The following is a 57,671-nucleotide window of genomic DNA, read 5'->3' as shown; positions in this document are numbered from 1 at the left end:
GTGGCGTGCGCGCGCCGATCCTGGATGGCAACGTGAAACGGGTACTGACCCGTCTGCACGCGGTGGCCGGCTGGCCCGGCCAGAAAGCGGTGGAGAACCGGCTCTGGGAACTGGCCGAGCACTATACGCCGCATCAGCGCCTGGCGGACTATACCCAGGCGATGATGGATCTGGGCGCCACGCTGTGCACGCGGCGACGTCCGGCCTGCGGCGAATGTCCGCTGCACCGGCGCTGCCAGGCCCACACCGACGGCAACCCCGAGCAGTTTCCCGGACGCAAGCCGGCCAAGACCAAGCCGGTTCGCCAGGCCCGTATGCTGATCCTGCAAAGTGACGATGGCAGCGTCTGGCTGGAGCCGCGCCCACCCAGCGGCATTTGGGGCGGCCTTTGGTGTTTCCCCCAGCAGGACCCGGAGGAATCACCGGAGAACGTGCTGACACAACGGGGCCTGACCGAACGCCATCGGGAAACCCTGACGCCGTTCCGGCACACCTTCAGCCATTTTCACCTGGACGTGGAGCCGGCGCTGATTCAGGTGGCGGGCACCGGTGCCCGACTGGAGGAAGAGCATGGGCGCTGGGTGGATCCCGATGCTCCCGGCGAGTTGGGCCTGGCCGCCCCGGTAAAAAAATTGCTCAGTGGGCTGCGTCAACCGCGCCAACAGAGCATGCTGTAACCTGAAAACCCTGAACCATCTCGAGGATGCCATGACCCGCACCGTATTCTGTCGTAAATATCAGGAACGTCTGGAAGGCCTGGACCGGCCTCCCTTTCCTGGCGCCAAGGGCCAGGACATTTACGACCATGTGTCACGCAAGGCCTGGCAGGAATGGCTGCAACATCAGACCTTGCTGATCAACGAGAAACATCTCAACGTGATGGACCCCAAGGCGCGCGCCTTCCTCGACGAACAACGTGATCGTTTTTTCAACAACGAAAACGTGGAACAAGCGGAAGGCTACACCCCGCCTTCGGAAGAAAATGACCAATAAATAACCGCACTTGACGACGCCCAACGGAGTCGCTTTAATACGCGCCCTGACGCCCGGATAGCTCAGTCGGTAGAGCAGGGGATTGAAAATCCCCGTGTCGGTGGTTCGATTCCGCCTCCGGGCACCATACAAAAAAGCCTCGCTCGCAAGAGCGGGGCTTTTTTTGGTTCATCGCGGTTTAGCGGGAAGTTTCGCTCCAGGAGAAATCAGCCGGCGTTATCGCGGCCGTTGTCGTTGCGAGCCACGGCGGTGCCGTTTTCCTGCTCGGTAAGATCAAAATAGGCGGCGTACTGGTGCTGGAAGCGGCGCAATTCGTCCGCTTGCAGCCGTTCGCGGGACGGCAGCGAGGCGGTCATCGGGTTCAGCGGTCGGCCATTGAGGCGCAGTTCGTAGTGTAGATGGGAACCGGTGCTGCGGCCGGTATTGCCACTCAGCGCGATGACATCACCCTGCGTCACCTCCTGCCCGGGCCGCACTTGCGCCTTTTGCAGATGCAAGTAGCGGGTCTGGTAACCCTGGCCGTGGTCGATCACCACGAAACGCCCCGCCAACGGATGGTAGGAGACCGTGCGCACCACGCCCTTGGCCGGCGCCAACACCCGGGTCCCCACCGGCATGGCGAAATCCGTACCCAGGTGAGGGGTCACCCGTCCGGTGATGGGGTGATGACGATGCAGATTGAACGGCGAACTGATGCGGTATTCGCTGTTGAAGGGAGTACGACGAAAGCCCGGCAGCAGGCTCTTGCCTTCCGGCGTATAAAAGCGGTCATCATCGAAGCGGGCGGCCCGCACCGAGATCAGTTCCCCCTCGTAATCAAAACCCGCCAACCGGGCCGAATAGGCCCCTTCGGCATCGTCGATATACTCCAGATCCACTAACAGAGAGAAGCGGTCGCCCTTGCGGGCCTTGCTTGCCAAAGGCAGTAATTCCCCCATCTCCGCGGCAATGGCCTGGGCACGACCGCCCAGGGAAGGCACCTCCGCCAGCGCGGCGGACAGGGAGGAACGAATCTCACCACGCACCGCCACTTGATGCAGATTCCGCTCATAGGTCAGCGCGCTCCGGTGCATCTGGCCATTGTGCAGATTCCATTCCCAACCCCTGGACGGATCCGTCCACAACCTCAGCGCCAGCAAGCGGCCCTCGCCATCGGCGCGCCACTCCAGGTGCTGGCCAGGACTGACCTGCCGCAGAATGTCCGCGCTTTTGGGGTCATTGAGCAAGGTGTACAGGGCGGCTTCCGGCAGCTGCCACTGATTGGTCCAGAGGTTGGCCAGGGAGTCCCCCTGGGCGATGGTGTAGTGCTCCCAGACCGTGGGGGCGGGGTCCACATCGACGGCGTACAGGTCGGAGTCCTCGATCAGGCCCAACAGAGCCCGGTCGGTCATCAAGGCAGCGTCACCGGAGGGCGCCCACCACCAGGAGGCAAGCGCGATGGCGGCCGCCAGAGCGGGCACCAAAGCGCGCAGCAGGGGCGGTCTTGAGGTCCGTGTTGTGGCGGTGGATTCCGTCATGACAACCGTGATCCGGGACCGACCTTGCCGGTCGGTCTGCTTCTATATTCATGAACAAGGGTTCAGGACCAAGCGGCCGTGACCCGGCCAGGGCGCGAACAAGGGCGCCACCATACCCGATCCCGACGTCAGGCCCAAGCGCCGGAAACACCGGGTTGGAGGCCGCTCGGCCAGCAGGCATCCCGGTTATCGACAACCGCATGACGATTTGGTTGCAAATCCGCTTTTGACTCAGGGCAACAGACTTTCTATATTGCTTGGCCCGGCGGCCCAGCCGCCGGATCGTTCTCGGGGCGGGGTGAAAGTCCCCACCGGCGGTGAGGGAGCCTCTCCCAAGCCCGCGAGCGCCCGCGGCCACAGGCCATCGCCATACTCAGCGTTGGTGATCCGGCCTTCCTCACGGCCACGGGGTCAGCAGATCTGGTGTGATTCCAGAGCCGACGGTGATAGTCCGGATAAGAGAGAACGCGATGGCTCCCTGCCTCCGTGGCGGCACGCCCGTGCGTCGCCTCCACGCCGGCACCGGCCCACGTTCGCCCTGATTCATCTCAACGCCACTCAGGAAACACGGCATGAATCAGACCCAGAGTTCCACCCAGCCTTACCATCCCGAACAACAGCGCCTGGCCTTTATCCATGCCAGCTGGCATCAGGACATCGTGCTTCAGTGCCTGACCGGGTTCCGCGAAGAACTCGCCCGCCTCGGCTACGGCGCCGATCAGATCGACGTGATCGCGGTCCCCGGCGCCTACGAAATCCCCCTGCAAGCCAAACTGCTGGCCAAATCCGGCCGTTACGCGGCGATCGCCTGCAGCGGCCTGGTGGTGGATGGCGGCATCTATCGCCACGACTTCGTCGCCACGGCGGTCATCAACGGCCTGATGCAAGTGCAGTTGGAAGCCGAAGTGCCGGTTCTCACCGCCGTGCTCACCCCCCACCATTTCCATGAACATACCGAGCACCATGATTATTTTTTCCGGCACTTCGTCACCAAGGGACGGGAGCTGGCGAACGCCGCCGACGGCGCCATGCGACGCACCTCCGACGCAAAATCCTTCCTGTAAAACCAGTGTCATGGCCGGCTTCGCGGTGACGCCGCGGGCCGGCTGATAACGGCACGCCATCGTCATAATCCGTTTCACCAAACTGCAAGCCGGTTGTCATTTGACGAACCTAGACTCGCTGGGCTTCTTCTCATCAAGGGAACCCAACCATGTCACAACGGATTTGGCGTCTGACGCTACTGTGTCTTTCTTTATTTATCGCGGCTTGTAACTCCTCCAGCAACCACGACGATCCGGCCCCGGATCCTGAAACCCCACCCACCGAACCCGGTAACCCTGGCGAGCCGGGAGAACCCGGAGAACCGGAAGAGCCTGGAGAACCGGGCGAGCCTGAACCGGAACCCCGGGTACTGCTGGACGAGACCTTCGAAGGGGACACTCTCCCGGAGGGGTGGGCGCAATATAATGGCGTCGAGAACGCCGTCTATGTACAGGATGGCAGTTTGTTCGTCGACGGCCGGGGCGACAATTACACCGCCACCGCCGTCACCCTGCCCGCGGAACTGGGGGTCACCGGCGACTACCGCATCGATGCGGAGTTCACCATCGCCAGCGCCAATACCGCTTCGCGCTGGGTCGGGTTCATTTACCGTGCCGGGCAATCCCTGGAACCCTACTACCAGATGGCGATTCGCCAGGACGCCACCGCCAGCAACGGTACCGAGCTGGCATTTCGCTCGGGTGGCTGGACCATCCTTGAAAAGGGGCCTTATTCCGAGGCCATCGACGCCGAAAAAAGCTACAACGCCACCATCATCGTTCAGGGTGGGCGGGTACAGCAGTTCATCAACGGCGAACTATTGGAAAACGGCGAGCTGGACAGCCAGTACAGCCAGGGCGGTCTTGCCCTGCAAGCCGCGGGCACCCTGTTCCGGGTGGACCGGATCACCGTCACCGAGCAGCTCGAGGCCCTGCCGAACCTGCCCACCGTCTTCACCGTCAACGAGCCGGAAACCGGCGTCGCCATGGCGCCAACACTGGTGCGAACCGCCGACGCGGACACCGACCTGTCCGGACTACAGGCCAGCAATGTACTGTTCACCCTGGATAAAAACCTGAACCTGCTTGATGACAGCGATCAGGTCATCACCACACTGGCGGATTATCTGGGCCAGGACACGGTCACGGCCATTCCCACCCTGCGCATTCGCGAGGCGGACACAATCAACGCTCTGAGCACGCTGGTCAGTGAGCGCAACCTGATGGATCTGACAGTGTTGTCCGACGACGCCGAACTGCTGGCCGCCGCCCGCGAAGCCATGCCAATGGTGCGAGCCGCGCTGGATCTCAGTGGCGCCTCCCTCGGCAATACACGTCAGGACCTGCTTGGCGTGGTTCACGCCACCAACCGTGCCGGCGCCAAGATCGCGTTGCTGCCGAGCAACCTGATCACCGCTGACAACGTGGCGTACCTGCAACGGATGCTGATCACGGTCTGGGCCGGTTCCACCAATACCTCCGCCACCCGGGCGGCGGAACTGCTCACCACCGGAGTCAACGGTATCGTCAGCGCCGATACCGCGCTCTACGTTGACCTGCTGGGTCGCTTCCCGGAACACACGCTGCTACGCAAACCGCTGGTGGTTGGCCACCGGGGCGTTCCTTCCCTGTACCCGGAAAACACTCTCGAAGGCGCGCAACACGCCTGGGAACTGGGGGCCGACGCGATCGAGAACGACATCTATCTGACCGCCGACAATCATGTGGTGATCATGCACGATGGCACCGTGGACCGGACCACCGACGGCACCGGAAACGTCGAGGATATGACGCTGGAACAGCTCAAGGCACTCAATATCGAGCACGATTCCCTGACCGGCTTGAAAGTCCCGACCCTGAACGAGTTCTTCGAAGCGTTCAAGGGCAAGCCCGTGATGCACTTCGTCGAGATCAAAAGCGGCAAACCGGAAATCGTCGACCATCTGAAGACCGCCATCGATGAATATGGGGTGGCCGACCAGGTCGTGGTGATCTCCTTCTCCGACAGCCAACTGCTACGAATGCGTGAGATCATGCCGGAAGTCACCGTCGGCTATCTCAACAGTCTCGGCGCCGACAGCGATCTGCGTAAATCGCTGCGCCGGATACTGTCCGCCACGCAGACCCTGTCTTCCACCTTCAACCCTTCCTACGGTGGTCTGAACAATACATTGATGGAAGCCGCCAAACATCGCGGCACCACCTTCTGGCCCTGGACATTCCGTGATCAGACCATCGCCGAAACGTTCTACGCCGCCGGCACTCACGGCCTGACCACCGACTACGCGCAATGGTTCAGCGCCTATCCGGTGAACGTCGCCAGCGACAATACGCGGATCATCGTCAACGCCGGAGAAACCGCCAGCGCGCCGATAACCCTGACGCTGCAGGATGGCCGTCAGCAAGCGGCCCAGAGCGACCAGATACTGGTGGTCGACAGCACCATCGACTACACCAGCGCCAACGGCCAGGTGGTTTTCAACGGTACCGGCCATGCCACGGTACTGGTGGGCCATGTCGAAAGCCTGGGCGATGGCCGCGAATACCGTATCTACTCCTCACCGGTTTCAGTCAGCGTTCATTAACGGCGTATCTGAATATCCCCAGGCAATCCGGCGCCCCGTTCTTGGGCTTATGCCCTGGAACGGGGCACACACAGCCAGCCCTGATCCGCTGTCTGTCTTGGAAGGTCGCTTCGAAACCGCTGAATAGCGGGTCTCATGACATCTTGTTCCAGGTTGGCACCGCCTTTGCACTGACTCGCATACCTATTGGTATACAACGAGGTATGCGAACGTGCTTGGCTGGACTCTGCAACAATGGCGTGACGCCTATCAGACCGGGGACTACACGCCGGTCTCAGCAATAAAAACGCTGTACACGACACTGCGTGACAGCGAACGGAGTCTGTGGATCCATCTGCTGGACGAGTCCGATCTGGTGGCCCGGGCCGAGCAATTGACCGATCCTTCCCTGCCGCTGTTTGGCGTTCCTTTCGCGGTAAAAGACAACATAGACGTGGCCGGCCTGCCGACCACCGCCGCCTGTCCCGCTTTCACTTATACCGCTGACCATACCGCCCCGGTGGTACAGGCACTGTTGGCTGCCGGCGCCATTCTGGTCGGTAAAACCAATCTGGATCAGTTGGCCACCGGGCTGGTCGGCGTGCGCTCGCCCTACGGCGCGGTGCCCAATCCCTTCAATCCGGATTACATCACCGGCGGCTCCAGTTCCGGCTCCGCCGCGGTGGTTTCCCTGGGACTGGTGCCGTTCGCGCTGGGCACCGACACCGCCGGTTCCGGCCGCATACCCGCCGGTTTTACCAACACCGTTGGCCTGAAACCCACCAAGGGCAGCATGAGCACCCACGGCGTGGTACCGGCTTGCCGCACTCTGGATTGCGTGAGTGTATTCGCCCTGTCAGTGGCGGACGCGGAAACCGTTTACGACCTGTATCGCGGCTACGATGCCGGGGACAGCTACAGCCGCCCTGATCCGGCTTCGCGCCCCAAGGCCCTGCCGGCGCGGCCGAAGCTCGGCATTCCCGATCAGCTGCCCTGGTTCGGCGACAGCCAGGCGGAGCAAGCCTGGAAACAGCAGCTCGACGCCATGGCCGAAATCGCCGAGTTAGTGCCGCTGGATCCGCAGGTGCTGCACGACACCGCCGCCCTCCTCTATCAAGGCCCCTGGGTAGCCGAGCGTTACTCCGTGGCGGAACCCTTGATGCAAGAACAGGACACGCTGCTGCCGGTGATCCGCGATGTCATCGGCGTGGCCGAGGGCATGAGCGCGGTCGATGCGTTCCGCGCCCAGTACAAACTGGCGGATCTGAAACGCCAGGCCGACGCGCTGCTGTCCCAGGTGGATGCACTGCTGGTGCCGACCTCACCGGGCATCTATCGCATCGACGCGGTCAATGCCGACCCGATCCGTCTCAACAGCCAGCTCGGCGTTTGGACCAACTTCGTCAATCTGCTCGACCAGTGCGCCCTGGCCCTGCCCGGCGGTTTCCGCGAGGACGGTCTGCCTTGCGGTATCACCCTGATCGGCCCGGCCTGGCACGACGCCGCCCTGGCCGAATTCGGGCGGCGCTGGCAACAGCATCAGCCCTGGCGGGCCGGAGCCGTGGGCAGAGATCTGCCGAACCTCACACCGGCGCCAGCCAGCGAAGACAACGCCGCTCACATCACCGTGGCGGTGGTGGGCGCCCACCTCAGTGGCATGCCGCTGAATGGCCAACTTACCGAGCGCGGCGGCGTCTTGCTGGAAGCCACCGAAACCGCGCCCTGGTACCGCCTTTATGCCCTGGCCAATACCACACCGCCAAAACCCGGCCTGATCAAGAGCGATGACGGCGCCGCCATTCAGATTGAACTGTGGCAATTGCCGGTCAGCGAGTTCGGCAGCTTTGTCGGGCTGATCCCGCCACCGCTGGGGATCGGCTCACTGGAAACCGCCGATGGCCGTCTGGTGAAAGGGTTCATTTGCGAAGGCTGGGCCATCGACGACGCCACCGACATCACCGCATTGGGGAGCTGGCGGGCCTACATCGCCCAACAGCAAAACACAGCAAACTGAAAGAGAGCGGAACCATGTTCACGGAAACAGGGCAGCAGGCAACCGGTTTACAAAAAGTGCTCATCGCCAATCGGGGGGAAATCGCGGTCCGCATCTGCCGCACCCTGAAACAAATGGGCATCGCCTCCGTGGCGGTATACTCCGACGCCGACCGCAACAGTCAGCACGTCAGCGCCGCCGATGAAGCGGTGGCCCTGGGCGGCCAGACCGCCGCCGAAAGCTATCTGCGTACCGACGCCATTCTGAAGGCAGCGCGGGAAACCGGCGCCGACGGCATCATTCCCGGTTACGGCTTTCTTTCCGAGAACGCCGACTTCGCCGAAGCCTGTGACGCCGAGGGCATCGCCTTCATCGGGCCGACGCCAACGCAGTTGCGCCAATTCGGGCTCAAACACGAGGCCCGCGCCCTGGCCGAAGCCGCCGGCGTGCCACTGGCACCGGGTACCGGACTGCTGCAGGATCTGGATGAAGCCCGGCAAGCCGCCTTGGAAATCGGCTATCCGGTGATGCTGAAAAGCACCGCCGGCGGCGGCGGCATCGGCCTGACCCGCTGCAATAGCGAAGAGGAGCTGGTGGCGGCGTTTGAATCCGTGCGCCGGCTTGGCGAAAGTTTTTTCTCCGACAGCGGCGTGTTCCTGGAGCGGTTCGTGGCCCGGGCCCGCCATATCGAAGTACAGATTTTCGGTGACGGCGACGGCACCGTGCTGGCGTTGGGGGAGCGGGAGTGTTCGCTGCAACGCCGCAACCAGAAGGTGGTCGAGGAAACCCCGGCTCCGAATCTGCCCGAGGCCACCCGAGAACAGTTGCGCGAAAGCGCGCGCCGCCTTGGCGAGTCGGTCAACTACCGCTCCGCCGGCACCGTCGAGTACGTGTACGACGACGAGCGCGACGAGTTCTATTTCCTCGAGGTCAACACTCGCCTGCAGGTGGAGCACGGCGTCACCGAAGAAATCTTCGACGTCGATCTGGTGGCCTGGATGGTGATGCTGGCCGGCAGGGAACGGCCACCGCTGGACCGGACCTATCAGGTCAATGGTCACGCCATGGAGGTTCGTATTTATGCGGAAGACCCGCTGAAGGCATTCCAGCCCAGCCCCGGCGAGCTTACCGAAGTGGCTTTCCCGGCGGCGGCGCGCCTGGACGGCTGGGTCGACACCGGCACCGTGGTCAGCCCGCACTACGATCCTCTGCTGGCGAAACTGATCGTCCATGCCGACGATCGCGAAGCCGCTCTACGGAAAATGCAGAACGCCCTGGCGGAAACCCGCCTCAGCGGCATTGCCACCAACCTGGATTACCTGCGGCAGATTCTGATCGACCCGAACGTGGCGGCAGGCCGCGTCTCCACTCGTTATCTGGAGACCTTCGAATATCGTCCCCGAGTATTCGAGGTACAGGAACCGGGGACCTATACCACGGTGCAGGACTATCCTGGCCGTGCCGGCTACTGGGATATCGGCGTGCCGCCCTCCGGCCCGATGGATGATTACGCGTTCCGTCTGGCCAACCGCATCGTCGGCAACCACGACAGCGCCGCCGGCCTGGAAGCCACACTGATCGGCCCGACTCTGTACTTCCATAGCGAAACGATTGTCGCCCTCACCGGCGCCACCTGTGACGCCACCCTGGACGGGGAAGCCGTCGCGCTGTGGCAACCGATACGGGTCCGTGCCGGCCAGACCCTGGTCACCGGCAAGGTGACCAGCGGCTGCCGCACCTACATCGCCATACGTAATGGTATCGACGTGCCCGATTACCTGGGCAGCAAATCCACTTTCGTGCTTGGACAGTTCGGCGGCCATGGCGGCCGTACTTTGCGCAAGGGTGATGTGCTGTCCCTGTGCCAGCCTCAGTTGCCCGGCTGCCCGACCCCGGCGCCGGTGCATGAACCATCGCCGGCGGACGCCGCGCTGATCCCTGACTATCCGCAACATTGGGAAATCAAAGTGCTATACGGCCCCCACGGGGCGCCGGATTATTTTACCCAGGACGCCATCGATACCTTCTTCGGCGCCGACTATCAGGTCCACTACAACTCCAACCGCCTGGGTATTCGCCTGACCGGCCCGAAACCCACCTGGGCGCGCACCGACGGCGGCGAGGCCGGGCTGCATCCGTCCAACCTGCACGATAACGAGTACGCCATCGGTTCGATCAACTTCACCGGCGACTTCCCGGTGATCCTGACCAAGGACGGCCCGAGCCTCGGCGGCTTCGTCTGCCCGGTGACCATCGCCAAGGCCGAACTGTGGAAGGTGGGCCAGCTCAAACCCGGCGACTCGATCCGTTTCGTCGCCATCGACTTTGATCAGGCGCTGGCGCTGGAACAGGCCCAGGACCAAAGCATCGAGAGTCTGGAACCGGTAACGCCGGCTCCGACTACCGCCACCGTCATACCGGAGGGCATCACCTCTCCCACCATGCTGGCGGAACGGGAGGCGAACGGCGATGTACCGCGTATCACTTACCGCCAGGCCGGCGACAAATACATTCTGATCGAATACGGCGAAAACGTGCTCGATCTGGCCTTGCGCTTCCGTGTCCATGCGTTGATGGAATCACTGAAGTCGACGCCGGTGGACGGCATTCTTGAGTTATCTCCCGGCGTGCGCAGCCTGCAGGTGCACTACGATTCCCGTGTGCTGCATCAACAGGATCTGGTGGCCGCCCTGCTGGAACGGGAAGCCGCGATAGGCTCCGTGGATGATCTGGTGGTGCCGACCCGGGTACTGCACCTGCCACTGGCGTTCGAGGACAGCGCGACCCTCGACGCGGTACAACGCTACCAGGAAACCATTCGCCCGGACGCGCCCTGGCTGCCCAACAACGTGGAGTTCATTCGCCGTATCAACGGCCTGGCATCCATCGACGCGGTGAAGCGCATTGTCTATGACGCCAGCTACATGGTGCTCGGTCTTGGCGATGTCTATCTAGGCGCCCCCTGCGCGGTGCCGGTGGACCCGCGCCATCGCCTGATGACCTCCAAGTACAACCCGGCCCGCACCTATACCGCCGAAGGCACCGTCGGTATCGGCGGCGTCTATATGTGCATTTACGGCATGGACTCCCCCGGCGGTTATCAGCTGGTGGGCCGCACGCTGCCGATTTGGAACAAGCATCTGAAGAACCCTCAGTTCAAACCCGGCGAGCCCTGGCTGCTCAGATTCTTCGATCAGGTGCGTTACTACCCGGTGAGCGAAGCGGAGCTGGGAGAGATGCGCGACGCCTTCCGTGAAGGCCGCCTGCAGGTGGAAATCACCGAGGAACCGTTCAGCCTGGCGGAGTACCGCGCCTTCCTGGAAAGCATCGAACCGGAGATGGAAGCGTTCCGCGAGCGCCAGCAAAGCGCCTACCAGGCCGAAGTGCAGCGCTGGCAGGACGAGGACGCGGCGGTGGAATCCGCGTTATTGGGCAATAAGGTGGAAATCGGCGATCTCGACGGCCACGTGGTCAGCGCCGAGATCAGCGGCAACGTCTGGAAACTGCTGGTGGAAGAAGGCGCCCAGGTGGAAGCCGGACAAACCCTGCTGGTGGTGGAGGCAATGAAGATGGAATTCGCTATCACCACCAGCACCGCCGGCACCGTCACCGGTCTTCACTGCAAGCCCGGCACCCTGATCAACGCCGGCGATCCGGTGGCCGTTATTGATCCCAAGGGAAGCGATACGGAGAGTGCGGCATGATCACCACCCCGCGCCGTGGCAAGCAGTTGGCCGACAAGGTCTATCAGGACATCAAGGAGGACATCTTTGAATTCCGTCTGTTGCCCGGCGACCGCTTCAGCGAAAACGAGATGGCGCAGCGTACCGGCGCCTCGCGCACCCCGGTACGGGAGGCTCTGTTCCGGCTGGAGCGGGAAGGCTATGTGGAAGTCTCCCCGCGTAACGGCTGGCAGGTGAAGCCCTTCGACTTTCATTATTTTGAAGAGCTTTACGACGTTCGCACCGTGCTCGAATGCGCGGCGGTGCGGCGGCTCTGCGAGCTGGAGAATCCGGCCGATACACTGCAAGCGCTGATGGCTCTTTGGGGCGTACCGGAGGACCAGCGGCTGCGGGACATTAGCGGCGTGCTCAGCCTGGATGAGAACTTCCACAGCGAGCTGGTACGCATCGCCGGCAACAGCGAGATGACGCGCATCCATCACCACATCACCGAACGGCTGCGCATCATTCGCCGCCTGGATTTCACCAAGCGCGCGCGCATCGATGCCACCTACGACGAACATCACGCGATTCTCGAAACGATTCTGCACCGGCGGGTGGAGCCGGCGCAGATCATGCTCGAGGCGCACATCGAGGCGAGCCGCAACGAGGTTCGCAAAATCACCCTGCACATGCTTTACGAGGCAAGGCGTCAAGGTAGCGGAGAAACCGACAACGCCCTGCCCGCGCCCAGCTCCGGTTCCTGACCCGGAGCATCCCGCGCGCAACCTGGCACTTAAATCGGCAATGATACAGAGGGGAAAAACATGATCATGAAAAAACGTTGGCAACGGCTGGCTCAGGCCGGGATCGCCGCCGGGGCGTTGTCGCTCTCGACCCTGGCCAATGCCGCCGACACCATCAAGGTGGGGGTTCTACATTCCCTGTCCGGCACCATGGCGATCAGTGAATCCACGCTCAAGGACACCGTGCTGATGCTGGTGGAGGAACAGAACAAGAAAGGCGGCCTGCTCGGCAAGAAGCTGGAACCTGTGGTGGTCGACCCCGCGTCCAACTGGCCGCTGTTCGCGGAAAAGGCCCGTGAGTTGATCAGCAAGGAAAAAGTCGATGTTATCTTCGGCTGTTGGACTTCGGTATCGCGCAAATCCGTGCTACCAGTAGTTGAAGAGCTCAACGGCCTGCTGTTCTATCCGGTTCAGTACGAAGGCGAGGAATCCTCCAGGAACGTCTTCTACACCGGTGCCGCGCCGAACCAACAGGCGATTCCGGCGGTGGACTACCTGATCGACGATCTGGGCGCCGAACGCTTCGTGCTGGCTGGCACCGACTATGTTTATCCGCGTACCACCAACAAGATCCTCGAAGCCTATCTGAAAAGCAAAGGCGTGGCGGACGAGGACATCATGATCAACTACACCCCGTTCGGTCACTCCGACTGGCAGTCCATCGTCTCCCGCATCAAGGAATTCGGCAGCCAGGGCAAGAAGACCGCGGTGGTCTCCACCATCAACGGCGATGCCAACGTGCCCTTCTATAAAGAGTTGGGCAACCAGGGCATTGACGCCGCTGACATCCCGGTGGTGGCGTTCTCTGTTGGTGAGCAGGAACTGTCCGGTGTCGATACCGGACCGCTGGTCGGCCATCTGGCTGCCTGGAACTATTTCCAAAGCGTCTACACCGACGAGAACAACAGCTTCATCCAGCAATGGCATGACTACATCGGTGATGACCAAAGGGTGACCAACGACCCCATGGAAGCCACCTACATCGGCTTCAACATGTGGGCCAAGGCAGTGGAGAAAGCCAAATCCACCGACACCGACAAAGTCGCCGACGCCATGATCGGCATCACCACCGCCAACCTTACCGGCGGCACCGCGGTGATGAACAAAAACCACCATCTCTCCAAACCGGTTCTGATCGGTGAAATCCAGGACGACGGCCAGTTCGCCGTGGTCTGGCGGACCGACGGTCTGGTGGCCGGCGACGCCTGGTCGGACTTCCTGCCCGGCTCCAAGGACCTGATCGCCGACTGGACCAAGCCGGTCAACTGCGGCAACTACAACAGCAAGACCAAAACCTGCGGCGGTCAGGCCGCGCAGTAATCGTTTCCGTAATCCCGGAGAAAAGGGAAGCACCATGGGAAACGCCGTCGGGGCCGGCTTCCGGCCTCCGACACTTACGCAATGAGGAGCCACCATGCTCAGGGTTTTCGCGCTCGCACTCGCCCTATTGTGTCTGACGAGTGTGGCTCAGGCCGAAGCACCGGCCACTGAACCGACAACCAATATAGAAGACGTGTTGCAGCAACTGCGCAGCCGCAGCTTCGACGACAAAGCCGCCGGCATTGATGCGCTGGCCCATTCCGGACATCCCCGGGCCGATGCACTGCTCAAAGCACTGCAGGAACGGCGTCTGTTGCAGGACCGCGCCAATGACCGCATCGTGCTCGGCGAACGCGCCGACGGCGGCTGGCAACTCTATGATCCACTCAGCGAGGCGGATCTGGGCACGGTGGAGTCACGCGCCGCCGCGCCAATTACCATCAACAACCGTTTGCGCCGGCAGATCCAGAATCTGCAAGCAGTGGTCGGCCTGAACAACCCGGACGCCACCCTGCGCCGGGCCGCCGCCATCAGCCTGATTGGCACCAAAGACCCCGACCTGTTGAGCGCCCTGCGTGAACGGCGAGCGCAGGAAGAGAATGCCTCGGTGGCAACGGCTATCGATACCACGTTGAACACCGCCGCTCTGTATTCCGAAGACAGCGACCTGAGCGTACGCCTCAACGCTATTGAAGCACTGTCCGGCAGCCTTGAACCGACCGTGCGCAACGCCCTTCGCAGCCGTCTCGACAGCGACGCGCCCAGCGAACGCAAAGCGGTGGAAGCCGCATTGCAGCGTATCGATGCCCGGACCTCCCGTTACCAGACCGCCGACACTCTGTTCTTTGGCCTCAGCCTGGGCTCGGTGCTGCTGCTGGCCGCCATCGGGCTGGCCATCACCTTCGGTGTCATGGGTGTGATCAACATGGCCCACGGCGAGCTGATCATGCTCGGTGCCTACACCACCTTCGTGGTGCAGCAGATTTTTCCCCAGGGACACGAATGGTCCCTGCTCATTGCCATACCGGCGGCGTTCCTGATCTCCGGTTTTGTCGGCGTGCTGATCGAGCGCTTCGTGATCCGCTATCTCTACGGACGCCCGCTGGAAACCCTGCTCGCCACTTTTGGCATCAGCCTGATCCTGCAACAGGCCGTGCGAGTGATTTTTTCGCCGCTGAACCGGTCGGTGGTCACCCCGGAGTGGATGAGCGGCGCCTGGCAAATCAATCCGGTGTTCTCCCTGACCTTCAACCGGCTTTATATCATCGCCTTCGCGCTCGCCGTGTTCCTCGGCCTGCTGCTGGTGCTGAAGAAAACCCGGCTCGGCCTGCAGGTGCGGGCGGTCAGCCAGAACCGGCAAACCGCCCGCGGCCTCGGTATCCGCAGCGATCGCATCAACGCACTGACCTTCGGACTCGGCTCCGGCATCGCCGGTGTCGCCGGCGTGGCACTGGCGCAGCTCACCAACGTCGGTCCCAACCTGGGCCAGGCCTACATCATCGATTCGTTCATGGTGGTGGTATTCGGCGGCGTCGGCAATCTGTGGGGCACGCTCACAGCGGCCTTCAGCCTGGGTATCGCCAACAAACTGCTGGAACCGGTCTCCGGCGCGGTGCTGGCGAAAATCTTCGTGCTCGTGTTCATCATCCTGTTCATTCAACGTAAACCGCGCGGTCTGTTCCCGCAGCGCGGCCGGGCCGCGGAGGAATAATGAGACATTCAGACTTGAGAACCGCCCTGACCGACCGGGCCGCCCGCTGGTTTATCGGCGTCCTGTTCGGCGCCGTGGCCCTGGTGGTGCTGTTGAATCAGCTGATCCCCGCGGACTCCGGGCTGCATGTGAGCAGCTACACGGTCACGCTGCTCGGCAAGTATCTGTGTTACGCGCTGCTGGCCATGGCATTGGATCTGGTCTGGGGGTACTGCGGCATTCTCAGCCTCGGCCATGGTGCGTTCTTTGCCCTGGGCGGTTACGCCATGGGCATGTACCTGATGCGTCAGATCGGCGATCGCGGCGTCTACGGCAACCCGGTGCTGCCGGATTTCATGGTGTTTCTGAACTGGCAGGAACTGCCCTGGTACTGGCTCGGCTCCCATTCGTTTCTGTTCACCATGGTGTTGATCGCGCTGGTGCCCGGGCTGCTGGCGTTCGTGTTCGGCTGGCTGGCGTTCCGCTCCCGCGTCACCGGAGTGTACCTGTCGATCATCACCCAGGCGCTGACCTATGCGCTGATGCTGGCGTTCTTCCGTAACGAACTGGGTTTTGGCGGCAACAACGGCCTGACCGACTTCAAGGACATCCTCGGCTTCTCACTGCGTGAGGACAGCACCCGCGTGGCGCTACTTATCGCAACCGCCATCGCGCTGGCACTGGCCTTTGTGCTGTGCCGCTACATTACCGGCTCCCGCATGGGCCGGGTGGTGATGGCGGTCCGCGACGGCGAGTCCCGTGCCCGCTTCCTCGGTTACCGCACCGAACACTACAAGCTGTGGATCTTCACCCTGAGCGCGGTACTGGCCGGTATCGCCGGCGCCTTGTACGTGCCCCAGGTAGGCATCATCAACCCCGGTGAGTTCTCGCCGCTCAACTCCATTGAACTGGTGGTGTGGGTGGCGGTGGGCGGCCGCGCCACCCTGTATGGCGCGGTGATCGGCGCCATTCTGGTCAATTACGGCAAAACCGTGTTCACCGGCATCATGCCGGAAGCCTGGCTGTTCGCTCTGGGTGGTCTGTTCGTGGCGGTGACTCTGTTCCTGCCGCGCGGGCTGGTGGGCCTGGCGGACAATCTCAGCCAACGGCTGCGCAAAGGGGGTGGGAATAATCGCAGCGACACCAATAACGACAGTAACGACCAGCCGGAGACGCCCCATGAACCTGCGTGACACTTTCCGCCGTGATCGCGTGTTCGACGCGGCCCGCCCCGGCACCCGCACCATCAATCCGGGCGAGCTGGACACCGGCGGAAAATATCTGCTGTACATGGAGAACATCACGGTCAGCTTCGACGGCTTCAAAGCCTTGAACGATCTGACCCTGTACATCGAACCCGGCGAGCTGCGCTGCATCATCGGGCCCAACGGCGCCGGCAAATCCACCATGATGGACGTGATCACCGGCAAGACCCGGCCGGATGAAGGCACCTGCTTTTTTGGCCAGACCCTTGATCTGACCCGCATGAGCGAAACCGAAATCGCCGGCGCCGGCATCGGCCGCAAGTTCCAGAAGCCCACCGTGTTTCCGGAACACACCGCGGCGGAGAATCTGGAACTGGCCATGGCCGGCCCCAAACCCACCTGGCATACCCTGGTGCATCCGCTCAACGGCGAGCAGCGCGACCGCATCGCCGCCACCCTGGACACCGTCGGCCTGCTGGACCGGCACGACCATGTGGCCGGCGCGCTGTCCCACGGGCAGAAGCAATGGCTGGAAATCGCCATGGTGCTGATGCAGCAACCGAAATTGCTGCTGGTGGACGAACCCATCGCCGGCATGACCCGACAGGAAGTGGAGCGCACCGCCGAACTGCTTCAACAACTGGCCGGCGAGCACTCCGTGGTGGTGGTGGAACACGATATGGAGTTCATCCGCAGCATCGCCAGCACCGTCACCGTACTGCACCAGGGCAGCGTCCTCGCCGAAGGCAAGATGCAGGACGTACAGAACGACCCGAAAGTGATCGAAGTGTATTTGGGCGAGTAACGCTCCGCCCCATACCACAGAACAGGAACGCTCATGCTGTCATTGAAAGGCATCAATCAATACTACGGCGAATCCCATACGCTCTGGGATCTGGACCTGTCCGTGCAACAGGGCGAATGCCTGTGCGTGATGGGCCGCAACGGCGTCGGCAAGACCACACTGCTGAAAACCATCATGGGCCTGCTGCCTTCGGCATCCGGCGAGATCCGCTTTCTCGACCAGGACCTGCGCAAGAAAGCCGCCGAGGACCGCGCCCGTGCCGGCATCGGCTACGTCCCCCAAGGCCGGGAGATCTTTCCATTACTGACCGTGGAAGAGAACCTGGAAACCGGCCTGCAGGCGCGCCCGGATCGCCAGCGCAAGATCCCGGAACGGATCTATGAACTGTTCCCCGTGCTCCACGAAATGCGTCACCGCCGTGGCGGCGACCTGTCCGGCGGCCAACAACAGCAACTGGCCATCGGCCGCGCCCTGGCTCTGGACCCGAAACTGCTGATTCTGGACGAACCCACGGAAGGCATTCAGCCCAACATCGTCGACATGATCGGCCGCGTCATCAAAACCCTGAACCGGGAAGAAGGCCTCACCGTGCTGCTGGTGGAACAAAAACTCCACTTCGCCCGCGCCACCGCCGACCGCTTCACCATTCTCGATCGTGGCCGTAACGTGGCGGAAGGCGCCGTCGGGGAATTGGATGACGCGTTGGTTAAGAAGTATCTGACCGTCTGAGGCCGGATCACCAATGTTGTCCTGCTTTGGGGGCGCCACAATTCGGCGCCCTTCATCGCCGGCCCTCCAGCCAGCCGGCTTATCGGAACACCAGCGTCAGTCTACTCAAAGACCGGTCTCATAAAGCTGCGCTCGCAGCTCACTACGCAGCGGGTTTCCTCCGCATACCTGAACGCGGCCTGACACTCCGCATCCTTGAAAGACGCCTTTCTGTACTCTTCGTACTTCGCCAGCGATGGAAAGGAAAACAAAGCGATGGCGATGTTATTGGCGCCCTCGGACGGCAAAAAATAGCCGTGATGCTGACCACCCAGCTTCCGGACCAGCGGTATCCACATCTTCGAATAACGCTCAAACTCAGCGACCTTGTAGGGATCGATGACATAGTTGAGATAGCAGGTGATCACTTGAGCTCCTTTCTAAATACGGCTTGTAACAGGAAATACGAAAAGCGTCGTTGAGGACGCGACCTCTCTTCCACATGAATGACCGCCACACCGGCATCAGCAGCCACTTTGACGCCCTCTCAGGTGTGTTTCCTGGATGGCATCAGGGCGTGTTACGTCGATCCATCAACACCGCTGGTCCCCAATCGGTTTCAACCCCTTCCCGCGTTATGGTAAACCCGGCTTTCTCAAAACATCGGATGGCCGCGATGTTGTCAGGGTGCGGATCAATGCCCACCGCCGGCGTACCCCGCCTGAAAAGCTGATCCACATGCTGGCGCAACAGGATCGCCCCATGACCAACCCCGAGCATGTGCGCCTCACCGATATACATGTCGATGCCACGCGAGCCTGGCGGCAGATAGTGAAAGTGATGGTCCGGCCATGCGTGGATCTCGTAGTCCTGCAGGAAAGCGAACGGGTATCCGGCATGACTGGCAATCCAAAGAGCGATACCCGGATCATCAAACTTCTCGATATCCGGCTCCACACCAGGCTCGCCCCACCAACGGCGAACGTGGGGTCTGGTGCGCCACGAATGAAGCAAGGTGAGATCCGCCCTGCGAATTGACCTGATCTCGTAAGTACTGGTCATGGAGCCTCTGTGCGCAGGCCTTTGGGGTCTAGCCGATTTTCACCTCAACTCACCGCCAGCCTACAACAGATAAAAAGCAAGAGCCGAATGGCATTACGATACGTTGGTGAAAGAATACTTGACCGTCTGACGCCCCTGGGGATAGGTGCTATTCGTAGTGACTCCAAAGCCGAAGCACCTTCACCACCCGCTCACCCTCCAGCACCTGATACACCAACCGGTGCTGGATATTGATACGGCGGGAATAAGCTCCTGCCAGATCACCAACCAGTTTCTCAAACGGGGGCGGCTTCCGATACGGATCTTCCGCGAGCAGCGTCAGCAACTCCTGAGCTTTCGGCTTCAGACCGTTGGAGGCCAGCTTCCTTGCGTCTTTCTGCGCGTGCCGGGTGTAAACCAACTTCCATGTCACCAATCCAACTCCTCATCGCACTCATCCACGGGGATATCCATTCCCTCGCGGATTGATTCCCTCATCCCGGGGACCGAGAGCAGGTAAAGGGTCTCCTGAATCGCGGCCCAATCCTCTTCGGACACCAGAACCGCCCTGTTCCGCTTACCCAGGATAACGATCGGCTGATGGGACTCGGCGGTTTCATCAATCAAACGGTAAAGATTGCTGCGCGCCTCGGTGGCGGTAATACCCGTCATGACGCACCTCCAGAGTGTTCAATATTCGTCCAATTGTACGCCTTTGCGGACGTACGTCAACACGAACGCCATTGTCCTTCATCCATCCCGGTTCATTCTTCATCTCTGATCTTCAGAGCATACCGATCGGCCAACGCGTCAAGCGCCGCGCCGTCCCCACGAATCTCCCGCCCGAACCAGTTGCCCCACTCAAGCACCAGTTCCAGCCCGCCCTTTCTCTCCCCTTTAGGAGAAGTCGTCTAACAAAGGCAAATGGCAAGACCTGACCCGAATCACTTTTCTCAGACCTGATACAGGCCGGCTAAAGAGAAGAGGTCTACTGCCTCCCCCCGCCGATGGGCATCACTGAACATGCTGCTCCACGGTCAGGTGATAGGTCGTGAAACGCCGGCCCAGCAGCTCGCTGTTGTGCACCTTGTCAGCCATTTTCTCCAGGGCCCGGTATTGCGGTCGGCTTCCGAGGAGGTGAAACAGGACCTGTTCATGACCGAACTCGCTGGCCCAGCTCATCAGGCTTCTGAATACGGAGAGGCCAATTCCCCAAAACGCCCGGGAAAGCACGATAGCCAGTTCGAAACCTGCCTCATCCGGTTGAATCCCACACCATCCCGCCAGCCTGCCGTCCACATGGATTCCACGAACCCGGCAACCGGGCAACGCATCCAGCGCTTCCTTTTCCTTTACCCAGGCTCGAATGCCAGTGGAATCGAAGTAGTCATGGTCGACCAGATGCGTTCTCAGTGACGCTTCGTTCATCAATGCCAGAAGGGCTTCAGGATCAACCTGGTCAAGACCAACGAACTCGATGTTTCTCATGTCGGATTACTCAGGAGCACGCCCGGATACATGCGGCCCATTTGCGGTAACGGGATGCCACCTTAGCAGCGGCGGCCTCAGGGAACAGGAACGGTATTACCGCGTTTGACCGAGGAGCCCATCATCACTCCACGGTGTCCGCGTATTGCTGAAGCAACGACGGAAACTGCTCCTGGGGCGGGAACTCATCAAAACCGTGGACCGCCCCGGTGCTCGCCCACTCCAGCTTCGCCTTGGTGAATGTCTCGATAAATGGACGATAGTCGGCGAGATTCTCAAACATGGAGGAACGTACATTGACCAAATCGACCTCACCCTCCGGGCGGGTAAACAACCAGCTCATGCAATAATCGCAGAAGAAATGCCGCGTGGCACCGCGAAGCCCGCCGATCACTGGCTCCCCCCGAGTGACAGTGAATGCCTCGCCGGAAAAAAGCGCGCTCAGGCTGAACGCACTGGACGACATACGCTGACACCCGGAGCAATGGCAAGCCATGGTGACCATGGGCTTGGAATGGACTTCGAATTCAACCCGTCCGCAACGGCAGCGCCCCTTTGCGCTTGAGGAAACTTGCGGCATGACAATGGACCTCACTGTTCGGGAAAAGCACCATCATAGCCAAAACCGGGAAGGGTCACGAATCGCCTCCCGTACCGCGCTCCTCCCTGACCTTCAAGGCATATCGATCAGCCAACGCCTCAAGCGCCGCGTCGTCCCCACGGATCTCCCACTCGGCCCAATTGGTCCACTCAAGCACCAGCTCCAAGCCGTCTTTCCTGAGGGTAAAACTGTCGAAATCGATTCCCTTATCAAAAGCCAGAGACGGGTACTCCTTGACCTTTTTCCAGCCCTCACTCATCAGCGCTTCCAGAAGCTGGTTGCCTGTCTCCGTGTCCAGATCGATCACTTTCATTCGAAACCACTCTGGCTATCCATACGTGTGCACCGATCCCAACGTTTCAATGCGCTGGCGCGCAGCGAAGCAGCGCGTCCGAATAAAACCATCTTTTGATAACCTTGGAGAAACCATCGTGGAAAAGATAAAGGCGAAGCCTGCCTTCAATCAGCCATCAACCTTTAGGTATCGTTTCCGGACGAATATATGGGAGCATGTGCGCCACGTAATCAGCCTTTCCAAGTTCGACCTTTTCGCGGCGCAATATTGCGGGACTATTGGGGTCAAGTCTTGCCTTTTTCTACCCTTAGGAGGAACCGTCTCACAAAGTCAAAAGGCAAAACCTGTCCCCAATTAGTCTCTCGAGGTGTGTAGTGGACTGAGTTGCCAGCGACTAATGCCCACGAATAATGAGCACTGTTAGAGCAAAGCATGCGCTAGCTCGACTTCATACAGCTTCCTCTTAGCGGGAACGGTCACGCCTCTGGTAACAGGACGAACGTTTGATAAGCTCCAAGCCCAATACCCTGGCTCCCAGCCATTTGAGCAGGCCGCCTCCACTTCAGAAGGCCGCCATTTATGAACTTCTTCGACATCGACTATTGCGACAGCTCTACCATTTAGATCAGTCGGGTTGTCAGACGATAAGAATCTCGAATTTTCCACAATCAAAAGGTCACGAATTGGCAAGGACTCTGGACGCCACGAGCGAACCTCCAGTGTTTTCTTTCCTGTGGCTATATTGGAGCCATGTGGGCCTACTATTGAAAGAGCAAGCATCGAAGTTCCCTTATTGTCTGGCACTCCGCTATACCGCCCTTTTTTGGCGTCGATTTTCAGCGGCTTGTCATAAAACCGGCCCGGCGGAGTGTCGAGCCATTGATACAACATCCATACTTCGATGAAGATACGCATGCTTTCGCTCCGCCAAAAACAACGGAATTTCGCTGTCGTTTGCCACTTGAAAGCCCGCGATTCCATAGAATGCTTCCAGGTGCGAATATGGCAAGCAAAAACATGGTTTGTTACCCAGGTCATCTGCCAAATACCTGAGGAGCGCCATGCCAATCCGTTTGCCGCGATAAGCCTCGGCCACTTGCATGCCGCGCAATACGAAGGAGCCGTTTTCAATGGCTAGACGGACCACACCAGCGATGACTTCTCCGCTGATTGCGAAGAAGACCCGATCTTCGGGCTGAACTGTGCCGCCATATCCCGCTTCGGCATAGAACCTTTCCAGCCAACTCAAATCCTTCGCGATGCTTTTTCGGAGCTCAGTCATAGTTTTTATGGCGGCTATTCAGACGCTGACTCGAATATCCAATCAACGCGCCGGCGCCCCATCAAATTGCTTTTTAGTATCACCAAATAGAACCAGAAAAATCGCCACGTGACAAACTCTCCCTATTGTCTGCCCCCTTTTCCTGACTTCCTTATTCCTCAACGATCACAGAGCTGGCCCCATGGGCAACCATCAGAAAAAGCCATGAACACGGATAGCGACGGATGCCCGTGATGTCACGCCCGCTACATAGAACCAAATGTTGAAGAAACAGCGTATTTACGTGTTGCGGCTGTAGGAGGTTGCCCTGATAACGAATCGTCGGACATTTCAAAAAGATATTCGCCAGCAGAGCTGGCTCCCACAGCGGCTAAAGATCGAAGTTTTTTCTGTTATTAGCTACTTACTGCTTTTCAAGGCGCCAGCCGCTCCCGCAGCCATTTTCCGTCGTCCTGGAAGTACCGTACCCGGTCGTGGAGGCGATTGGGGCGGCCTTGCCAGAATTGGATTTCTTCGGGGACGATGAGGTAGCCACCCCAGTTTTCCGGCATGGGGATGTCGCTGCCTTCCGGGTATTCCTGGCGCAGTTGGGCGACGTCCGCTTCCAGGGTTTCCAGGTCCACGGGCCGGCTTTGCGGCGAGGCGACGGCGCTGATCTGGCTACCGTAGGGGCGGGTCTTGAAATAGGCGCGGGAGGTGTCCGCGTCCAGTTTGCGAGCGCGGCCCTGCACGGTGATCTGGCGATCCATGGGTGACCAGTAGAGTACGAAGGCCACTTTGTCGCTGGCTTCGATGTCGTCGCCCTTGCGGCTGTCGTAGTGGGTGAAGAAGACGAAGCCGCCCTGCTCCACGCCTTTCAGCAGTACGGTTCGGGCGGAGGGTTGCCCTTCGGCGTTGACGGTGGCCAGGGTCATGGCGTTGGCCACCGGGAGGCCGGCGTTCACTGCTTCTTCCACCCACAAACGCACCTGTTCCACCGGATCGGCGAGCAGGTCCGCTTCGCTCAATCCTTTGCCTTGGTATTCTTCGCGTATGTCGCGCATTTACTGCTCCCATTGATTGCCGCGTGCGTATCGCGGTTCTTTCTGTATGACTGTTCCGCGCTGCCATTTGCTGCTAAAGCGGAGCGCCGCCCGGCAGCTTCCCACAGCGGCTTGGTAGCCTGGGGGGATTCGAAGCGGGCGGCTTCAGAGCTCGTGGAGAGTCGGCGGGCAGCGTTCCAGGACCGTGTTTGGCCAGGGAAGGCCAAACCCGAGCCCACATGGACGTGCTTGTAGCGTGTCCTGGAACGCTGCCCGTCGACTCGCCTTACCTGGCAAGAGGCACCCTGATCCACCACAATTTTAGGGACAGCGGCCTTCAACCGACCGTGATTATTCCAACAGCAAGTAATATAGCGCACTTGCCGGCAATGGGCCGAGTTGATGGCCCATATCTATCGGGGCCATATCTGTTACCTGCTTCCGGTTCCGGTATCATGGCGCCATCGACATCCGGTGCCTTGCCGCCGGTCAACCTCTGGCTCATCGGAACCATTATGAAGTTCACTGGACAGCCTGATTTCAGCCACCGACAGCCGTTGCGCACCGGTGTACTGATCACCAATCTGGGAACCCCGGACGCGCCCACCACGCCGGCGCTGCGCCGCTATTTGCGTGAGTTTCTGTCCGACCCCCGGGTGGTGGAGGTGCCGCGCCCGTTGTGGTGGTTGATCCTGAATCTGGTGATTCTGGTGATCCGCCCGCCCCGTTCCGCCCACGCCTACCGCGGGGTCTGGACGGAGCAGGGTTCGCCGCTGCTGGTGCACACCCGCAATCAGTGCGAGGGGCTGCGGCAGCGGCTGCAGGCCGAGTATGGCGAGGATCTGGTGGTGGAGTTCGCCATGCGCTATGGCAACCCGTCCATTCCTTCGGTGTTGCAGAGGATGGCCGGGCAAGGCGTTACCCGGTTGCTTGTGCTGCCGCTGTATCCGCAGTATTCCGCCAGCACCTCGGCCTCCACGTTCGACGCCGTGGCGCGGGATTTCGCCGCCCGGCGTTGGTTGCCGGATCTGCGTTTCATCAGTCATTACCATGATTACGCACCCTACCTGGATGCCATGGCGGAGCATATTCACAGCCATTGGGCACAGCATGGCCGGGCGGAGAAACTGCTGTTCTCCTACCACGGCGTACCCAAACGCTACCTCACCGAAGGCGACCCGTACTTTTGCGAATGCCATAAGACCAGCCGCCTGCTGGCGGAGCGGCTGGGTCTCAACGAGAGCCAATGGCAGGTCACGTTCCAGTCCCGCTTCGGCCGCGAGGAATGGCTGCAACCCTACACCGACGCCACGCTCAAGGCGCTGCCCGGCGAGGGGGTGAAAAGCGTGCAGGTGTTCTGCCCCGGCTTTTCCGCCGACTGCCTGGAAACGCTGGAAGAGATCGACGTGGAGAATCGCGGTTACTTCATGGAAGCCGGCGGCGAGCGGTTCGATTACATCCCGGCGCTGAACGACTGCCCGGCCCATCTGGATGCCCTGGTGGCGCTGGTACACGACCACCTGGGCGGCTGGCCGGATCAGGACAATGGCGATGTCGCGCTGACGGAGCGTCAGCGCCGGGCGGAGGACACCCGGGCATGATCGACACCACCGCGATCAACCGCGAGCGGAGCCTGTTCCAGGACCGGGAGTCGGTGTGGCTGTTCGGTTACGGCTCGTTGATTTTCAAGGTGGATTTTCCGTTCCGGGAGCGGCGCCCGGCGTCGATTCAGGGCTGGGCCCGGCGCTTCTGGCAGGGCTCCCACGATCATCGCGGCACGCCGGAAAACCCTGGCCGGGTGGTGACACTGATAGAAGCGCCGGGCGTGCGCTGCACCGGCATGGCCTATCGCGTCAGCCCGGCGGTGTTCGGGCAACTGGATGTGCGTGAGAAAAACGGCTACCTGCGTTTCTCCACGCCGATGACGTTCGAGGACGGCGGCCAGGAGGACGGACTGGTCTATATCGCCACCGCCGACAACCCCGCCTTTCTCGGCCCGGCGCCGGTGGCGGACGTCGCCGCCCACATCCACCGCAGCCACGGCCCCAGCGGCGCCAACCGGGACTATTTGCTGAACCTGGCCGAGGCGTTGCGCGAGCTGGGCGAGCAGGACGAACACATCTTCGAGATCGAGCATCATCTGAACCTGCTGGCGCGCGAGCAGGCTGTTCGCGGCTGAAGCCGCTTCCCACAGGGAATAGCGCTATTGCCCCCTGCGCATCCGCAACGGCGTGGTGCCGAACCAGCGCTGAAAGGTGCGGCTGAAATTGGACGGGTCCTGGTACCCCAGCTTCTCGGCGATGCGTTCCACCGGTTGCGTGGTTTCCAGCAGATACCAGGCGGCCAGTTCCCGGCGCACTTCGTCCAGCAGTTCCTGATAGCGGGAACCTTCCTCTTTCAATTTACGGATCAGGGTGCGGCGGGACATGGCGTGGCGTGCCGCCATCTCATCCAGACTCGGGTAGTGCCCCTCACATCCCAGCAGTTGCACGCCGATGCGCTGGCTCAACGGCCCCCCGCCCTGGAGTTGCCGCAGTTGATGCTCGCAATCCCGCAGCGCGGTGCGGTGCAGACCGGGATCCGCGGTCAGGCAGGGGGTGTCCAGCAGCGCGGCGGGCACTTCGATAGTCAATGCCGAAGCCCCGAAGCGAACCGGACAGCCCAGTTTTTCGGTGTAGACCGCCGCCCATTCCGGCTCCGGGATCGGCATCGCCACCACCAGATCCCGCAGGCGCCGGGAGGTCACGGTGTCGACCAGGTGAAAGAAGGTGGCCAGCACCGCCCCATTGACGTACTCCCGGACCTCTTCCAGGTTTTCTTTTTCCTCCATGGTCAGCACCATGCGTTCCGGTTCCTCGCGCAACTGCACCGTTACCGGCTGGAAACGGACGCCGACGAAACGGGAAACCACCCGCAACACCGCGCCCAGATCCGGCGCCGATACCACCGCGAAGCCCAGTGGACCATGGGCGGATACCGAGGTGACACCGCCGATATCCAGCCCCAACCAGGGCTCGCCGGTCAGTTCCATGGAGCGCCGGATCAGGCGGGACATCTGCTCCAGACTCAGGTAGCGATGCTCGCCCAAAAGTTGCTCCCAATGCAGCCGGGTACCCTCGAAGATGGTGGCGTTATCAAAGCCCCTGGAGTGCAAATGGGCGCACAGCAGTCTCGGGTAAGTCGGATGAATCGCCGGTCTGAGCCGGGCGGCCACCTGGATGCTCATTGGTTTCTCCCTCGCCGCCATAAGCGGATGATCCCCAGCTTACCCTGCCGGCGCGCCCACTCACTTGTCACTTTATGACGATTTTCTGCCACTCCTGGCGGTGCCGCACAAACCGCCTTGGGCGCACCATCCGGTGATCGGATAACAAAAAGAGGATTGCGGTATGAGCAAGGCAGGTGAGTTCACCGGCCCGTCCGGCGTGGTCTATCGGGACCGCAAGCGCCATTTGTGGTTTTCATCCATCTTCGTGCCCGCCATCGTGTTTATCGGGCCTCTGCTGTACCTGGCCAACGGCAATGCCCTGATGCTATGGATCCCGCTGGTGTTCTATTACCTGGCGGTGCCGGTGCTGGACATGCTGATCGGCGAGGACCGCAGCAACCCGCCGGAAGAGGTAGTGCCGCAATTGGAAGAGGATCCCTATTACCGCTGGGTCACCTACGCCCTCGTGCCGGTGATCTGGGGCGCCTGGTTTTTCGGCGCCTGGTTCGTCGGTACCCAGGACCTGCCCTGGCACGGTCTGCTGGCGATGATTCTGCTGCTCGGTGGCACCTGCGGCGTCGGCATCAACCTGGGCCATGAACTGGGCCACAAGAAAGGCAAGGGTGAACGCTGGCTGGCCAAGTTCGTGCTGGCGCCCTGCGCCTACGGTCACTTTTTCATTGAGCACAATAAGGGCCACCACCGGGACGTGGCCACGCCGGAGGACCCGGCATCCTCGCGCATGGGCGAAAGCATCTGGAAATTCGTACTACGGGAGATCCCAGGCGCCGCCCGCCGAGCCTGGAAGCTGGAGCGGGAACGCCTGGAATCACGGGGAAAATCGGTGTGGTCCCTGGACAACGAGATCATTCAGCCGGCGATCATCACCGCCGTCGCCTGGGGCACCACGCTGGCGCTGTTCGGCATCGGCATTCTGCCGTATATCCTCGGCACCGCTTTCTGGGGGGCCTTCCAGTTGACCTCCGCCAACTATATCGAGCACTACGGCCTGCTGCGGCATAAAACCAAGACCGGTCGCTACGAGCGCACCCAGCCGTATCACAGTTGGAACAGCAACCACATGTTCTCCAACTGGGCCACTTTTCATCTGCAGCGGCATTCCGATCACCATGCCCATCCGACCCGGCGCTACCAGAGCCTGCGGCATTTCGACGATGTGCCCAGCCTGCCCAACGGCTATTTCGGTATGTTCCTGGTCAGTTATATTCCGCCGCTGTGGTACCGGCTCATGGACAAGCGTCTGTTGGAACACGCCAGCTACGACGCCCGCAATATCAATTTCGATCCGGACAAACGCGATGCGCTGATTCGCAAATACGGCATCCAGCACGGCGATGCGCCGCCACGGATCGTGTGACGGGTCTTCGGTTTATAGGGGAACGGAATTTCTCTCCATCGGGGCCCCGGATCAGCGTTACGCCTTTGCGGGAACGCCGTGAATACGTCCATGTAGGCTCCCGGTCGAACGTCCCTGTTTGACAGGGTCCCGCAAAGCGTAACGCCGATCCGCTTCGAGGTAACTGACGAGCAAAGGAGTCTTTCCCACCGCTACCAAGCCCCTATAAAGGGATGGAGAGAGTTCTCCTTTCTTGAAGGTTCGTCGTTGCTGGAGCACGGAACACGGGAGTTCGCTCCAAGCGGATCTGTACGAGGGCCTTCCGGGACTCTGTTTGACAGGGACGTCAAACAGAGAGCCTACATGGACGTATTCACGGCGATCCCGGAAGGCCCTCGTACAGATCCGCGTCCCCGCCGGAGCTCCCCTTTCTATTCCTCGCGCAGATTGTCCAGCATGCGCCCGGCGAGGCCGACAAAGGTATCGATCTCGTCTTTCTTCATTCCCTTCAACAATCGCGTCACCACATCCTGTTCCGCCTCCCGGGCGCGGGCCATCAAAGCCTCACCCTTCCCACTCAGAGAGACAATCTGACTGCGCTTATCATCGGGATTCGGCGCGCGTTGGATCAGCGACATACCTTCCAGCTCTTTCAACAGACGGGTGATCTGCGCCTTGTCGCGCCCGGATGCCTGCACGATGCGGTGGGCGGTGCACGCCGGGGTGGCGCCGATCATATGCAGGATGCGCACATGCATGCCGTTCAATGGCAGACCGTACTGGCGGATCGCCTTTTTACTGCTGACCTTGAACTGAAACGCCAGTTGCCAGATCGCATTACGGATATCAGATTCTTTTGACATCACTGTTGACTTTGTCAATTGATGGAAATATGGTTGATATTGTCCACCAAATACTTCGACACCACAACCTTCTTCTAGCAGAGAGACCGACCATGCCAAGGCCCGCTCCCCGGATTCTGGAAGTCCTGCGCACCGAGAACCTCACCCCCAATATGAAGCGGGTGGTTCTGGGCGGCGGCGATCTCAGTGACTTTCCCGAGAATCATGAAAGCGCCAATTTCAAACTACTGGTTCCCCGCGAAGGGCAAACCGACATCGCCTTGCCGCCTTACGGCGATACGCCACCGGAGCAGCGACCGGTGGTACGTACCTATACGCTGCGTCACTTCGACAAAAACCATGGTGAGATTTTCGTCGACTTCATGATGCACGCCGACCATGGCCCCGCGTCCCATTGGGCGGACCAGGCCCGCCCGGGAGATCGTATCGGCTTTGCCGGACCGGGGGCTCCGAAGTTCGTTGACTTCGACGCCGACTGGTTTCTGTTCGCCGGTGACATGTCGGCGTTACCGGCGATCAGCGCCAATATCGAACGCTTGCCGGCCAGTGCCCGGGGCTACGCGGTACTGGATATTCTCTCCCCCGAGGATCAGCAGCCATTGCCTTTCCCTTCCGGCCTGGAGGTGCATTGGCGGATCAATCCCTACCCGGAGCAACCTGCCCTGGGGCTGGTGGACAAGGTCCTGTCCCTACCCTGGCTGGAGGGATCCCCGGCGGTATGGGCGGCGGGGGAAAGCGGCGCGGTGCGTGCCATTCGCCGTTATCTGGTCCAGGAGCGCCAGGTGGACCGGCGCCGCTTGTACGCCAGCGGTTACTGGCAGATCGGCTTGACCGAGGACGCTCATCAGGTAGCCAAGCGCCAGGAGAAAAATGACTAAGGTCATTGGTGTCCCACAAGGAGCTGGAATGCCTACATCACTCTGCATACCGGCACACCAACACGCCGATTCGCGAGCAAGCTCGCTTCCCATGGCGGCGCCGTGGTTCGCAACACCGGCCTTCGGCGCGGATCAGCGGGGCCGGTACATCTCGAAATACTGGGAGGGATCCACGGAGAAGTATCCGGCCGGGCCGCCGGCACGAAGGATCGGCTCGGCGGCGGCGGTGTCGTAGATGCCGTCCTTGAGCAAATGAGTGGCGATGTGCACGCCCACCACTTCCCCGAACACCACCCAGGTATCCACCGCTTCACCGGCGGCGGTGTTCAGACGCAGAATCTGGCTGAGCCGGCACTCGAAGGAGACCGGAGTTTCCGCCACTCTCGGCACTGACACCAACCGCGACGGCTCGGCGGTCAGTCCCGCCAGTTCGAACTCATTCACTTCCGGCGGGACCGCCTTGCAGCTTTGGTTCATTGCTTCCGCCAGCGGGCGGGTGGCCAGGTTCCAGGTGAACTCCTTGGTGGCTTCGATATTCCGCACGCTATCCTTATAAGTGATGCTGGAAAAGCCAATGATCGGCGGATGGTAATTGAAGGCATTGAAGAAGCTGTAGGGCGCGAGGTTGAGGACACCCTCGGCACCGCGGGAGCCGATCCAGCCGATCGGGCGCGGCGCCACCAGCGCATTGAACGGATCGTGGGGCAAACCGTGACCCTTGGCGGGCTCATAGAAGTAGGCGTCTTGCATCAACCGTCTCCACAGCGGGAAGCCGTCATGTTGAGCCAGCGGGCGCCGCCGGGCAAGCCGTCGCCCCCGTTTACTGCAACTGGTGGTTGACCACCGGCAGCGGTTCCGGCGCCGGATCGCCCAGGGCTTCGGCCACGGAGATTTCATGGATCCGGCAGATGGTGTCCAGTGGCAGATCATTGGCTTCGCGGCCGAATGGCATCTCCAGATGTTCCGCCAGTCGATCCAGCCCGAAGAAGGTGTAGGCCACCACCGCCACGAACAAAGGCGTGCCCCAGCCCAACGAGCCGATCAACACAAACGGCAACAAATAGCAGTACACATAGGCGGTACGATGGGCCAACAGCGCGTAGGCAAACGGCAACGGGGTCTGCGCGATACGCTCACTGGCGGCCTGCACACCGGCCAAAGCAGTCAACCTCTGGTCCAGCAGGCTCACGCCGATGCTGTCCAGACGCCCTTCCCGATAGCGTTCCCCCACCCAATCGCCGGCCCGACGTAGAAACCAGTCGGCACCGTTGTGATGGTCCAGGGCCTGCTCCACCACCGCCGGCGACTGCACTTTCAACAGGTCCTCGCGTACATCCTCATCACGCAACTGCCCGCGCAGGGCATGGGCATACGCCAGAACCAGCCCCAGCAGTTCCCGACGGTCCGGCTCTTCATTACCAAGCTCTTTATTACCAAGCTCTTTATTACTAAGTAAGGTTGCGCTGGTCCTGGCCAGGCTGCGGATCTCATACACCATCTGGCCCCACTGCTTTCGCGCTTCCCACCAACGGTCATAGGCGGCGTTGTTGCGGAAGCTGAGCAGGATCGACAGCACGATCCCCAGCAATGTCACCGGCATCACCGTGTAATGGCTGACATCCAGCACGTGATACTGACTCACCAGGGTCATCGCGGAGGCAAACAACGCCACCAGCAGGATGTGCGGCAGGATATCCGGCACCACCGAGCCACGCAGGGCGAACAACAGCGCAATGGGATTGGGACGGTCACGAACGATCATCGGGGGAATCCATCAAGGCAGAGCGCGCCGATGATAGGGAATCCGATGGCAAATCGCCATCAAACGAAACGGAAAAAAAAGAAGGTCGTCCCTGACCTCTTGGGGGTAAGAAACCGGAGCGGTGGACCAGCACCGCCGATTTAACGAGAGACCACTAACGGGTCTGTTGGCAGTAAATCAGTCGGAAGCGCGGCATCGCGTGAAGATCACTGCGCCAGCGGGGTACGCAAATAGCAGGCGGTGAGCGCCAGGAAACGTTGGATCGCCGGATTGGTGGTTCGTGTCGAACGCTGCAAAGCACGGGTATCGAGCATGTCGGTTCCTCCTGTCGCGTTGTGTCCTTTATGGCTGACTATTATCGGTGGCAGAGGCCGTTTCGCGAATACCCAAGGCTCCAGATCACTTGCCCGATTCTGCCTGGCCGGATGGAGCCAACTCCAACTGGTCAGATTCGTTTCTTGCACTGTACGGAGGACGGAACATATAACGGACGGCGTGCTGTATATGGCTGTCATCAACAGCACGCCCGAACGCCTCCTCCAATTTTTCACGATCAGAGTCACTCGGCCCCTTCAAAGCAACCTCTCGTAAAGGGTTATCCATCAAACGCACCAAAGGTCTTGAGGAGAAGGAATTCAACGATCGCTGTTCGTTTTCGAGCAGGGCGGTCACCACCGACTTCCGGTCCTTGACACTCACCAGATCGATATACGCTGATATCCCGGCCCATGTCCGTGTAACCTGTTCATTGAATCCAAACGAGTAGACCAAAAGACCATGGGGCTCAACGGTGTAGTGGGTATAAAGCTGCAAAGGAAGAATGACAAAGACCGCATCCAACCCCAACCGCACGCCAAGGTCCGCTGCTTTCTCGATATAAATCTTATTCCGTCGCTCTCCATAGCGCTGACAAAGTGACTCTGTAACAGCGCCCTCGTCGCCCCACCATTCCTCCTGGTTGTAATCCACATGAACGACCTGATATCCGAAATCACGGGATAAAACAGTTTCAACCTGTCGTTGTAGCATTTCATCCGGATCGAATGGCGCCATATCGAGAACCCAGGATTTGTTACCAAACATCGTCGCTCCCCGGTAACACAGTACGGCTTTGTCACCTATCAGAGAGACCACTCCGACATTGCCAATCTTATCCGCCTCGAAATCCGCCCTCGGGATAGTGGAACACCCGACCAGCCAAGCGGATAAGAATATCGAAATGAATAAAAACAGTGCTTTACTAAAGAAGATGCTGGTGAGACTGTCGAGCACGCCCCGGAAAGATGTGAACATAAAATGTCATCCCTATCTTGATGTGTCGAACGCCCATCCCAGGCCCCTCCCGAGGGGCGTTCGACTTCCTTATATTTCCATACGTGTCACATCATACCGGCAATCAACGAGCCGCGCTTCTTCTTGCCGGATTCTGCTCCGACGGCACCGGTGAACCGGCCAAAGCACGGTAAAGATCCACCATCGCCAGGGTCACTTCGGTGCGACTGCGGATGAAGGCGTCGCGGGTGTCCATCAGCTCCCGCTCACTGTCCAGCACTTCGAAGAAACCGATGAAACCTTCCCGGTAACGCAAGCGGGCCAGTTCGGCGGCCTGTTGCGCGGCGTCCGTGGCGTGGCGCAGCAGTTCGGTGCGTTCACGGGCCCGCTGATGACGAACCAGTTGGGTTTCCGTTTCTTCCAGTGCCGACAGCACGGCTTGCTGGTACTCGGCGATGACGGCCTGAGTCTCGGCATCGGCGGCGTCGATGCGCGAGCGGACCTTGCCAAAGTCGAGGAAGGTCCAGTCCACGCCCAGGGCAACGCGGCGACTTTCCGCCGGGCCACTGAACAGGTCACCGTCACGGGAGGCGACGCTGCCGATCAGCCCTTCCAGGGTGAAGCGCGGAAACAGGTCGGCGGTAGCCACGCCGATGCGGGCGGTGGCGGCGGCCACGCGACGCTCGGCGGCGCGGATATCCGGGCGCCGGCGCAACACACCGGACGGCGTGCCAGTGGCCAGATCCGGAATCTGCGCCGGCAGGTCACCGGGCTCGGTCAGGGTGGTCACCAGACTGTCCGGGGTGCGCCCGGTCAGCACCGCGATACGGTACATGTAAGTCCGAATCGCGGTTTGCAGTTCCGGCACGGTGGCCCGCACGACTTCCAGTTGGGCACGGGCCCGGGCTTCGTCCAGCCGGGTGGCGTTGCCGTCTTCCATGCGAGCCTGAACGATATCCAGCGCCTGCTGCTGATTTTCCACATTGCGGCGGGCAACCTGCAGCTGTTGCTGCAGACCGCGCAGTTGGAAATAGCTGTTGGCGATGCGGCCGGCCATGGCCACCTGCAAGGCGCCCAGATCCGCTTCCGCGGCATCCAGCTCCGCCGCCTGTGCCTGGGTGGCCCGCCGCAGACGCCCGAACAGATCCAGCTCCCAGCCGGCGGCAACGCCGGCCTGGTACAGTTCCACCCGCTCCATGCCACCTGGAGGGTTCTGCTCCACTTCCGCCAGGTGTTGCTCGGCGGCGCTGCCATTGATGGTGACGCTCGGCAGTTGCTCCCGGCGGGCGCCGCGTAACAGCGCTTCCGCTCTTTGGTAGCGCGCCAGCGCGGCGCGCAAGTCATGGTTGGCATTGAGGGCCTGATCGATCAGGTCCGCCAGCAACGGATCGTCGAAGCCGGACCAGAACCGGCGTTCAGCGTCTTCATCGAAAGGCCGCACCTGGTCGGCGCCAACGAACCCTTCCGGTAACAACGTCTCCGGCTCCTGATAGTCCGGTCCCACCGCGCAACCAGCCAGGGCCAACATCAGAGGCACAACGCTCAAGACATACTTATGCATAGCTTTCTCCTGAATGACCGTGGGCTTCGCCGTCCATGGTGGAAGCGTGGGAGTGCTTGAGCGGCCCGGCGAGTTTACGCAGGCCAACATAGAACACCGGCGTCAGGAACAATCCGAACAGGGTGACACCGATCATGCCTGCGAACACCGCCGTACCCAGCGCCTGCCGCACTTCAGCGCCAGCACCAGTCCCCAACACAAGCGGCACCACTGCCGCGGTGAACGTGATGGACGTCATGATGATCGGACGCAAACGCAGGCGGCAAGCTTCCAGAGCAGCCTTCACGGTTTCCATGCCCTGCAGCTCCAGCTCACGGGCGAACTCCACGATCAGGATGGCGTTCTTACAGGCCAGACCAATCAGCACCACCAGCCCGACCTGCACGAAGATGTTGTTGTCGCCACCGCCGAACCACACACCGATCAGCGCGGAGAGCATACACATCGGCACGATCAGGATGACCGCCAATGGCAGCACCCAGCTTTCATACAGCGCCGCCAGCACCAGGAACACCAACAGGATTGCCAGCGGGAAAACCACCAAAGCGGCATTGCCCTGGGTATATTGCTGATAGCTGAGATCGGTCCACTCGAAGCTCATACCATTGGGCAGGATCTGATCCGCCAGTTCCGTCAGCTTATCCATGGCCTGAGCCGAGGACAGCACTCTCGGATCGGCCTCGCCAGCCAGATCCGCGGCCGGGTAGCCGTTGAAGCGCAGCACCGGATCCGGACCGAAGGTCTGGCGAATATTCACCATGGAACCAATCGGCACCATTTCGCCGCGTTCGTTGCGGGTGCGCAGATTGGCGATGTCCTCGACACTGTCGCGAAACGGCGCGTCGGCCTGGGCAATCACCTGCCAGGTGCGGCCAAACCGGTTGAAGTCATTGACGTAAGTGGAGCCCAGGTAGGTCTGCAAGGTGTCGAACAGTCCAGTGAGTGGCACACCCTGCGCCTTGGCCTTGGTACGGTCCACTAGTGCGTCCAACTGCGGCACATTGGCCTGGTAGCTGGTGATTGGGAACGTCATGCCCGGAGTTTGCGAGATCGCCCCCTGGAAAGCGCTGACCGCATTCTGCAAAGCGCCATACCCGAGGCCGCCCCGGTCCTCGATAAACATTTGATAGCCGGCGCCATTACCCAGGCCAAGAATCGGCGGCGGCATGAAGGAAAACGCGAACCCCTCGCTCAGGGCGGAAATCTTGCCGTTGATCTCGGCGTTGATTTCCTCGGCGGAACGTTCACGCTGATCGAATGGATCCAGCGGCAGAAACACCAGGCCGGTATTGGAGGTGTTGGTGAACTGCAGCGCATTGAGCCCGGGGAACGAGATCGAGTGGGCCACGCCCTCGGTCTCCATGGCGATGTCCGTCACTGTTTTAAGCAACGTGTCGGTACGCTCCAGTGAAGCGCCTTCCGGCAGTTTCACGCCGGCGATCAGATACTGCTTGTCCTGTGTCGGAATGAAGCCCGGCGGCACCACCTTGAACATCAACCCGGTGCTGACCAACAACACCAGATAGACCATGAACACCACCGCGCGCCGGCTCAATGAGCGCCCCACCGCGCTCTGGTACTTCTCGGAGCTGCTGTTGAAGAACCGGTTGAAGGGGCGAAACAACCAACCGAACAGCCCATCGATGATGCGAGTCAGCCGATCCTTCGGCGCGTCGTGACCGCGCAGCAACATGGCCGCCAGCGCCGGAGACAAGGTCAGGGAGTTAATGGTGGAAATCACCGTGGAGATGGCGATGGTCACCGCGAACTGCCGATAAAACTGACCGGTGACTCCGGACAAAAACGCCATGGGAATGAACACCGCGCACAGCACCAGACCGATGGCGACGATGGGTCCGGACACTTCCTTCATCGCCTGATGGGCGGCGGCCAGCGGACTGAGCCCATCCTCGATGTTCCGCTCCACGTTCTCCACCACCACGATGGCATCATCCACCACGATGCCGATAGCGAGCACCAGCCCGAACAGCGTCAGGGTGTTGATGGAGTAACCGAGCATCAGCAGCACCGCGAAGGTACCGATCACCGACACCGGCACCGCCAGCAGCGGAATGATCGAGGCACGCCAGGTCTGCAGGAACAGCGTGACCACCAGTACCACCAGCAATATCGCTTCAAGCAGGGTCTTCACCACCGAGTGAATGGAATCCCGGACGAAAATCGTGGTGTCGTACACCGCCTCGTATTTCACCCCTTCCGGAAAACGGGTGGATAATTCATCCATCGCGGCGATGACCTGATCCCGGATCTCCAGAGCATTGGCACCTGGCGACTGGAAAATACCGACGCCAACGGCATCGTTACCGTCCAGCTGCGAGCGCAGGGTGTAATCACCTGCCCCCAACTCCAAACGGCCAACGTCCGAGAGCCGGACGATCTCCCCCTGGTCCCCGCTTTTCAGCACGATGTCGCCAAACTCTTCCACCGTCCGCAGACGGCCCTGTGCGTTGATCAACGTCAGAAAGTCACTGCTTGGCATCGGCTCGGCACCGAGCTGCCCGGCGGAAACCTGCACGTTCTGTTCACGAATGGCGCGCACCACATCGCCGGCGGTCAACCCCCGGGAAGCCACTTTGTCCGGGTCCAGCCAGGCCCGCATGGCGTAGTCACCACCACCGAACACCTGCGCGTCACCGACCCCGGGGATCCTTGCCAGCACGTCCTTCACGTGCAGCCGCACATAGTTTCGCAGGTAGAGCGTATCGTAACGACCGTCCGGCGAAGTCAAATGCACCACCATCAGGAAGGTGGGAGACTGTTTCTGGGTGGTCACCCCCTGGCGTCGCACGTCCTCGGGCAACCGCGCCAGCGCCTGGCTGACCCGGTTCTGCACCCGTACCGTGGCGTCGTCGGCGTCGGTACCGGGACTGAACGTCACGGTCATCTGCAACACGCCGTCGGAGCCGGCCACCGACTTGATGTAAATCATGCCCTCGACGCCGTTGATCGCTTCTTCCAATGGCGTCGCCACGGTTTCGGCGATCACCTTGGGGTTGGCACCGGGATATACCGTGCGCACCACCACCGAAGGCGGCACCACTTCCGGATACTCGCTGATCGGCAAAAGCGGGATCGAGATCGCGCCCACCGCGAGGATGATGATCGACAGCACCGCGGCAAAAATCGGGCGGTCGACAAAGAAACGAGAGAAATTCATGACAAAAGTACCCTCTTGGCCACTAGTGTCCCACAGATGTGGAACAGGCGGTTTACACGCAACACGCTGGCACGCCTACACGCTGATTCGCTGATTCGCTGATTCGCTGATTCGCTGATTCGCTGATTCGCTGATTCGCTGCCAAGGCAGCTTCCCACAGCGGCTCCGTAGCTTCCTTTGTGGGAAGCTGCCTTGGCAGCGAATGCAGCGCGACTTCATATCTCCAAGACCAATAGACTGGCCACGGCCATGGATTCCGCGGTCAAACGTCAGAACCATCAAAATTTATGGGACAGCAATGCCCTCTTGGCGCGCTCCGCTGAGCGCGCTCGATCCATGGACTTGAGTTATACCGGTGTCAGTTGATCAGGGCGCCGCCGCCACCTCGGGCTCCTGGGTGGCCGCCACGCGCATTTCCACCAGGGTCGGCGCCACCGGCATGCCGGACATGAACACTTTCTGCACGCCGTTGACGATGACCCGCTCACCGGGCTTCAGGCCGTCGCGGATCACCACCAGGCCATCCACGGTGCGGCCAGCGTCGACGTTACGGCGAGAGGCTTTGTTCTCATCGTCCACCACGTAGACGTAACGGCGATCCTGATCGGTAAGCAGCGCTTTGCTGTCAATCAGCAACGCGGTGTCGAGACGCTCGGCGGGCAGTTCCACCCGAGCGAATTGCCCCGGTTTGAAATAGCCGTCCGGGTTCGGCACCACGGCGCGGAACTGCAAGGTGCCGGTGCCGGCGTTGAGGCGGTTGTCGATGAAATCCACCTTGCCGCGATGCGGATAGCCGTTTTCACCGCTCAGGCCGATACGCACTTCGGTGTCCTCGCCACTGCCCAGCAGCTCCCGGCCGCGCAGGTAGGAATCGCTGTCGCTCTCGAAGTACACGTACACCGGATCCACCGACACCAGTGTGGTCAGCAGAGTCTGATCGGCGTTGGCCAGGTTGCCGCGAGTGACCATGGCGCGGCCGGCACGGCCGGTGATCGGAGAGCGCACCTCGGTGTACTCCAGATCAAGACGGGCGGTTTCCAGCGCCGCTTCGGCGGCATTCATGGCCGCACGCGCCGACACCATCGCCGACGCGCGGCGGTCGTATTCCTCGCGGGAGATGGCGCGGCTGGCCACCAGCCGTTCCGCCCGGGAGGCCTCGCTCCTGGCCAATTGATACTGGCTGCGGGCCTGGGCCAGGTCGGCGGCGGCGGCCCGTTCACGGGCACGGTAAGGGCGCTGGTCAATAACGAACAGCACATCGCCCTGTTCCACCAGTTCCCCTTCCTCGAAGCTCACCTTATCGATGTAGCCGCTGACACGGGGACGCAGGTCCACGGTTTCCGGCGCTGCCACCCGGCCGGTGAAGTCATCCCAGAGGGTCACCGGATCGTCCAGCACCTTCGCCACCTTGACCGCCGGCGGCGGCATTTGCGCCTGCTCCTGCTCGCCACGAGCATCGCAGCCGGCCAATCCAACGGCCACCATGAGTAGGAGGGCGAGCCCGATGATCAGCTCTCCCCCGCTGGCGTAATGGGTATTGATTGAATCCATGTTGCGCTCGCTCCTGCTGTTCGGGCCTTGCAGGCAATACGCCTGCTCTCAATTGATAATGGTTCCCATTTTCAAAATTATAAACTGACTGACCGTCAGTCAATAACGAGGCACCACCAAGAGAGGTCAAACGGTCAATGCCCCGGGCATCAGGCTCGTTCTTCCCCTGGCCGCGAACATTAATTCCTCAACCAATGTTGAGGTCAACGGCGTTTCTTGATGGGTTTACCGATGGTCGACATAGGCACGGCCTATTCGACAGCGACGCGGGTCGGCGGCCCCCGCTTGCCGCCTGACGGGGCCATGCCAGCCCTTGGCGGCGGGTCCCTTCCACGGCCAATACCATAGGGCGCCACGGCCAGCAGGTGATATCCGTTTACTGCGGAATACTTGCCTGATTCTGTGAGGCGCACAGAATCAGGCAGTCAGACAGGACAGACCCCGGACTGAGCCGACGCCCCACTATCCGGCAAGTGAGAACAGCATCACGCAGCCCACCCCTCACACCGAAAAAAGGACAAGACTGTTGAAACAAAGGGCTTTGCACCATATTGCCGCGTCATAAAACCGACACTGGCTCGATGTCATGCAGGCCCTGCCCCAACCCGGATCAGGCTAGATTCCGGATTGTCGCGGATCACCATGACAATCCCTCCGGCTTGCCTGAAATTGCTTGTTACTCCACAGTAATTGCACGATCCTGCAGCATTCCGGAGGCCACGCTTACCCGGTCACGGGCAGTGCGTATACTGCGGGCAAACACACGGAGGGCACTATCGTGGCGCATCACTCCTTTTCTTCTTTTGCATCGTCCGGGCAGGACAACGAACTCGATCAGCTCCGTTCCCGGTTGACCCGAACCGTGCTGCGGCACTCCCCGGAGGATGGCATCGAGGAGTCCTCGTTGTCGGGTCTGCATCTGGGCCGGGCCGACACACCCACGCAATGCACCTCAGCCATCTATGAACCCTGCCTGTGCGTCATCGTCCAGGGCAGCAAGACGATCTGGCTTGGTGACCGGGAGATCGTCTATGGCCCCTTGAGTTACCTGGTGTCCTCGGTCCATCTGCCGGTGCTCGGGCAAATCAACGTGGCCAGCCCCGGAGAGCCGTTTCTGTCCATTCGCCTGGATGTGGATTCCCAGGAAGTGGCGGATCTGGTGTTCGAACTGGGCGAGGCGCTGAGTGACGAGGATCATTGCCCGGAGATCAATTGCGGCCTGTGCATGGCCCCCATCGACACCGCCATGCTGGACGCCACCACCCGGCTGGTGGAATTGCTGGACAAGCCCGCCGATGTGCCAATCATGGCGCCACTGATCCGGCGTGAGATCCTGTATCGCGCCCTGATCGGCGAGATGGGCGCGCGCATGCGCAAGTTCGCCGCCGCGGACAGCCAGTCCCACCGGGTTTCCAAGGTCATCGCCCTGCTCAAGGATCGCTATACCCAACCGCTGCGGGTTCGCGATCTTGCCGACCAGGTCAATATGAGCGAGTCGTCCCTGTTCCACAGTTTCAAACAGGTGACGCGCATGTCGCCGCTGCAGTTCCAGAAGAAGCTGCGTCTGCACGAGGCGCGTCGTCTGATGCTCAGCGAAGGCCTGGAAGCGGCCACCGCCAGCTACCGGGTGGGCTACGAAAGCCCGTCCCAGTTCAGCCGCGAATACAGCCGCATGTTCGGCGCGCCGCCACGGGCCCATGTGCAGAGCCTGCTGAGCGGCGAAGCCGTTGGCGCCCCCGCCTGAGTCCGTTTTTTGTGGGCAGGGGCGCCACGCCGCCCCTGCCCCGTCCCGTTTTGTTCCCGGAGAGGTTGATGAATCATCTGTTCACACCGCTTGGCCTGGGCCCTCTGACCCTGGACAACCGCATCATCATTGCGCCGATGTGCCAATACTCGGCGGAACACGGCAACGCCAGCAGCTGGCACACCATCCACCTGGGCACGCTGACGCAGTCCGGTGCCGGGCTATTGATTCTGGAAGCCACCGCGGTGCGACCGGAAGGGCGCATCAGCCCCGAGGATCTGGGGTTATGGAACGATGACAACGAGGCCGCACTGAAAACCGTGCTCGACCAGGTGCGTGCCTGGTCCACGATGCCGGTGGGTATTCAGTTGGCCCACGCCGGCCGCAAAGCGTCCACCCTGCGCCCCTGGCAAGGCGGTGCCCAGATCAAACCGGATCAGGACCACGGCTGGCGCACCCGCGCGCCTTCCGATCTGCCTTTCCAGGCCGGTGAAGAAGCGCCGGAGCCGCTCACCGAAGATGACATCGGCGAGTTGATCGAAGCGTTCGTCACCGCCGCCAAGCGGGCGCACCGTCTGGGTCTGGATCTGATCGAGATTCATGGCGCCCATGGCTACCTGCTGCACGAGTTCCTGTCGCCGCTCTCCAACCAGCGCCAGGACCGCTATGGCGGCAGCCTTGAGAACCGCATGCGGTTGCTGCTTGAGGTGTTCGAGGCGGTACGCGACGCGGTGCCGGAAATGGCCGTGGGGGTGCGGGTCTCCGCCACCGACTGGGCTGCGGACGGCTGGGACCTGGAGCAAACCGTGGCACTGGCCAAAGCCCTCAAAGCACGCGGCTGCCATTTCATCCATGTTTCCAGCGGTGGCCTGACACCGGCGCAGAAGATTCCCGTCGGCCCCGGCTATCAAACCGCCCTGGCCGCGCGCATCAAGGCTGAAAGCGGTTTGACCACCATCGCGGTGGGCCTGATCACCGAACCGGAACAGGCGGAAACGCTGCTGGCGTCCGGTCAGGCGGATGCCGTCGGCCTGGCCCGCGGCATCTTGTATAACCCGCGCTGGCCGTGGCACGCCGCCGCCCGTCTCGGCGCCACGGCCCAGGCCTCCCCGCAGTATCTGCGCAGCGAGCCTTACGGCGCGCGGGGATTGTTCAAACAGTAAACCGCCCCGGCCCGGTGCACACTCACCGGGCCACCCGCCGTGCCCGCCCCATTCCAGCGCCCCCGCCCTGCACCATTGTCCATGCTGACACGGTTTCGTCACGGCACGGAACTTGAATACACTAGGCGGTCCGCTTGCCGGCCCCCCGGCGGGCCTGCTTGAATCAGAACCATCCCGCCCCCATATAGGGCGCGAATTAAGCTTCCCGCCTATCGGCCCGGACAGCTCGGCCGGATACCCACCCCGGTGTCCGACCACGAAGGTCCTCCCACCCACAACGTGGCAATGGACCCACCACAACTTTTCTGCATTCCAAAAGACCAGAAGGAGAGGAAACCATGGCGGAAACACGCGTGACCATCATCCCGGGCGACGGCATCGGCCCGGACATCGTCGATGCCACCGTTCGAGTCCTGGATGCTCTGGACTGCGGCCTGGCCTATGACTACGCCATCGCCGGGCAAACCGCCCTGGACAAGGGCCTGGACCTGGTCCCCCAGGAAACCCTCGACATGATCGGCAAGAACCCGGTGGCACTGAAAGGGCCGATCACCACCCCGGTGGGCAAGGGGTTCCGCTCGGTCAACGTTACCCTGCGCAAATATTTCGACCTGTTCGCCAACGTCCGCCCCGCCCTCTCCATCCCCGGTGTCCGCTCCCGCTACGACAATGTCGATATCCTCACCGTGCGTGAAAACATCGAAGGCATTTACTCCGGTGAAGGCCAGATGGTCAGCGACGACGGCGAACGGGCCGAGTTGCGCAGCGTGATCACCCGCAAGGAATCCAAGCGTCTGATCCGCTTCGCTTACGAAGCCGCGCGCCGGCTGGGCCGCAAAAAAGTCACCGTGGTGCACAAAGCCAACATCATGAAGTCCACCTCCGGGCTGTTCCTGGATGTGGCACGCAGCGTGGCCAAGGAATACGACGATATCGAGCACGAGGAAATGATCGTCGACAACTGCGCCATGCAACTGGTGATGAACCCTCACCGTTTCGACGTCATCGTCACCACCAACCTGTTCGGTGACATTCTTTCCGATCTCTGCGCCGGCCTGGTGGGCGGCCTCGGACTGGCACCGGGCGCCAACGTCGGAGAAGACAAGGGCATCTTTGAAGCGGTGCACGGCAGCGCCCCGGACATCGCTGGCAAGGGGGTCGCCAACCCCACCGCGCTGATGCTCGGCGCCGCCATGATGCTCGACTATCTGGATCTCAACAGCGAGGCCGAACGCCTGCGCAATGCCCTGCGCACGGTGGTCGGCGAAGGGGACAAAGTCACCCCCGATCTGGGTGGACGCAGCAGCACCACGGAATTCACCGATGAGGTGATTCGCAAGCTGGCGCTGTAATAAGGGACTGTCTGCTTACACGGACCACGCCGGCACGCCAAATCCAAAGCCCGCTACGAAGCCGCTGTGGGAAGCTTGCTTGCAAGCGAATCTCTTGGGCCCGAAAGCCTATTCGCTTGCAAGGAAGCATTGCAGGACACCATAGAAGCTCCCACAGCGGCTTCGTAGTTCGGTTTGAGGGAAACGGTGAGGCAGCGGCTCACGACCCGCCATTCCCGGCCCGCTCGTGAGCCGGATCAAGAAACCCGATGGTTTTGCATTTTTAACGGCCTGCCCTCTAGGCGCCATGGCCATGTGCTCTATATGCTGAAGCTTCGTTGTTCATGTCGGAACACGGTAGATACCAAGGAGGCGTCATGAGCCAATCAGCGGAAACCGAAGCCCTGAAAAAAGACCTTGAGCAGTTGCGCCGGGACCTCAAAGCCCTGGCCGACGCAGTCAAGCAATCCACTCAGGAACACGCGCAGGAACATCTCAACAGCGCCCGCGAGACCTTCGAAGGTGCCCGCCAAAGCGCGTCCCGGCAAGCCGAGCATCTGGGAGAGGAGATCAAGGCCCGCCCTTTTACCAGCGTGCTCACGGCGTTCGGCGTGGGCCTGCTGCTCGGCAAGCTGTTCGGCCGTTGAGTGTAAAACTGCGCGGCAAGCTGGCCGGGCTGTTCGGTCTCAACGCAATCGTCTGGCTGATCACGCTGATCAGTCTGGCGGGGCTGTTGAGCCTGACAGCGGCGGCCTGGATCGCGCTGACGCCGCCATTGGGCGCGGCCCTGGCCGCGCTTATCAGCGGCGCCGGTTTGCTGGTGGTGGCCGGCGCGCTCGGCTACGGACTGGTTCGCGCCAATCGGCCCGCTCCGGCCCGCGATGAAGCGCCACCGCCGGCGCCAGGCCCGACGGAAAGCGTCCTGGAGTCCGGCCTGCGCCCCCTGGTGGGCGATCAAACTCTGGAGTGGGCGCGCCGCAATAGCGGACTGTTGATGATCGGCGCCTTCACCGCTGGCGTGGCGATCGCCGCCAGCCCCACTCTGCGCCGCGGCCTGACCCGGGTTGCCGGCCCGGTGGTGACACGCAAGGCCGTCGACACCTGGCGGGCTTTTAATCAGGAAGACTGACCCACGGCGCCAACCGCCTTCCAGGTTGGCGCCCCTCTTTTGACTTAGCCTGACTATGTCAAATCCCTAGAAAACATCGCTTTTCATTAAGCAGGGCTGATGCAATGGTAATGCTCACCGGGGCACCCCGGCCTGTTTCGAATCCAGCCCGATTTAACAAGAGAGCAAAGCCGATGTCAGAACACCATTCCGCCATTGCCTGGACTCGCGCCGCCCATCCGGACGGCGGCGGAAGCTACTCCCGCAACCATCTGGCCACCCTCAATGGCGACCAGACCATACGGGTCTCCGCCGCGGTGGACTATCAGGGCGACGCCAACTGCGCCGACCCGGAGCAGCTGCTGATCACCTCCGTGTCCAGTTGCTACATGCTGTTCTTCCTCGCCATCGCCGATGCCAAGGGTTACCAGGTGGAGAGCTACCGGGACACGCCGGTGGGCTTTCTGGAAAAGAACGAGGAAGGCCGACTGGCGGTGACCCGGGTGGAATTGCAACCCGCTATCGAGTTCGCCGGCGGCCAGACACCGGAACCGGCTGAGCTGCAACGCATTCACGCCGGCGCCCACCGCAATTGCTTTATCGGCAATTCGCTGAAAACCAAGGTGCGCCTGCGCACCCAGTCCGCGGCAGCCTGAGCGGATAACGCAAAACAAGGAGAATCGTGATGAGCGCGCAAGTCGATCTCAATGCCCCTCTGATACTGCGAGAAGACCAGGATGGCCTGGTCACTTTGACCCTGAACCGGCCCCGCCACTACAACGCCTTGTCCGAGGAGATGCTGGCGGCGCTGAAAACCGAACTGGATGCCCTGGCCAACGACGAGACCTTGCGCTGCGTGGTGTTGCGGGCGGCGGGCAAGGCGTTTTGCGCCGGCCATGACCTGCGTCAGATGCACGGGCATCTGGGCGAGCAGGACTACTACCAGCAATTGTTCGCCACCTGCAGTGGCGTGATGCAAAGCTTGTTGGCGGTACCGGTACCGGTGATCGCGGCCGTTCAGGGCGTGGCCACCGCTGCCGGCTGCCAACTGGTCGCCAGTTGCGATCTGGCGGTGGCCACGGACAGCGCCCGTTTCGCCGTATCCGGCATCAATGCCGGGCTATTCTGCTCCACGCCTTCGGTGGCGCTGTCCCGCAATGTCCCGGCCAAGCGTGCCTTCGAGATGCTGGTGACCGCGCGCTTCATCGACGCCGCCACCGCCGCCGACTGGGGATTGATCAATCAAGCCGTGCCAGAGGCGGAACTGGACGGCGCGGTAACCGCCCTGGCCGCGTCGATCATGGAAAAAAGCCCGGCGGCGATCCGCCATGGCAAGGCCATGTTCTACCGGCAACGGCAACTGCCCCTGGACGAGGCTTACCGTTTCGCCGGCGAGGTGATGGCCCGGAACATGATGGAAGCGGACGCCGCCGAAGGGATCGACGCCTTCCTCAACAAACGGTCGGCGCAATGGCAATACTAAACGGATGAACGAGCACACCCGGACCTCTTTGCCCGCCGGCTTCATGCGGCGCCTGCCACCACTGGTGGCGCTGGCCTATTTCGAGGTGGCGGCGCGCACCCGCAGTTTCGCCGCCGCCGCCAAGGAACTGAGTGTGACCCCGGCGGCGGTGAGTCATCAGATCAAAGCCCTGGAGGAACAACTCGGAGTGGCGCTGTTCATTCGCCACCATCGCCGGGTGACGCCGACGGCGACGGCCCTGAGCATCCTTCCCCGGTTACAGGACGGCTTCGCCGCGCTGGTCGATGCCGTCGATGAACTGCGCAGCCAGGGCGAGGCCCGGAACGTCATCACGGTGTGCGCCGAGCCGCTGTTCGCCACCAAATGGCTGGTGCCGCGCCTGCACCGCTTCTACGCCCGCCACCCGGAGGCGGAAGTGCGGCTGCAGGCCAGTCTGCATTCCGTGGATACCGCCCCCGGCGGACCGGTCACCGCGTCCGCCTTTTCCCGCGCCGGCATCGATCTGACCATCCGCTTCGGCTACGGCCAATATCCCGACATGCACAGTTCACCGCTGTTGGAAGTGGCCCTGGTACCGGTGGCCGCCCCCGGAGCGGGCCGGAACACCATCACCGAAGTACTCGATAACGGCGCCCTGCTTACCGACAATACCGCTGGCCGCTCCAACGAGCGGTTCGGCTGGCGCGAATGGTGCGAAGCGGCCGGCGAACCTTTTCCCGCCGACGCTCGCGAGCATCACTTTGGCAACGGCTTGCTGGCTCTGGAGGCCACCCTGACCGGCCAGGGCGCCTGGCTGGTCTGCCCCGAACTGGTGAAAACGGAGCTGGCCTCGGGCACCCTGCGCCGGTTGAGCGAAGTGGCGCTGCCCTGCCGATTCCATTACTTCATCGTCAGCCCGGAGCGCGCCTCCCCCCGGTCCATCGTCACCGACTTCCACGACTGGCTGCTGGATGAAGGCTGTCCGGCCAACGGACCAGAACCCGGAACCGCCTCGGCCCGCTAGGGCCTGCTCACACTACTTGCATCCCGCCTGGCTGGAAGCAAAAAGGGCAAGCAGGCGGGACGCAAGTAGTGTGAACAAGGCCCTAGTTCCCCACGGTGCGCATGCCTTCCTCGCCGTAACGTTGGCCAGCGGCACCGTGGCGGGGAAAGATCGCATCCAGTTGCGCCAGTTCGTCGTCGCTCAGCCGCACCTCCAGCGCCGCCAGATTCTCCCGCAGATAACGGCGGCGTTTGGTGCCGAACAGCGCGATCACATCCTCACCCCGGGCCAGTACCCAGGCCAGCGCCAGCTGCGATGGCAGCACCTGTTTCTGTTCCGCCAGCGCATGCACCTGATCCACCAGGTCCAGATTGCGTTGAAAATTCTCACCTTGGAAACGTGGGTTGTGGCGACGGAAATCCCCTTCCTCGAAATCCCCCGGCGAGCGGATCGCGCCGGTCAGGAATCCCCGGCCCAGCGGGCTGTAGGCGACGAAGCTGATGCCCAGCTCACGGCAGGTACCCAATACCCCGTCTTCCGGATCACGGGTCCATAGCGAGTATTCGCTCTGCAACGCGCTGATGGGGTGGACCGCCTGCGCCCGGCGCAGGGTTTCCGGCGCCGCCTCGCTCAATCCCAGGTAGCGGACCTTCCCTTCCCTCACCAGATCGGCCATGGCGCCAACGGTGTCCTCGATCGGCACTTGCGGATCCACCCGGTGCTGGTAATACAAGTCGATGGTGTCCACGCCCAGACGGCGCAGGCTGCCTTCCACGGACTGGCGCACGTAATCCGGGCGGCCATTGATACCACGGGCATGCGGATCCGAGGGATCGCGGACAATGCCGAATTTGGTGGCCAGAAAGGCCTGATCACGCTTGCCGGCGATGGCGCGCCCCACCAGTTCTTCATTGGTGTGCGGTCCATACATGTCGGCGGTATCGATCAGGGTGACGTTCTTCTCCAGAGCCGCGTGCAAGGTGGCCATGGATTCCCGGTCGTCCCGATCACCATAGAAGTCACTCATGCCCATGCAGCCCAGGCCCAGAGCCGAGACCAGCGGACCGTCCCGGCCCAGTCGTCGTTGTTGCATCTTCGAACTCCTCGACGGATAGGTTCTTTGCAATGAAAGAAAACAGACCGGCAAAGTGTGTTCGTTCAATCCTGGCCGATAAACAGGTATTCGTGATTAACTCTGTTCATCATTTCTGAACAGTGGCGATCGTCTCATGGACCGTCTGCGAGCCATGGAAATTTTTGTCCGGGTGGTGGAAGCCGGTAATTTCACCCGGGCCGCGGAAACCCTGTCACTGCCCAAAGCCACGGTAAGCACGGCGGTGCGGCAACTCGAAGACCATCTTGGTGTCCAGTTGCTGCACCGCACCACCCGGCGGGTGTCCCTGACTCTGGATGGGAGCGCTTACTACGAGCGCAGCCTTCACTTGCTGGAAGAACTGGCGGACACCGAGGCGCTGTTCACCGACGGCCACCGACCGGCCGGGCGGCTCCGTGTCAACATGCCGGCCCGGCCGGCACGGCTGGTGATCCTGCCCCGTTTGATGGCGTTTTCCGAGACTTATCCGGACATTCACCTGGAATTGGGCATCAACGACCGGCTGGTGGATTTGGTCCAGGAAGGCGTGGACTGCGCGCTGCGCGTAGGTGAGTTATCCGACTCCAGCCTGGTGGCCCGTCGTCTGGGCTACCTCACCGAGATCAGCTGCGCCTCGCCCACTTACCTGGCCCGGTACGGCACACCAGCAACCCCACAAGACCTTTCCCGTCACCAGGTGGTCAACTATCACTCCGGCCGCACCGGCCGGCCGCTGCCTTGGGAATACACCGAGCACGGCCGGGTCCACGAGTGCCAACCGGACGGGCGCCTGACCGTGGACAATTCAGAGGCTTACATCAGTGCCGCCCTGGCCGGCTTCGGCCTGGTGCAAGTGCCGCTGTACAGCGTCCGCCCCCATCTCGACAACGGCGAGCTGGTGGAAGTGCTGGCGGACTATCGGCCGGTGCCGAGCCCGGTGTCGGTGGTGTATGCGCACCACCGACACCGCTCATCCAAGGTCCGGGCTTTCGTCGACTGGCTGGAGCAGACACTGCGCGACCTTCCCGGTCTGGAGCGTCATCCTCGGTAACGACCAGGATGAATGCAGGCCGACATCGCGATCCGCTGGCCACTGTTTTCCCATGGTTTTTGGAATGGCGCCAGACGTCGGACGCTGACACGCCCGCACGCGGATTCGCTGGCAAGCTCGCTTCCCACAGCGACTTCGTAGGTCCCCCGTGGGAAGCGAGCTTGCTCGCGAATACAGTGCGGATTCATGTCTACAAGGCCGCGTAAGCGGGTCATGGGTTTGGCGTGTAAGCGTGTTGCGTGCAAGCGTGCCAGCGAGTTGTGGGACAGCAGCGGCTCACGAGCCGCGATCTTCCAGCAGGTTCGCCTGACGCAACCGGTCACGAATCCGATCCAGTGCCTCCGGGTTGGCCAGGGCATCGCGATTATTGCTACGGGCGGCACCGTTGAGCAGCGCGGCCACCGCCAGTTCCACCTTCTTACCGCTGCGGGTATAGGGAATATCCGGCACCGCGATAACGTGCTTGGGAACGTGACGCGGGCTGGCCCCCGTGCGTATCCTTGCCCGCAGACGCTGAATCAGTTCCTCGCTCAGTTCCCTGGCGTCATTCGCCACCACCAGCAGCACCACTTCCACATCACCGTCGATCTGACGCCCCACCACCAGACTGTCCTTGACCCGCCCCTCGGTTTCCACCTGACGATAGATCTCCGCGGTGCCGATACGCACACCACCGGGATTCAAAGTGGCATCGGAACGACCGTGAATCACCGCGCCGCCGTGTTCGGTAAAGTGAATGAAATCGCCGTGTGCCCAGACCCCGGGGAAGGTTTGGAAATAGGCGGCACGATAACGCTCGCCCCGCGGGTCACCCCAGAACGCCACCGGCATGGACGGCAACGGCTGTCGGCATACCAGCTCACCCCGACCTTCGCTGACCGGTTCGCCGTCGTCCCCGTAAGCCGCCGCGTCCACGCCCAGGAAACGGCACTGGATCTCCCCCCGGCGCACCGGCAACAGCGGCGTGGCGCCGACAAAACAGCCGCAGATATCGGTGCCGCCAGCGATGGAACCGAGCAGCACACCGGGCGCGCCATCGGCATAGACCCAGTCATAATCCTCCGGCAGCAACGGCGATCCGGTGGAGAACAACACGCGCAGAGCGGACAGGTCGAGCGTCCTCGCCGGCGCCAGCCCGGCCTTGCGGCATCCCGCCAGGAAGCGCGCACTGGTGCCAAAGTGAGTGACCCGTTCGTCCGCCACCCGGTGCCACAACATGTCCAGATCCGGATAACCGGGCGAGCCGTCCACGGTGATCACCGCCGCACCGGTAAGCAAAGCTGAAGCCTGCCAGTTCCACATCATCCAGCCGCACGTGGTGAAATAGAGGAAACGGTCCTCCGGCCCGACATCGCCGTGCAACATCAATTCCTTGGCATGGTTGACCAGTAACCCGGCGGCGCCATGGACGATGCACTTGGGTTTACCGGTGGTGCCGGAGGAGTAAAGGATGTACACCGGATGATCCGGCGGCAGCGGCGTGAACGATGGGGCCTGGCCTTCGCCCTCGGCCAGCGCCGCTGGCCAGGAGGTGACCAGATCACCGGCCACGGCCGGCTGATCCGGCAGTTGTTCGACGCTGACCACGCAACGCAAGCCCGGCAGTTCCCTGATCAACCCGGCGAAGTCCTCCTGACGCGGGAATACCTTGCCACCGTAGCCGTAACCGTTCACCACGATCAGGGCGGCGGGTTCAATCTGGCTAAAGCGATCCAGGATGGCGCCCGTGCCGAAGTCCGGGGAGGCGGAGCTCCAGATTGCCCCCAGGCTGGTGGCCGCCAGCATCCCCACCAGAGCTTCATAACCGTTGGTCACCACCGCGGCGACACGATCCCCCCGAACAATGCCCCGGGCACGAAGAAAGGCTTCCAGAGCCCCCACATCCGCCTTCAGTTGCGCATAACTCTTGCGCAATACCGGCCGGGTTTCGCAATAGGCCACCACCGCCTCACGGGCGGCGTGCTCTCCTTCCGCGAAACGCAGCAGATTGGCGGCGAAGTTCATGCGCATGCCGGGAAACCACTCGGCGCCGGGCATGCCATGACCTCCCAGCACCCTCTTGGCCGGCACCTCGCATATCAGCCCGCAATAGTCCCACAGCTGCCGCCAGAACGACTCCAATTCCTCAATCGACCACTGATGCAAGGCGTGATAGTCGGCAAAGGGGCCAAACCCCCGTGTTTCCAGCCATGTTTTGAAACGTCCCATCTGACAGTTGGCCAGGGTATCCGCCGAAGGGGACCAGACCATCGGGGAATATTCCATCTTGCTCATTCATTTCTCCTATTAAAAAACGTCATGCCGGACTCGATCCGGCATCTCCTTCCACGGAGCCACGCGCCCTGCGGAGGGAGAGCCCGGGTCAAGCCCGGGATGACGGGGTGTTTGTCAGAGGTGCCCTAAGGCCCGCCGTAGATTTCGTTGGGTAGCCAGGTGGCCAGCGGCTCGAACCAGAACACCAGCGCCAACCCCAGCAGTTGCAACAGAATGAACGGCAATACACCGAGATAGATATGGCGCGTGGTGATCCCCGGCGGGCACACGCCCTTGATATAGAACAGCGCGAAGCCCACCGGAGGGGTCAAAAACGAGGTCTGCAGACACAGCGCGAACAGAATGGCGAACCACACCGGCTCCACGCCCAGGGAGAACACCACCGGCGCCACCAGCGGCAGAATGATCAAGGTGATTTCCACCCAGTCCAGAAAAAAACCGAGCAGGAACGTGACCAGAAGAATGGTCAGCACAATACCGGTGGTGCCGAACGGCAAACCGGTGATCGCCGCGCGGATGACATCATCGCCGCCCAATCCGCGCAGCACCGCCGCGAACACCGTGGCGCCGATGAAGATGCCAAAAATAAACGCCGTGGTACGGCTGGTTTGATAGAGCGCGTCCCTGAGCACCGTCATATTCAGACGCCGGCTGAGCAACGCCATCAACAGAGCCCCCGCCGCGCCCACGCCAGACGCTTCCGTCGTGGTGGCGATACCAAAAAAGATCGAGCCCAGCACGGCAATAATCAGCGCCAGCGGCGGCACCACCGACAAGAACAGATCCCGGACCGCGCGCCCGTCCAGACGTTCCTGATGTTTCGGCGCTGGCGCCAGATCCTTCTTCAACCACGATGCGGTGATGATGTAGAGGATGTACATCGCCCCCAGCATCATGCCCGGGATCAAGGCCCCCATGAACAGTTTGCCGACGGAAGCCGCGGAGGTACCCAGGCGATCCGCCATCAACACCAGCATGATGCTCGGCGGCACCAGAATACCCAGGGTGCCCACCGAACAGGCGGTGCCCACGGCCAGCGATTTGTTGTACTGGGCCTGCATCATCGGTCCCAGCGACAACATGCCCAACAACACCACGGAAGCGCCGACGATGCCGGTGGACGCCGCCAGCAGAATGCCCACCACCACCACGGTGATCGCGTACCCGCCGCGCAACGGCCCGAGTACCCGTACCAGACTGTGCATCAGTTTCTCGGCGATGCCGGAGCGGTCCAGCATGATGCCCATGAAGATGAAAAGCGGTAGCGCCACCATCAGTTCATTGGCCACGATGCCGTATATGCGGGCATCCAGCACGCCGATGGTTCCGGCCCAGGTGAACCAGAGATCGGCGTCGAAATACTGAATCAATACACTGCCAATGACAGCGAACAACAGTCCCACGCCCGCCAGCGCCCAGGCCACGGGGAAGCCCAATAGCAGCAACCCCATGAAACTGGCGAACATGGCAATAACCAGAGTTTGTTCCAGACCCATAATAGTGGTGCCTCTCGATCAAGGGTGGGGATGAGCACCATCGTGTTCATCCGTGCCGGGCTGGATTTGACGAGGAAAACGGAACAGGAAAGTGGCGCAGCGCAATCCCCGGGAGAACAACGCCACGGCCACCAGCATCAACCCCAGAGGCAAAACGCTTTTGAAAATAAACCGGTGCGACAGCCCACTGGGGGCCTGGGAGCGCTCGCTGAAGGTGTAGGCCTTGTAGGCGTAGGGCACCAGCGCGTCGATCATCAAATAAAGAATCGGCAGGGCCAGCAGGACGATGGCCACCAGTTCGATCCACGCCTGGGCTTTCAGGGAAAATTTTTCCCGCAACACATCCACTCTGACGTGATCATCCCGCACCACGGCGTAGCCCAGGGTCAACATCATGGCGGCGCCGAATAAGTGCCAGGACAATTCTTCCAGGGCGATGGAGCCCTCATTCATCACGAAACGGCTGAACACATTGCTCAACACCACCGCCAGGACGGCCAGCCAGAGCCAGGAGCACAGACGCCCCACTCCGGCCACGAACGTATCCAGCCGCCAGGACAACCGGTTGTAAGGCAAGGCATTGGCCGCGGGAGTGGCGGCAGCGGGAGAAACGGGCTTGTCGGTCACGATCACCTCTGCATCGGATAGCAAATGACGTCGGCAGGCACCGGACAGTGCCTGCCCCGGGGTTATCCGGTTCGGGTCAGTGGTACTGCTCAGTCGTACTGATAGAAGTCCCGCGGCAGATACCCTTTGCTGTGCCAGATGGCGTGGTGCTTCATGAAATCACGTTGACTGGTGAGCACGCGCTTGAACATCGGGTCCTTGGCGGCCATGTCATCGAGCACCTTGTTGGTGACCTTTTCCAATTCGCGCAGCACCGGCTCCGGCAGGGTCTGGGCGGTTACGCCTTCCTTCTCGTATTCGCGCAGGGCGGAGGGCTGCGCCCATTCGCTCTGGGCAAACCCTTTAAGAACAGCGGATTCGCAGCCCATTTCAATCAAGGCGCGGCTTTCCGGCTTGAGCTTGTTCCAGGCGTCCTGGTTCACCAGCAAATGGGAGGTAGTGAGGGTCTGGTGCCAACCCGGCATTACGTAGTTCTTTATGATCTGATCCAGGCCCAGCATCTTGTCGATGGCGGGCTGGGAGAACTCAGTGGCGTCGATGGTCTTGCGTTCCAGCGACTGATACAGCTCGCCGCCCGGGATCATGGTGACCGAGGCCCCCAGTTCTTCCAGCACCTTGCCGCCGATACCGGCGAAGCGGATCCGCAGTCCGTCGATGTCCTTGAGTTCAGTGATCGGCTTGGCGAACCAGCCCGCGCCCTCGGGACCGATGATGCTGCACAGCATCGGGTGGATGTTGCGCTCGTCGTAAATTTCTTCCAGCAGCGCCTTGCCGTCACCTTCGTAATACCAGGCCAGATAGGCCGGCGGTTCCATATTGAACGGCGCTCCGGAGTACAGGGGCAGAGCCGGAATGGTGCCCTGATCGTAGCCGACCCAGGTGTAGCCCGCCGGGTACTTACCCTCGCTCACGGCGTCCATGATTTCAAATGGCGGCACCAGTTCGCCGGGCTCGTAGTAACGCAATTGAATGTCGCCGCCGGAAATCGCCTTCAGATTGTCAGAGAGGTGTTTGATCGGAGTGGTCAGGCCGACCAGGTGGGAAGGAAAAGCCAGTGGTACCTGCCAGCGTATTTTTTCCTCCGCCGCCACCTGACCGCTGATCAGACTTGCCGACATCAGAGCCGCGAAAGTGGCGCCACGTCCGAGATTCGAGAGCTGTTGCTTGATCGACATGGAGAGAATCCTTCTTGTTGTTGTGCGATTGTCTGGGTGGTTGTTCCCACCTTCCGCGCACACCAACTAGCAGGCACCGTGCCAGACAAAAAAACCTTTACAAAACAAAGAGATAGAGATTTCCAGTTGATCCTTCCAGGGAAAAATGTCCTGAAATCCGGACAAAGCCAGACAAACGTCGAACGAATCTGTCCTGAAAAAAGAACATCTGTCCTGATATCAGGACAGTTTGTTCAGCTTTTCATACAGGGCCGAGCGGGAAATCCCCAGCATCCGCGCCGCGCGGGAACGATTGCCACGACAGGCCACCAGCGCCGCTTCGATCGCCTGAAGTTCCGCCTCCGCCAGCACCTGGGCCAACGGACGGGCCGGATGCGCCGCCCCCACCAGTTGCAGGCGGCCGCTTTTGCGCGGCAACACCTTGAAGATGGCATCGGCGTCCAACAGGCCGGTTTCCTCGCCCATGGTCAGCCCCCGTTCAAGCACGTTTCGCAGCTCACGAACGTTCCCGGGCCAGTCATAACCGCTGAGAGCCGACACCGCGGCATCGGTGATCTCGGCACGCAGTTCCAGACCCGCCCCGATATCCTCCAGGATCGCTTCGCACAGCACGCCCAGATCGGGCAGGCGCTCCCGCAACGGCGGGATGGTGATCTCCAGCACATTGAGCCGGTAATACAGATCCGAGCGGAAGCGGCCCTCCGCCATCATGGTTTCCAGATTACGACTGGTGGCGGCGACGACCCGCACGTCCACTGGCGCCACCTTGTTGGACCCCAGAGGTTCAATCTCCCCTTCCTGCAGCGCCCGCAACAGCTTGGCCTGCAGCGCCAGCGGCATGTCACCCACCTCATCCAGAAACAGGGTGCCGCCATTGGCCAATTGGAATTTGCCGTCACGGGCGCGCCGGTCGGCACCGGTGTAGGCGCCGGGAGCCACGCCAAAGAACTCCGCCTCCAACAGATTTTCCGGTATCGCCGCCACATTGACGCCGACGAAGGGACGGCCCGCCCGGCGTGACAACGCGTGGATGGCCTGGGCCAGCACTTCCTTACCGGTGCCGGTTTCCCCCAGCAACAACACCGGCGTATCCCGACCCGCGGCCAGGCGGGCCCGGCGTTTGACCTCCAGGGCCGCCGGACTGGCGCCGACGAAATCCCCCAGGCTGTAACGGGTGCCCCGATTCTTCCTCGCCAACGCCTTGCGGGCGGCCACCAGATCCTGGTGCAGGCGGCGGTACTTGCTGACCAGCGGCGTCAGTGGCTGCAGGTCGTCGTACAACACAAACGCCACCGCGCCCATGACCCTGCCGCCGTCATCGAAGTAAGGCAGCCGCGTCACCACCAGTTGCTGGGACTCGTACTCCATGATGTCCAACAACAGAGGGCGGCCGGTTTCCACCACTTCCGGCATGCGCGTCATCGGGATCACCCGGCGCACCGGTTCACCGATCACCGCCGCCGGATCCTCGATCCCCAGCAACGAGGCATAGTTGGCATTGATCCAGGTAATCCGTGCCTGCCGATCCACCGCGATGCCCCCGGCGCTGGCCTGCTCGAACATGGGAAACAGAGCTTCGATCAGGTCGCGGGTCAGCCCGCTCTTATCGTTGTTGCTGAACAGCTGTGTCATGCAAATACCGCCGGAGACACTCATGGATGGACCCACGCCATCGCGGGGCTGCGGCAGGCGGGATTGCGGAAAGTATAGGGGGGCGGCATGAACAGGGTAAACGCCGACACAACCGGACGCAGCCGGATGAAAGGTCCGGTTTGGAGCAATTTCGTCTGAATCGACGAATATCCCCAATCCTCACTAAGGAACACTCAGGCATGGATTTCCTGGGGCTGTCACCAAAGCAACATTGAAAACCGCTCCCGGCCACTGCCGGCCCATAACTTTGGACGGCTTTGGCGTTTGAGCGCTGAATCCATGGCGGTAGCTCGTCTATTGGTTTTGGAGATATGAACTCACGCTGCAATCGCTGCCAAGGCCGCTTCCCACCGCGGCTCCGTAGCTCCCGCGGTGGGAAGCGGCCTTGGCAGCGATTGGCGTGTACGCAGGGCTGGCCCCAACCGTGGGACAGCAGTGGCTCCCAGCGATTTTTATGTATCAGAACAAAGGATTCTACATGAGCAGTCCCGACCCGCGCTGTCTTCCCGTCCTTGTGGGCGTGGGTGAAGTGCTTGATCGTCCCCGTCATCTGGAACGGGGACTCGAGCCGCTGGCGTTAATGGAACACGCCTTGCGCCAGGCGGAACAGGACAGTGGCGCGCCCCTGCTGGATCAGCTTGATTCGGTGGATATCGTCTATCAATTGTCCTGGCCCTACCCCGACACCGAAGAGCAACTCCGCCAACGGTTGGGACACCACCCATGGCGGGTGGAACTCGGCCCCATGGGTGGGGAGTCGCCGTTGCGCTACCTTCACCAGGCCGCACTCGCCATCGCACGGGGCGAATACCGGGTGGCGGCGGTG

At 61.5% G+C, this 57,671-nt stretch carries 51 protein-coding genes, 1 tRNA gene and 1 riboswitch (2 of these 53 cut by a window edge); of the genes, 27 read left to right on the top strand and 25 right to left on the bottom strand.

Annotation, left to right across the window (positions count from 1 at the left end; genetic code table 11):
* The 3 genes from mutY to E0L37_RS10685 all read left to right on the top strand — a co-directional run.
* A protein-coding gene (gene mutY, locus E0L37_RS10695; RefSeq protein ID WP_133491779.1) for an A/G-specific adenine glycosylase crosses the window boundary here: on the top strand, positions 1-677 show its 3' portion. 394 nt of this gene lie to the left of the window's left edge; 677 of the gene's 1,071 nt are visible here — the last part of the coding sequence; its start codon lies off the left edge, out of view; the stop codon is at positions 675-677.
* Between the two features lie 31 nt (positions 678-708).
* Positions 709-993 carry an oxidative damage protection protein gene (locus E0L37_RS10690; RefSeq protein ID WP_133491725.1) on the top strand — a complete coding sequence of 95 codons (285 nt, stop codon included), beginning with the start codon at positions 709-711 and terminating at the stop codon, positions 991-993.
* A 51-nt stretch (positions 994-1,044) separates the two neighbouring features.
* Positions 1,045-1,120 (top strand) — tRNA-Phe (locus tag E0L37_RS10685).
* A gap of 79 nt (positions 1,121-1,199) precedes the next feature.
* On the opposite strand, the gene E0L37_RS10680 is transcribed toward E0L37_RS10685, so the two are convergent.
* On the bottom strand, positions 1,200-2,510 hold the full coding sequence (locus E0L37_RS10680) for a peptidoglycan DD-metalloendopeptidase family protein (RefSeq protein ID WP_133491724.1): 1,311 nt from the start codon (positions 2,508-2,510) through the stop codon (positions 1,200-1,202).
* Positions 2,511-2,790: 280 nt separating this feature from the next.
* Positions 2,791-2,981: riboswitch (FMN riboswitch) on the top strand.
* Positions 2,982-3,082: 101 nt separating this feature from the next.
* On the opposite strand from E0L37_RS10680, the gene E0L37_RS10675 reads away from it, so the two are divergent.
* The 10 genes from E0L37_RS10675 (at position 3,083) to urtE (ending at position 18,327) form a co-directional block, all read left to right on the top strand.
* The gene (locus E0L37_RS10675; RefSeq protein WP_133491723.1) at positions 3,083-3,574 is read left to right on the top strand and encodes a 6,7-dimethyl-8-ribityllumazine synthase; all 492 of its coding nucleotides are present in this window, start codon (positions 3,083-3,085) and stop codon (positions 3,572-3,574) included.
* A 149-nt stretch (positions 3,575-3,723) separates the two neighbouring features.
* Positions 3,724-6,138 carry a glycerophosphodiester phosphodiesterase family protein gene (locus E0L37_RS10670; protein WP_133491722.1) on the top strand — a complete coding sequence of 805 codons (2,415 nt, stop codon included), beginning with the start codon at positions 3,724-3,726 and terminating at the stop codon, positions 6,136-6,138.
* 211 nt (positions 6,139-6,349) lie between these two features.
* Positions 6,350-8,131, top strand: a complete 1,782-nt coding sequence (gene atzF / locus E0L37_RS10665) for an allophanate hydrolase (RefSeq protein ID WP_133491721.1) — start codon at positions 6,350-6,352, stop codon at positions 8,129-8,131.
* Between the two features lie 14 nt (positions 8,132-8,145).
* A complete protein-coding gene (uca, locus tag E0L37_RS10660) occupies positions 8,146-11,814 on the top strand; it encodes an urea carboxylase (protein WP_133491720.1) in 3,669 nt (1,222 codons plus the stop codon).
* The gene (locus tag E0L37_RS10655; protein WP_133491719.1) at positions 11,811-12,539 is read left to right on the top strand and encodes a GntR family transcriptional regulator; all 729 of its coding nucleotides are present in this window, start codon (positions 11,811-11,813) and stop codon (positions 12,537-12,539) included. Before uca ends, E0L37_RS10655 begins: the two co-directional genes overlap by 4 nt.
* Positions 12,540-12,599: 60 nt before the next feature.
* Complete coding sequence (urtA, locus tag E0L37_RS10650; protein WP_133491718.1) at positions 12,600-13,898, top strand: urea ABC transporter substrate-binding protein; 1,299 nt, start codon at positions 12,600-12,602, stop codon at positions 13,896-13,898.
* Positions 13,899-13,992: 94 nt separating this feature from the next.
* Positions 13,993-15,609, top strand: coding sequence for an urea ABC transporter permease subunit UrtB (urtB, locus tag E0L37_RS10645; protein WP_240687457.1), 1,617 nt, complete (start codon positions 13,993-13,995; stop codon positions 15,607-15,609).
* Positions 15,609-16,781, top strand: coding sequence for an urea ABC transporter permease subunit UrtC (urtC, locus tag E0L37_RS10640; protein ID WP_133491717.1), 1,173 nt, complete (start codon positions 15,609-15,611; stop codon positions 16,779-16,781). The genes urtB and urtC overlap by 1 nt, the downstream gene beginning before the upstream one ends.
* Positions 16,768-17,598 carry an urea ABC transporter ATP-binding protein UrtD gene (gene urtD, locus E0L37_RS10635; protein WP_133491716.1) on the top strand — a complete coding sequence of 277 codons (831 nt, stop codon included), beginning with the start codon at positions 16,768-16,770 and terminating at the stop codon, positions 17,596-17,598. The genes urtC and urtD overlap by 14 nt, the downstream gene beginning before the upstream one ends.
* Positions 17,599-17,631: 33 nt before the next feature.
* Positions 17,632-18,327, top strand: coding sequence for an urea ABC transporter ATP-binding subunit UrtE (gene urtE, locus E0L37_RS10630; RefSeq protein WP_063142305.1), 696 nt, complete (start codon positions 17,632-17,634; stop codon positions 18,325-18,327).
* A gap of 101 nt (positions 18,328-18,428) precedes the next feature.
* On the opposite strand, the gene E0L37_RS10625 is transcribed toward urtE, so the two are convergent.
* From E0L37_RS10625 to pdxH, 10 genes are all read right to left on the bottom strand, one after another.
* A complete protein-coding gene (locus tag E0L37_RS10625; protein ID WP_133491715.1) occupies positions 18,429-18,734 on the bottom strand; it encodes an NIPSNAP family protein in 306 nt (101 codons plus the stop codon).
* Positions 18,735-18,876: 142 nt separating this feature from the next.
* Positions 18,877-19,368, bottom strand: coding sequence for a GNAT family N-acetyltransferase (locus E0L37_RS10620; RefSeq protein WP_133491714.1), 492 nt, complete (start codon positions 19,366-19,368; stop codon positions 18,877-18,879).
* Positions 19,369-19,516: 148 nt separating this feature from the next.
* A complete protein-coding gene (locus E0L37_RS10615; protein ID WP_133491713.1) occupies positions 19,517-19,780 on the bottom strand; it encodes a Txe/YoeB family addiction module toxin in 264 nt (87 codons plus the stop codon).
* Complete coding sequence (locus E0L37_RS10610) at positions 19,777-20,019, bottom strand: type II toxin-antitoxin system Phd/YefM family antitoxin (RefSeq protein WP_133491712.1); 243 nt, start codon at positions 20,017-20,019, stop codon at positions 19,777-19,779. Before E0L37_RS10610 ends, E0L37_RS10615 begins: the two co-directional genes overlap by 4 nt.
* Before the next feature lie 342 nt (positions 20,020-20,361).
* On the bottom strand, positions 20,362-20,835 hold the full coding sequence (locus E0L37_RS10605) for an N-acetyltransferase (protein WP_133491711.1): 474 nt from the start codon (positions 20,833-20,835) through the stop codon (positions 20,362-20,364).
* Between the two features lie 124 nt (positions 20,836-20,959).
* Entirely contained in the window at positions 20,960-21,331 is a 372-nt protein-coding gene (locus E0L37_RS10600; protein WP_255433143.1) for a GFA family protein, read from the bottom strand.
* Between the two features lie 139 nt (positions 21,332-21,470).
* Positions 21,471-21,749, bottom strand: coding sequence for a hypothetical protein (locus E0L37_RS10595; protein WP_133491709.1), 279 nt, complete (start codon positions 21,747-21,749; stop codon positions 21,471-21,473).
* 402 nt (positions 21,750-22,151) lie between these two features.
* Positions 22,152-22,646, bottom strand: coding sequence for an ASCH domain-containing protein (locus E0L37_RS10585; RefSeq protein ID WP_240687455.1), 495 nt, complete (start codon positions 22,644-22,646; stop codon positions 22,152-22,154).
* On the bottom strand, positions 22,579-23,013 hold the full coding sequence (locus tag E0L37_RS10580; protein WP_133491708.1) for a GNAT family N-acetyltransferase: 435 nt from the start codon (positions 23,011-23,013) through the stop codon (positions 22,579-22,581). Before E0L37_RS10580 ends, E0L37_RS10585 begins: the two co-directional genes overlap by 68 nt.
* A 413-nt stretch (positions 23,014-23,426) precedes the next feature.
* Positions 23,427-24,056: a pyridoxamine 5'-phosphate oxidase gene (pdxH, locus tag E0L37_RS10575; protein ID WP_133491707.1), complete on the bottom strand. Its 630-nt coding sequence runs from the start codon at positions 24,054-24,056 to the stop codon at positions 23,427-23,429.
* Between the two features lie 494 nt (positions 24,057-24,550).
* On the opposite strand from pdxH, the gene hemH reads away from it, so the two are divergent.
* Positions 24,551-25,636 carry a ferrochelatase gene (gene hemH, locus E0L37_RS10570; protein WP_133491706.1) on the top strand — a complete coding sequence of 362 codons (1,086 nt, stop codon included), beginning with the start codon at positions 24,551-24,553 and terminating at the stop codon, positions 25,634-25,636.
* The gene (locus tag E0L37_RS10565; RefSeq protein ID WP_133491705.1) at positions 25,633-26,214 is read left to right on the top strand and encodes a gamma-glutamylcyclotransferase; all 582 of its coding nucleotides are present in this window, start codon (positions 25,633-25,635) and stop codon (positions 26,212-26,214) included. The genes hemH and E0L37_RS10565 overlap by 4 nt, the downstream gene beginning before the upstream one ends.
* A gap of 24 nt (positions 26,215-26,238) precedes the next feature.
* Here E0L37_RS10565 and E0L37_RS10560 read toward each other — a convergent pair whose 3' ends face one another.
* A complete protein-coding gene (locus tag E0L37_RS10560) occupies positions 26,239-27,261 on the bottom strand; it encodes an AraC family transcriptional regulator (RefSeq protein ID WP_133491704.1) in 1,023 nt (340 codons plus the stop codon).
* Between the two features lie 163 nt (positions 27,262-27,424).
* On the opposite strand from E0L37_RS10560, the gene E0L37_RS10555 reads away from it, so the two are divergent.
* On the top strand, positions 27,425-28,621 hold the full coding sequence (locus E0L37_RS10555; protein WP_133491703.1) for an alkane 1-monooxygenase: 1,197 nt from the start codon (positions 27,425-27,427) through the stop codon (positions 28,619-28,621).
* Positions 28,622-29,031: 410 nt separating this feature from the next.
* Here E0L37_RS10555 and E0L37_RS10550 read toward each other — a convergent pair whose 3' ends face one another.
* Positions 29,032-29,463 carry a MarR family winged helix-turn-helix transcriptional regulator gene (locus E0L37_RS10550; RefSeq protein WP_236563967.1) on the bottom strand — a complete coding sequence of 144 codons (432 nt, stop codon included), beginning with the start codon at positions 29,461-29,463 and terminating at the stop codon, positions 29,032-29,034.
* 92 nt (positions 29,464-29,555) lie between these two features.
* On the opposite strand from E0L37_RS10550, the gene E0L37_RS10545 reads away from it, so the two are divergent.
* The gene (locus E0L37_RS10545) at positions 29,556-30,341 is read left to right on the top strand and encodes a siderophore-interacting protein (RefSeq protein ID WP_133491702.1); all 786 of its coding nucleotides are present in this window, start codon (positions 29,556-29,558) and stop codon (positions 30,339-30,341) included.
* 132 nt (positions 30,342-30,473) lie between these two features.
* Here the strand turns inward: E0L37_RS10545 and E0L37_RS10540 are convergent, their stop codons facing one another.
* The 6 genes from E0L37_RS10540 to E0L37_RS10515 all read right to left on the bottom strand — a co-directional run bounded on the left by E0L37_RS10540 (position 30,474) and on the right by E0L37_RS10515 (position 39,599).
* Positions 30,474-31,091 carry a flavin reductase family protein gene (locus E0L37_RS10540; protein ID WP_201303695.1) on the bottom strand — a complete coding sequence of 206 codons (618 nt, stop codon included), beginning with the start codon at positions 31,089-31,091 and terminating at the stop codon, positions 30,474-30,476.
* A 70-nt stretch (positions 31,092-31,161) separates the two neighbouring features.
* Entirely contained in the window at positions 31,162-32,103 is a 942-nt protein-coding gene (locus E0L37_RS10535) for a bestrophin family protein (RefSeq protein WP_133491700.1), read from the bottom strand.
* Positions 32,104-32,502: 399 nt separating this feature from the next.
* Entirely contained in the window at positions 32,503-33,396 is an 894-nt protein-coding gene (locus E0L37_RS10530) for a hypothetical protein (protein WP_133491699.1), read from the bottom strand.
* 103 nt (positions 33,397-33,499) lie between these two features.
* Entirely contained in the window at positions 33,500-34,936 is a 1,437-nt protein-coding gene (locus E0L37_RS10525; protein WP_133491698.1) for an efflux transporter outer membrane subunit, read from the bottom strand.
* On the bottom strand, positions 34,929-38,114 hold the full coding sequence (locus tag E0L37_RS10520) for an efflux RND transporter permease subunit (RefSeq protein ID WP_133491697.1): 3,186 nt from the start codon (positions 38,112-38,114) through the stop codon (positions 34,929-34,931). The genes E0L37_RS10525 and E0L37_RS10520 overlap by 8 nt, the downstream gene beginning before the upstream one ends.
* Positions 38,115-38,480: 366 nt before the next feature.
* Positions 38,481-39,599: an efflux RND transporter periplasmic adaptor subunit gene (locus E0L37_RS10515; RefSeq protein ID WP_370450526.1), complete on the bottom strand. Its 1,119-nt coding sequence runs from the start codon at positions 39,597-39,599 to the stop codon at positions 38,481-38,483.
* A gap of 844 nt (positions 39,600-40,443) precedes the next feature.
* Here E0L37_RS10515 and E0L37_RS10510 point away from each other — a divergent pair.
* The 8 genes from E0L37_RS10510 (at position 40,444) to E0L37_RS10475 (ending at position 47,497) form a co-directional block, all read left to right on the top strand.
* Positions 40,444-41,409: an AraC family transcriptional regulator gene (locus E0L37_RS10510; protein WP_166643040.1), complete on the top strand. Its 966-nt coding sequence runs from the start codon at positions 40,444-40,446 to the stop codon at positions 41,407-41,409.
* A gap of 68 nt (positions 41,410-41,477) precedes the next feature.
* Positions 41,478-42,572: an NADH:flavin oxidoreductase/NADH oxidase gene (locus E0L37_RS10505; protein WP_133491695.1), complete on the top strand. Its 1,095-nt coding sequence runs from the start codon at positions 41,478-41,480 to the stop codon at positions 42,570-42,572.
* A gap of 338 nt (positions 42,573-42,910) precedes the next feature.
* On the top strand, positions 42,911-43,924 hold the full coding sequence (locus E0L37_RS10500; RefSeq protein ID WP_133491694.1) for an isocitrate dehydrogenase: 1,014 nt from the start codon (positions 42,911-42,913) through the stop codon (positions 43,922-43,924).
* A gap of 356 nt (positions 43,925-44,280) precedes the next feature.
* Positions 44,281-44,550, top strand: a complete 270-nt coding sequence (locus E0L37_RS10495; protein ID WP_133491693.1) for a YqjD family protein — start codon at positions 44,281-44,283, stop codon at positions 44,548-44,550.
* The gene (locus E0L37_RS10490; protein WP_133491692.1) at positions 44,547-45,032 is read left to right on the top strand and encodes a hypothetical protein; all 486 of its coding nucleotides are present in this window, start codon (positions 44,547-44,549) and stop codon (positions 45,030-45,032) included. Before E0L37_RS10495 ends, E0L37_RS10490 begins: the two co-directional genes overlap by 4 nt.
* Before the next feature lie 173 nt (positions 45,033-45,205).
* Positions 45,206-45,667: an OsmC family protein gene (locus tag E0L37_RS10485; protein WP_133491691.1), complete on the top strand. Its 462-nt coding sequence runs from the start codon at positions 45,206-45,208 to the stop codon at positions 45,665-45,667.
* Between the two features lie 29 nt (positions 45,668-45,696).
* Positions 45,697-46,494: an enoyl-CoA hydratase gene (locus E0L37_RS10480; RefSeq protein WP_133491690.1), complete on the top strand. Its 798-nt coding sequence runs from the start codon at positions 45,697-45,699 to the stop codon at positions 46,492-46,494.
* 4 nt (positions 46,495-46,498) lie between these two features.
* On the top strand, positions 46,499-47,497 hold the full coding sequence (locus tag E0L37_RS10475) for a LysR family transcriptional regulator (protein ID WP_133491689.1): 999 nt from the start codon (positions 46,499-46,501) through the stop codon (positions 47,495-47,497).
* 82 nt (positions 47,498-47,579) lie between these two features.
* Here E0L37_RS10475 and E0L37_RS10470 read toward each other — a convergent pair whose 3' ends face one another.
* The gene (locus E0L37_RS10470; RefSeq protein ID WP_133491688.1) at positions 47,580-48,569 is read right to left on the bottom strand and encodes an aldo/keto reductase; all 990 of its coding nucleotides are present in this window, start codon (positions 48,567-48,569) and stop codon (positions 47,580-47,582) included.
* A gap of 136 nt (positions 48,570-48,705) precedes the next feature.
* On the opposite strand from E0L37_RS10470, the gene E0L37_RS10465 reads away from it, so the two are divergent.
* Positions 48,706-49,620: a LysR family transcriptional regulator gene (locus E0L37_RS10465; RefSeq protein WP_133491687.1), complete on the top strand. Its 915-nt coding sequence runs from the start codon at positions 48,706-48,708 to the stop codon at positions 49,618-49,620.
* Between the two features lie 276 nt (positions 49,621-49,896).
* On the opposite strand, the gene E0L37_RS10460 is transcribed toward E0L37_RS10465, so the two are convergent.
* The 5 genes from E0L37_RS10460 to E0L37_RS10440 form a co-directional block, all read right to left on the bottom strand.
* Entirely contained in the window at positions 49,897-51,894 is a 1,998-nt protein-coding gene (locus tag E0L37_RS10460) for an acetoacetate--CoA ligase (RefSeq protein ID WP_133491686.1), read from the bottom strand.
* Between the two features lie 125 nt (positions 51,895-52,019).
* On the bottom strand, positions 52,020-53,390 hold the full coding sequence (locus E0L37_RS10455; RefSeq protein ID WP_133491685.1) for a TRAP transporter large permease subunit: 1,371 nt from the start codon (positions 53,388-53,390) through the stop codon (positions 52,020-52,022).
* An 18-nt stretch (positions 53,391-53,408) separates the two neighbouring features.
* Positions 53,409-54,017 carry a TRAP transporter small permease subunit gene (locus E0L37_RS10450; protein ID WP_133491684.1) on the bottom strand — a complete coding sequence of 203 codons (609 nt, stop codon included), beginning with the start codon at positions 54,015-54,017 and terminating at the stop codon, positions 53,409-53,411.
* Positions 54,018-54,106: 89 nt separating this feature from the next.
* Positions 54,107-55,192, bottom strand: coding sequence for a TRAP transporter substrate-binding protein (locus E0L37_RS10445; RefSeq protein WP_133491683.1), 1,086 nt, complete (start codon positions 55,190-55,192; stop codon positions 54,107-54,109).
* 219 nt (positions 55,193-55,411) lie between these two features.
* Complete coding sequence (locus tag E0L37_RS10440; RefSeq protein ID WP_133491682.1) at positions 55,412-56,824, bottom strand: sigma-54-dependent Fis family transcriptional regulator; 1,413 nt, start codon at positions 56,822-56,824, stop codon at positions 55,412-55,414.
* Between the two features lie 499 nt (positions 56,825-57,323).
* On the opposite strand from E0L37_RS10440, the gene E0L37_RS10435 reads away from it, so the two are divergent.
* A protein-coding gene (locus E0L37_RS10435; RefSeq protein ID WP_133491681.1) for an acetyl-CoA acetyltransferase crosses the window boundary here: on the top strand, positions 57,324-57,671 show its beginning. It continues 1,194 nt past the right edge of the window; 348 of the gene's 1,542 nt are visible here — the first part of the coding sequence; it begins with the start codon at positions 57,324-57,326; its stop codon lies beyond the right edge, outside the window.

Source organism: Alcanivorax sp. 24, assembly GCF_004360225.1.
Lineage (GTDB): Bacteria > Pseudomonadota > Gammaproteobacteria > Pseudomonadales > Alcanivoracaceae > Alloalcanivorax > Alloalcanivorax xiamenensis.
This window is presented reverse-complemented; position numbering and strand designations above follow the sequence as displayed.

What these genes read in the sequence shown, in the direction of transcription:
- E0L37_RS10690 (WP_133491725.1), top strand. Translation starts at nt 709, where the DNA reads ATGACCCGCACCGTATTCTGTCGTAAATATCAGGAACGTCTGGAAGGC.
- E0L37_RS10680 (WP_133491724.1), bottom strand. Translation starts at nt 2,510, where the DNA reads ATGACGGAATCCACCGCCACAACACGGACCTCAAGACCGCCCCTGCTG.
- E0L37_RS10675 (WP_133491723.1), top strand. Translation starts at nt 3,083, where the DNA reads ATGAATCAGACCCAGAGTTCCACCCAGCCTTACCATCCCGAACAACAG.
- E0L37_RS10670 (WP_133491722.1), top strand. Translation starts at nt 3,724, where the DNA reads ATGTCACAACGGATTTGGCGTCTGACGCTACTGTGTCTTTCTTTATTT.
- uca (WP_133491720.1), top strand. Translation starts at nt 8,146, where the DNA reads ATGTTCACGGAAACAGGGCAGCAGGCAACCGGTTTACAAAAAGTGCTC.
- E0L37_RS10655 (WP_133491719.1), top strand. Translation starts at nt 11,811, where the DNA reads ATGATCACCACCCCGCGCCGTGGCAAGCAGTTGGCCGACAAGGTCTAT.
- urtA (WP_133491718.1), top strand. Translation starts at nt 12,600, where the DNA reads ATGATCATGAAAAAACGTTGGCAACGGCTGGCTCAGGCCGGGATCGCC.
- urtB (WP_240687457.1), top strand. Translation starts at nt 13,993, where the DNA reads ATGCTCAGGGTTTTCGCGCTCGCACTCGCCCTATTGTGTCTGACGAGT.
- urtC (WP_133491717.1), top strand. Translation starts at nt 15,609, where the DNA reads ATGAGACATTCAGACTTGAGAACCGCCCTGACCGACCGGGCCGCCCGC.
- urtD (WP_133491716.1), top strand. Translation starts at nt 16,768, where the DNA reads ATGAACCTGCGTGACACTTTCCGCCGTGATCGCGTGTTCGACGCGGCC.
- urtE (WP_063142305.1), top strand. Translation starts at nt 17,632, where the DNA reads ATGCTGTCATTGAAAGGCATCAATCAATACTACGGCGAATCCCATACG.
- E0L37_RS10620 (WP_133491714.1), bottom strand. Translation starts at nt 19,368, where the DNA reads ATGACCAGTACTTACGAGATCAGGTCAATTCGCAGGGCGGATCTCACC.
- E0L37_RS10610 (WP_133491712.1), bottom strand. Translation starts at nt 20,019, where the DNA reads ATGACGGGTATTACCGCCACCGAGGCGCGCAGCAATCTTTACCGTTTG.
- E0L37_RS10605 (WP_133491711.1), bottom strand. Translation starts at nt 20,835, where the DNA reads ATGAGAAACATCGAGTTCGTTGGTCTTGACCAGGTTGATCCTGAAGCC.
- E0L37_RS10600 (WP_255433143.1), bottom strand. Translation starts at nt 21,331, where the DNA reads ATGGCTTGCCATTGCTCCGGGTGTCAGCGTATGTCGTCCAGTGCGTTC.
- E0L37_RS10595 (WP_133491709.1), bottom strand. Translation starts at nt 21,749, where the DNA reads ATGAAAGTGATCGATCTGGACACGGAGACAGGCAACCAGCTTCTGGAA.
- E0L37_RS10585 (WP_240687455.1), bottom strand. Translation starts at nt 22,646, where the DNA reads ATGCGTATCTTCATCGAAGTATGGATGTTGTATCAATGGCTCGACACT.
- E0L37_RS10580 (WP_133491708.1), bottom strand. Translation starts at nt 23,013, where the DNA reads ATGACTGAGCTCCGAAAAAGCATCGCGAAGGATTTGAGTTGGCTGGAA.
- pdxH (WP_133491707.1), bottom strand. Translation starts at nt 24,056, where the DNA reads ATGCGCGACATACGCGAAGAATACCAAGGCAAAGGATTGAGCGAAGCG.
- hemH (WP_133491706.1), top strand. Translation starts at nt 24,551, where the DNA reads ATGAAGTTCACTGGACAGCCTGATTTCAGCCACCGACAGCCGTTGCGC.
- E0L37_RS10565 (WP_133491705.1), top strand. Translation starts at nt 25,633, where the DNA reads ATGATCGACACCACCGCGATCAACCGCGAGCGGAGCCTGTTCCAGGAC.
- E0L37_RS10560 (WP_133491704.1), bottom strand. Translation starts at nt 27,261, where the DNA reads ATGAGCATCCAGGTGGCCGCCCGGCTCAGACCGGCGATTCATCCGACT.
- E0L37_RS10555 (WP_133491703.1), top strand. Translation starts at nt 27,425, where the DNA reads ATGAGCAAGGCAGGTGAGTTCACCGGCCCGTCCGGCGTGGTCTATCGG.
- E0L37_RS10550 (WP_236563967.1), bottom strand. Translation starts at nt 29,463, where the DNA reads ATGTCAAAAGAATCTGATATCCGTAATGCGATCTGGCAACTGGCGTTT.
- E0L37_RS10545 (WP_133491702.1), top strand. Translation starts at nt 29,556, where the DNA reads ATGCCAAGGCCCGCTCCCCGGATTCTGGAAGTCCTGCGCACCGAGAAC.
- E0L37_RS10540 (WP_201303695.1), bottom strand. Translation starts at nt 31,091, where the DNA reads ATGCAAGACGCCTACTTCTATGAGCCCGCCAAGGGTCACGGTTTGCCC.
- E0L37_RS10535 (WP_133491700.1), bottom strand. Translation starts at nt 32,103, where the DNA reads ATGATCGTTCGTGACCGTCCCAATCCCATTGCGCTGTTGTTCGCCCTG.
- E0L37_RS10530 (WP_133491699.1), bottom strand. Translation starts at nt 33,396, where the DNA reads ATGTTCACATCTTTCCGGGGCGTGCTCGACAGTCTCACCAGCATCTTC.
- E0L37_RS10525 (WP_133491698.1), bottom strand. Translation starts at nt 34,936, where the DNA reads ATGCATAAGTATGTCTTGAGCGTTGTGCCTCTGATGTTGGCCCTGGCT.
- E0L37_RS10520 (WP_133491697.1), bottom strand. Translation starts at nt 38,114, where the DNA reads ATGAATTTCTCTCGTTTCTTTGTCGACCGCCCGATTTTTGCCGCGGTG.
- E0L37_RS10515 (WP_370450526.1), bottom strand. Translation starts at nt 39,599, where the DNA reads ATGGTGGCCGTTGGATTGGCCGGCTGCGATGCTCGTGGCGAGCAGGAG.
- E0L37_RS10505 (WP_133491695.1), top strand. Translation starts at nt 41,478, where the DNA reads ATGAATCATCTGTTCACACCGCTTGGCCTGGGCCCTCTGACCCTGGAC.
- E0L37_RS10500 (WP_133491694.1), top strand. Translation starts at nt 42,911, where the DNA reads ATGGCGGAAACACGCGTGACCATCATCCCGGGCGACGGCATCGGCCCG.
- E0L37_RS10495 (WP_133491693.1), top strand. Translation starts at nt 44,281, where the DNA reads ATGAGCCAATCAGCGGAAACCGAAGCCCTGAAAAAAGACCTTGAGCAG.
- E0L37_RS10485 (WP_133491691.1), top strand. Translation starts at nt 45,206, where the DNA reads ATGTCAGAACACCATTCCGCCATTGCCTGGACTCGCGCCGCCCATCCG.
- E0L37_RS10480 (WP_133491690.1), top strand. Translation starts at nt 45,697, where the DNA reads ATGAGCGCGCAAGTCGATCTCAATGCCCCTCTGATACTGCGAGAAGAC.
- E0L37_RS10475 (WP_133491689.1), top strand. Translation starts at nt 46,499, where the DNA reads ATGAACGAGCACACCCGGACCTCTTTGCCCGCCGGCTTCATGCGGCGC.
- E0L37_RS10470 (WP_133491688.1), bottom strand. Translation starts at nt 48,569, where the DNA reads ATGCAACAACGACGACTGGGCCGGGACGGTCCGCTGGTCTCGGCTCTG.
- E0L37_RS10465 (WP_133491687.1), top strand. Translation starts at nt 48,706, where the DNA reads ATGGACCGTCTGCGAGCCATGGAAATTTTTGTCCGGGTGGTGGAAGCC.
- E0L37_RS10460 (WP_133491686.1), bottom strand. Translation starts at nt 51,894, where the DNA reads ATGAGCAAGATGGAATATTCCCCGATGGTCTGGTCCCCTTCGGCGGAT.
- E0L37_RS10455 (WP_133491685.1), bottom strand. Translation starts at nt 53,390, where the DNA reads ATGGGTCTGGAACAAACTCTGGTTATTGCCATGTTCGCCAGTTTCATG.
- E0L37_RS10445 (WP_133491683.1), bottom strand. Translation starts at nt 55,192, where the DNA reads ATGTCGATCAAGCAACAGCTCTCGAATCTCGGACGTGGCGCCACTTTC.
- E0L37_RS10440 (WP_133491682.1), bottom strand. Translation starts at nt 56,824, where the DNA reads ATGACACAGCTGTTCAGCAACAACGATAAGAGCGGGCTGACCCGCGAC.